The sequence below is a fragment of the Streptomyces sp. NPDC027672 genome (assembly GCF_055566335.1).
In genome coordinates this window covers 57,672-113,551 of the sequence record NZ_JBVHSO010000003.1, presented here as the reverse complement: position 1 = coordinate 113,551, position 55,880 = coordinate 57,672, and the positions used below count along the sequence as shown (strand labels likewise).

The 55,880-nt window shown below is 72.9% G+C and carries 52 protein-coding genes (1 of these 52 only partly in view); 33 read left to right on the top strand and 19 right to left on the bottom strand.

The genetic code is table 11. From position 1 onward, the window contains the following. Positions 1–119: 119 nt before the first annotated feature. Positions 120–1,730 carry a peptide-N4-asparagine amidase gene (locus ACZ4SV_RS08845; RefSeq protein WP_468002663.1) on the bottom strand — a complete coding sequence of 537 codons (1,611 nt, stop codon included), beginning with the start codon at positions 1,728–1,730 and terminating at the stop codon, positions 120–122. A gap of 219 nt (positions 1,731–1,949) precedes the next feature. Between ACZ4SV_RS08845 and ACZ4SV_RS08840 the strand changes: the two genes are divergently transcribed. After that, positions 1,950–3,515: a M1 family metallopeptidase gene (locus ACZ4SV_RS08840; protein WP_468002661.1), complete on the top strand. Its 1,566-nt coding sequence runs from the start codon at positions 1,950–1,952 to the stop codon at positions 3,513–3,515. Between the two features lie 480 nt (positions 3,516–3,995). Continuing rightward, the gene (locus ACZ4SV_RS08835) at positions 3,996–6,080 is read left to right on the top strand and encodes an N-acetylmuramoyl-L-alanine amidase (RefSeq protein ID WP_468002659.1); all 2,085 of its coding nucleotides are present in this window, start codon (positions 3,996–3,998) and stop codon (positions 6,078–6,080) included. 81 nt (positions 6,081–6,161) lie between these two features. Here the strand turns inward: ACZ4SV_RS08835 and ACZ4SV_RS08830 are convergent, their stop codons facing one another. Next, positions 6,162–6,905: a L,D-transpeptidase family protein gene (locus ACZ4SV_RS08830; protein WP_468002657.1), complete on the bottom strand. Its 744-nt coding sequence runs from the start codon at positions 6,903–6,905 to the stop codon at positions 6,162–6,164. A 275-nt stretch (positions 6,906–7,180) separates the two neighbouring features. Here ACZ4SV_RS08830 and ACZ4SV_RS08825 point away from each other — a divergent pair, with 275 nt between their 5' ends. The 4 genes from ACZ4SV_RS08825 to ACZ4SV_RS08810 all read left to right on the top strand — a co-directional run bounded on the left by ACZ4SV_RS08825 (position 7,181) and on the right by ACZ4SV_RS08810 (position 11,952). Next, entirely contained in the window at positions 7,181–8,980 is a 1,800-nt protein-coding gene (locus ACZ4SV_RS08825) for an ABC transporter transmembrane domain-containing protein (protein ID WP_468002655.1), read from the top strand. Next, positions 8,977–10,758 (top strand): ABC transporter ATP-binding protein, encoded by a 1,782-nt coding sequence (locus ACZ4SV_RS08820; protein ID WP_468002653.1) that lies wholly within the window; start codon positions 8,977–8,979, stop codon positions 10,756–10,758. The genes ACZ4SV_RS08825 and ACZ4SV_RS08820 overlap by 4 nt, the downstream gene beginning before the upstream one ends. Before the next feature lie 396 nt (positions 10,759–11,154). After that, complete coding sequence (locus ACZ4SV_RS08815; RefSeq protein WP_468002651.1) at positions 11,155–11,625, top strand: DUF5709 domain-containing protein; 471 nt, start codon at positions 11,155–11,157, stop codon at positions 11,623–11,625. Between the two features lie 57 nt (positions 11,626–11,682). Then, positions 11,683–11,952, top strand: a complete 270-nt coding sequence (locus ACZ4SV_RS08810) for a type B 50S ribosomal protein L31 (protein WP_365878434.1) — start codon at positions 11,683–11,685, stop codon at positions 11,950–11,952. A gap of 104 nt (positions 11,953–12,056) precedes the next feature. Here ACZ4SV_RS08810 and ACZ4SV_RS08805 read toward each other — a convergent pair whose 3' ends face one another. After that, a complete protein-coding gene (locus ACZ4SV_RS08805) occupies positions 12,057–12,851 on the bottom strand; it encodes a metal-dependent hydrolase (protein WP_365878436.1) in 795 nt (264 codons plus the stop codon). Between the two features lie 145 nt (positions 12,852–12,996). On the opposite strand from ACZ4SV_RS08805, the gene ACZ4SV_RS08800 reads away from it, so the two are divergent. Both ACZ4SV_RS08800 and ACZ4SV_RS08795 read left to right on the top strand, forming a co-directional pair. Further along, positions 12,997–15,510 (top strand): DEAD/DEAH box helicase, encoded by a 2,514-nt coding sequence (locus tag ACZ4SV_RS08800; protein ID WP_468002648.1) that lies wholly within the window; start codon positions 12,997–12,999, stop codon positions 15,508–15,510. A gap of 40 nt (positions 15,511–15,550) precedes the next feature. Continuing rightward, a complete protein-coding gene (locus ACZ4SV_RS08795) occupies positions 15,551–16,417 on the top strand; it encodes an acyl-CoA thioesterase (protein WP_365878440.1) in 867 nt (288 codons plus the stop codon). A 28-nt stretch (positions 16,418–16,445) separates the two neighbouring features. Here ACZ4SV_RS08795 and ACZ4SV_RS08790 read toward each other — a convergent pair whose 3' ends face one another. Beyond that, positions 16,446–17,741 carry a DUF6397 family protein gene (locus tag ACZ4SV_RS08790; protein ID WP_468002645.1) on the bottom strand — a complete coding sequence of 432 codons (1,296 nt, stop codon included), beginning with the start codon at positions 17,739–17,741 and terminating at the stop codon, positions 16,446–16,448. Positions 17,742–17,866: 125 nt separating this feature from the next. Beyond that, positions 17,867–18,280 carry a roadblock/LC7 domain-containing protein gene (locus ACZ4SV_RS08785; RefSeq protein ID WP_365881944.1) on the bottom strand — a complete coding sequence of 138 codons (414 nt, stop codon included), beginning with the start codon at positions 18,278–18,280 and terminating at the stop codon, positions 17,867–17,869. Positions 18,281–18,371: 91 nt separating this feature from the next. On the opposite strand from ACZ4SV_RS08785, the gene ACZ4SV_RS08780 reads away from it, so the two are divergent. Together ACZ4SV_RS08780 and ACZ4SV_RS08775 are read left to right on the top strand one after the other, a co-directional pair. Then, positions 18,372–18,800 (top strand): PPOX class F420-dependent oxidoreductase, encoded by a 429-nt coding sequence (locus ACZ4SV_RS08780; RefSeq protein ID WP_365881946.1) that lies wholly within the window; start codon positions 18,372–18,374, stop codon positions 18,798–18,800. Positions 18,801–18,875: 75 nt separating this feature from the next. Then, entirely contained in the window at positions 18,876–19,475 is a 600-nt protein-coding gene (locus ACZ4SV_RS08775) for a class I SAM-dependent methyltransferase (protein WP_468002642.1), read from the top strand. Positions 19,476–19,488: 13 nt separating this feature from the next. Here the strand turns inward: ACZ4SV_RS08775 and ACZ4SV_RS08770 are convergent, their stop codons facing one another. Continuing rightward, on the bottom strand, positions 19,489–20,244 hold the full coding sequence (locus tag ACZ4SV_RS08770; protein ID WP_468002640.1) for an alpha/beta fold hydrolase: 756 nt from the start codon (positions 20,242–20,244) through the stop codon (positions 19,489–19,491). A gap of 99 nt (positions 20,245–20,343) precedes the next feature. Between ACZ4SV_RS08770 and ACZ4SV_RS08765 the strand changes: the two genes are divergently transcribed. From ACZ4SV_RS08765 to ACZ4SV_RS08755, 3 genes are all read left to right on the top strand, one after another. Further along, positions 20,344–20,877: a PadR family transcriptional regulator gene (locus tag ACZ4SV_RS08765; RefSeq protein WP_468002638.1), complete on the top strand. Its 534-nt coding sequence runs from the start codon at positions 20,344–20,346 to the stop codon at positions 20,875–20,877. A 207-nt stretch (positions 20,878–21,084) separates the two neighbouring features. Continuing rightward, a complete protein-coding gene (locus tag ACZ4SV_RS08760; protein ID WP_468003372.1) occupies positions 21,085–21,381 on the top strand; it encodes a hypothetical protein in 297 nt (98 codons plus the stop codon). A 143-nt stretch (positions 21,382–21,524) separates the two neighbouring features. Continuing rightward, a complete protein-coding gene (locus tag ACZ4SV_RS08755) occupies positions 21,525–22,388 on the top strand; it encodes a hypothetical protein (protein ID WP_468002636.1) in 864 nt (287 codons plus the stop codon). Positions 22,389–22,564: 176 nt separating this feature from the next. On the opposite strand, the gene ACZ4SV_RS08750 is transcribed toward ACZ4SV_RS08755, so the two are convergent. Then, positions 22,565–23,659, bottom strand: a complete 1,095-nt coding sequence (locus ACZ4SV_RS08750) for a DUF5954 family protein (RefSeq protein WP_468002634.1) — start codon at positions 23,657–23,659, stop codon at positions 22,565–22,567. Positions 23,660–24,011: 352 nt separating this feature from the next. Between ACZ4SV_RS08750 and ACZ4SV_RS08745 the strand changes: the two genes are divergently transcribed. Next, positions 24,012–25,352 carry an esterase-like activity of phytase family protein gene (locus tag ACZ4SV_RS08745; RefSeq protein ID WP_468002632.1) on the top strand — a complete coding sequence of 447 codons (1,341 nt, stop codon included), beginning with the start codon at positions 24,012–24,014 and terminating at the stop codon, positions 25,350–25,352. A 192-nt stretch (positions 25,353–25,544) separates the two neighbouring features. On the opposite strand, the gene xylA is transcribed toward ACZ4SV_RS08745, so the two are convergent. Next, positions 25,545–26,711, bottom strand: a complete 1,167-nt coding sequence (xylA, locus tag ACZ4SV_RS08740; protein ID WP_468002630.1) for a xylose isomerase — start codon at positions 26,709–26,711, stop codon at positions 25,545–25,547. Between the two features lie 155 nt (positions 26,712–26,866). On the opposite strand from xylA, the gene xylB reads away from it, so the two are divergent. The 8 genes from xylB to ACZ4SV_RS08700 all read left to right on the top strand — a co-directional run bounded on the left by xylB (position 26,867) and on the right by ACZ4SV_RS08700 (position 37,270). Further along, the gene (gene xylB, locus ACZ4SV_RS08735; RefSeq protein ID WP_365941560.1) at positions 26,867–28,312 is read left to right on the top strand and encodes a xylulokinase; all 1,446 of its coding nucleotides are present in this window, start codon (positions 26,867–26,869) and stop codon (positions 28,310–28,312) included. Between the two features lie 47 nt (positions 28,313–28,359). Beyond that, complete coding sequence (locus ACZ4SV_RS08730; protein WP_468002628.1) at positions 28,360–29,568, top strand: ROK family protein; 1,209 nt, start codon at positions 28,360–28,362, stop codon at positions 29,566–29,568. 331 nt (positions 29,569–29,899) lie between these two features. Next, positions 29,900–31,384: an APC family permease gene (locus tag ACZ4SV_RS08725; protein WP_468002626.1), complete on the top strand. Its 1,485-nt coding sequence runs from the start codon at positions 29,900–29,902 to the stop codon at positions 31,382–31,384. 164 nt (positions 31,385–31,548) lie between these two features. Continuing rightward, on the top strand, positions 31,549–32,562 hold the full coding sequence (locus ACZ4SV_RS08720) for an acetamidase/formamidase family protein (protein ID WP_468002624.1): 1,014 nt from the start codon (positions 31,549–31,551) through the stop codon (positions 32,560–32,562). A 161-nt stretch (positions 32,563–32,723) separates the two neighbouring features. Further along, positions 32,724–33,326, top strand: coding sequence for an N-acetylmuramoyl-L-alanine amidase (locus tag ACZ4SV_RS08715; protein ID WP_365882299.1), 603 nt, complete (start codon positions 32,724–32,726; stop codon positions 33,324–33,326). A 59-nt stretch (positions 33,327–33,385) separates the two neighbouring features. Then, positions 33,386–34,669, top strand: coding sequence for a GAF domain-containing protein (locus ACZ4SV_RS08710; RefSeq protein ID WP_468002622.1), 1,284 nt, complete (start codon positions 33,386–33,388; stop codon positions 34,667–34,669). Positions 34,670–34,746: 77 nt separating this feature from the next. Further along, positions 34,747–36,270 carry an acetaldehyde dehydrogenase ExaC gene (exaC, locus tag ACZ4SV_RS08705; RefSeq protein ID WP_468002620.1) on the top strand — a complete coding sequence of 508 codons (1,524 nt, stop codon included), beginning with the start codon at positions 34,747–34,749 and terminating at the stop codon, positions 36,268–36,270. A 490-nt stretch (positions 36,271–36,760) separates the two neighbouring features. Further along, a complete protein-coding gene (locus tag ACZ4SV_RS08700) occupies positions 36,761–37,270 on the top strand; it encodes an HPP family protein (protein WP_468002618.1) in 510 nt (169 codons plus the stop codon). Between the two features lie 159 nt (positions 37,271–37,429). Here ACZ4SV_RS08700 and ACZ4SV_RS08695 read toward each other — a convergent pair whose 3' ends face one another. Next, entirely contained in the window at positions 37,430–38,056 is a 627-nt protein-coding gene (locus ACZ4SV_RS08695) for a TetR/AcrR family transcriptional regulator (RefSeq protein ID WP_468002616.1), read from the bottom strand. Positions 38,057–38,159: 103 nt separating this feature from the next. On the opposite strand from ACZ4SV_RS08695, the gene ACZ4SV_RS08690 reads away from it, so the two are divergent. Next, complete coding sequence (locus tag ACZ4SV_RS08690; protein ID WP_468002615.1) at positions 38,160–38,879, top strand: YqeB family protein; 720 nt, start codon at positions 38,160–38,162, stop codon at positions 38,877–38,879. A 68-nt stretch (positions 38,880–38,947) separates the two neighbouring features. On the opposite strand, the gene ACZ4SV_RS08685 is transcribed toward ACZ4SV_RS08690, so the two are convergent. Then, the gene (locus ACZ4SV_RS08685; protein ID WP_468002614.1) at positions 38,948–40,372 is read right to left on the bottom strand and encodes a HAMP domain-containing sensor histidine kinase; all 1,425 of its coding nucleotides are present in this window, start codon (positions 40,370–40,372) and stop codon (positions 38,948–38,950) included. Further along, on the bottom strand, positions 40,369–41,103 hold the full coding sequence (locus ACZ4SV_RS08680) for a response regulator transcription factor (RefSeq protein WP_468002612.1): 735 nt from the start codon (positions 41,101–41,103) through the stop codon (positions 40,369–40,371). Before ACZ4SV_RS08680 ends, ACZ4SV_RS08685 begins: the two co-directional genes overlap by 4 nt. Positions 41,104–41,275: 172 nt before the next feature. Here ACZ4SV_RS08680 and ACZ4SV_RS08675 point away from each other — a divergent pair, with 172 nt between their 5' ends. The 6 genes from ACZ4SV_RS08675 (at position 41,276) to ACZ4SV_RS08650 (ending at position 46,545) form a co-directional block, all read left to right on the top strand. Next, a complete protein-coding gene (locus ACZ4SV_RS08675) occupies positions 41,276–42,640 on the top strand; it encodes a ferredoxin reductase family protein (RefSeq protein WP_468002610.1) in 1,365 nt (454 codons plus the stop codon). Between the two features lie 11 nt (positions 42,641–42,651). Continuing rightward, positions 42,652–43,083 (top strand): FMN-binding protein, encoded by a 432-nt coding sequence (locus ACZ4SV_RS08670; RefSeq protein WP_468002608.1) that lies wholly within the window; start codon positions 42,652–42,654, stop codon positions 43,081–43,083. A 34-nt stretch (positions 43,084–43,117) separates the two neighbouring features. Further along, positions 43,118–43,843: an FAD:protein FMN transferase gene (locus ACZ4SV_RS08665; RefSeq protein ID WP_468003370.1), complete on the top strand. Its 726-nt coding sequence runs from the start codon at positions 43,118–43,120 to the stop codon at positions 43,841–43,843. Positions 43,844–44,017: 174 nt separating this feature from the next. After that, positions 44,018–45,394 (top strand): MBL fold metallo-hydrolase, encoded by a 1,377-nt coding sequence (locus tag ACZ4SV_RS08660; protein ID WP_468002606.1) that lies wholly within the window; start codon positions 44,018–44,020, stop codon positions 45,392–45,394. A gap of 39 nt (positions 45,395–45,433) precedes the next feature. Then, a complete protein-coding gene (locus tag ACZ4SV_RS08655) occupies positions 45,434–45,796 on the top strand; it encodes a rhodanese-like domain-containing protein (protein ID WP_468002604.1) in 363 nt (120 codons plus the stop codon). Continuing rightward, positions 45,793–46,545, top strand: a complete 753-nt coding sequence (locus ACZ4SV_RS08650) for a sulfite exporter TauE/SafE family protein (RefSeq protein ID WP_468002602.1) — start codon at positions 45,793–45,795, stop codon at positions 46,543–46,545. The genes ACZ4SV_RS08655 and ACZ4SV_RS08650 overlap by 4 nt, the downstream gene beginning before the upstream one ends. Positions 46,546–46,581: 36 nt before the next feature. Here the strand turns inward: ACZ4SV_RS08650 and ACZ4SV_RS08645 are convergent, their stop codons facing one another. Further along, positions 46,582–46,863, bottom strand: a complete 282-nt coding sequence (locus tag ACZ4SV_RS08645; protein ID WP_007492737.1) for a metal-sensitive transcriptional regulator — start codon at positions 46,861–46,863, stop codon at positions 46,582–46,584. 76 nt (positions 46,864–46,939) lie between these two features. Here ACZ4SV_RS08645 and ACZ4SV_RS08640 point away from each other — a divergent pair, with 76 nt between their 5' ends. Beyond that, entirely contained in the window at positions 46,940–47,503 is a 564-nt protein-coding gene (locus tag ACZ4SV_RS08640) for a rhodanese-like domain-containing protein (protein ID WP_468002599.1), read from the top strand. 130 nt (positions 47,504–47,633) lie between these two features. On the opposite strand, the gene ACZ4SV_RS08635 is transcribed toward ACZ4SV_RS08640, so the two are convergent. Next, on the bottom strand, positions 47,634–48,611 hold the full coding sequence (locus ACZ4SV_RS08635) for a pyridoxal phosphate-dependent aminotransferase (RefSeq protein WP_468002597.1): 978 nt from the start codon (positions 48,609–48,611) through the stop codon (positions 47,634–47,636). 250 nt (positions 48,612–48,861) lie between these two features. On the opposite strand from ACZ4SV_RS08635, the gene ACZ4SV_RS08630 reads away from it, so the two are divergent. Together ACZ4SV_RS08630 and ACZ4SV_RS08625 are read left to right on the top strand one after the other, a co-directional pair. Beyond that, entirely contained in the window at positions 48,862–49,122 is a 261-nt protein-coding gene (locus ACZ4SV_RS08630; protein ID WP_468002595.1) for a hypothetical protein, read from the top strand. A gap of 288 nt (positions 49,123–49,410) precedes the next feature. After that, positions 49,411–50,505, top strand: a complete 1,095-nt coding sequence (locus tag ACZ4SV_RS08625) for a carboxylate-amine ligase (RefSeq protein WP_397971366.1) — start codon at positions 49,411–49,413, stop codon at positions 50,503–50,505. Between the two features lie 112 nt (positions 50,506–50,617). Here ACZ4SV_RS08625 and ACZ4SV_RS08620 read toward each other — a convergent pair whose 3' ends face one another. The 6 genes from ACZ4SV_RS08620 to ACZ4SV_RS08595 all read right to left on the bottom strand — a co-directional run bounded on the left by ACZ4SV_RS08620 (position 50,618) and on the right by ACZ4SV_RS08595 (position 55,097). Beyond that, on the bottom strand, positions 50,618–51,163 hold the full coding sequence (locus tag ACZ4SV_RS08620; protein WP_468002593.1) for a hypothetical protein: 546 nt from the start codon (positions 51,161–51,163) through the stop codon (positions 50,618–50,620). A gap of 143 nt (positions 51,164–51,306) precedes the next feature. Continuing rightward, a complete protein-coding gene (locus ACZ4SV_RS08615) occupies positions 51,307–51,849 on the bottom strand; it encodes a DUF1360 domain-containing protein (RefSeq protein ID WP_468002591.1) in 543 nt (180 codons plus the stop codon). 37 nt (positions 51,850–51,886) lie between these two features. Then, the gene (locus tag ACZ4SV_RS08610; RefSeq protein ID WP_468002589.1) at positions 51,887–52,798 is read right to left on the bottom strand and encodes a Rieske (2Fe-2S) protein; all 912 of its coding nucleotides are present in this window, start codon (positions 52,796–52,798) and stop codon (positions 51,887–51,889) included. A 122-nt stretch (positions 52,799–52,920) separates the two neighbouring features. Then, the gene (locus ACZ4SV_RS08605) at positions 52,921–53,463 is read right to left on the bottom strand and encodes a hypothetical protein (protein ID WP_468002587.1); all 543 of its coding nucleotides are present in this window, start codon (positions 53,461–53,463) and stop codon (positions 52,921–52,923) included. 76 nt (positions 53,464–53,539) lie between these two features. Further along, positions 53,540–53,809 carry a hypothetical protein gene (locus ACZ4SV_RS08600; protein ID WP_365876837.1) on the bottom strand — a complete coding sequence of 90 codons (270 nt, stop codon included), beginning with the start codon at positions 53,807–53,809 and terminating at the stop codon, positions 53,540–53,542. 58 nt (positions 53,810–53,867) lie between these two features. Further along, on the bottom strand, positions 53,868–55,097 hold the full coding sequence (locus ACZ4SV_RS08595) for a PP2C family protein-serine/threonine phosphatase (protein ID WP_468002585.1): 1,230 nt from the start codon (positions 55,095–55,097) through the stop codon (positions 53,868–53,870). Positions 55,098–55,423: 326 nt separating this feature from the next. Between ACZ4SV_RS08595 and ACZ4SV_RS08590 the strand changes: the two genes are divergently transcribed. Continuing rightward, positions 55,424–55,880: the 5' end (the start) of a mannitol dehydrogenase family protein gene (locus tag ACZ4SV_RS08590; protein ID WP_468002583.1), read on the top strand. The gene runs 1,079 nt beyond the window's last position; 457 of the gene's 1,536 nt are visible here — the first part of the coding sequence; its start codon is at positions 55,424–55,426; its stop codon lies off the right edge, out of view.

The following is a 55,880-nucleotide window of genomic DNA, read 5'->3' as shown; positions in this document are numbered from 1 at the left end:
CCGCGGCGCGGACCGGAGGCCGGGACGCCTCCGCGGCGCGGACCGGAGGCCGGGGCGCTCCCGCGGCGCGGCCGTGCCGGTCCGGCGGCATCGTGCGTGCCCGCACCGGCCGGCCGGTGTCAGCAGCGGTCGCGGTCCTCCGTCAGCACGCCCTGGACCGTGGCCAGCGACCGGTCGTGGCAGCCGCCCGAACCGCCGAGGCGATAGCGCTCGGCCGACGTGCCCACGGCGTGCCGCTGCTCACGCGGGACGTTCAACGTGTACGCCGCGTCACCCCGGTAGGTGTCGTCCAGCCGTGACCACGCGGTGCGCCGGCCGTCCGCGCGCGTCTGCGCCGACGCCCGGTCGCCGAGGGTGAGCACGGTGCGCAGCCGGCCGTCCGGGCCGAGGGTGGTGGCGCCGTTCATGGTGTACGTCCGGTGGGTGCGCGTCGTCCGCGCGGGGCCGTGGCCGGTGACCCCGACCGTCTCGTCGTCGCTCCAGACGGCGTCGAGTCCGTCCCTGGTCTCGCCGTCGGTCCAGCGGTGGACGGAGGTGTGCGCGAGCGTCCGGGTGACGGTGGTGGTGACGCGTCCGTGCGAGGTGTCCAGGTAGCCGGAGACGGTGAGCCGGTGTCCCGCCTCGGTGGCGACCCGGTGCTCCGCGCCGGGCGTGTAGCGCGAGGAGTCGGTCAGAGCGGTCGCCGTGTCCACGGTGAGCGCTCCGGTGACGCGGGCGCGGTGCGGGTCCCGCCAGACCAGGACGTTCACCGCGGTGCTCCAGCCCGGCTGTCCCGCGGGCACACCGGCGACCGACACCTCGACGCGGTGCGGCCGGCCGTCGTTGAGCACGCCGGCGAAGGGCGTGAGGTCGTACGCGACGGGCCGCACGTCGAAGGCGCGCGGGGCCGGGAGGACGTACCAGAGAAAGGGGTTGGACCAGCCGCCCGTCCACACGTGCGGGAACGGCGCCGCGATGCCGGCGAGCCGGCCGTCGACGCTCACCCGCACCTCCCGGTACGGGCCGTCGCCTGCCGTGCACGAGTACGGCGCCGGGTCGGGCACGGTCAGGTACCAGAACTCCTCGCAGCCGCCGCCCGAACCGGTGGCGTACACCTCGGCGACGATCCGTTCGCTGTTGCGCGGCGTGGTGAGCGTCGTACCGGTGGACGCGCCCGCGAGGGTGAGGACGCGGTCGGGCGCGGGGACCGCGGGGCGTCCGGCGTAGAAGGCCAGGGTGACGCGGACGTCGATGACGCCGGTGAAGGTGTCGTCCACCACGTTGCCGATCAGCATCTCGACGTCCCGGGCGGCGCGGAAGGTGTCGCTGTAACGGGTGACGTCCTTCTCGACGTGCCACTCGATGCCGTCGGGCGAGGGCTCCGGTGTGGAGGTGCGCAGGATCTCGACGCCGCCGACGCGCAGCGAGCCGAGCCGGTCGTACTGACGGCCCTTCACCTTGCCGTCGAGGCGCAGGACCACCTTGCTCCAGCGGTCGCCGCAGCCCTCGGGAGGCGTGTACGCGCCGCGGTAGGGCGTGAAGTCGCGGAACCGCGCGTCGGCGAGCGTGACCCGGCATGACGCGGTGTGCGGCCGGCCGACGGGCGGGGCGGCGGTCACCGGGTCGTGCCAGTCGGTGCCGAACTCCGCGGGCACGTCCACCGCTTGTACGGCCGGCGTACCCGCGCCGAGGAGAGTGCCCGCCAGAAGGGTCACCCCGGCGAGCATGGACCTGACTAACCGGCTTCTCATGACCCGTGTTCTACGGCGCGGACGGACCGCCCCGCAAGGATGCCTCGGACGGATCGACGCGATGACCCACCGAAGGGACATTAGTGATATAAGCATTCCTTACTGGCATAGTGCGGGCATGGAGATCCTCACCGCCGGTGGTCGCGCGGGACACGGTTCCGTGGCGGGCACGGCCGCGCGCCCGCTTCCCCGTCGCCGTGACGCCCACGGATCCCTCCGGTGAAGGCGCCGGTCACGCGCCCGGTGTCCCGGCTCGGACACGGGCGGCGCACGGCACTCGGCCGCACGGCCGCCGCGCTCGCGGCGGCCGGGGCACTCACCGCCGCCGTCGTCCTCACGCGTGACGCCCTGTCCGCGCACCCGAGCCCCCGTCCCGGCCGTGGCACGCCCGCCCCCGGCGCCTCGGCCACCTCGGCCGCCCCGGCCCCGGGCGCGCCGGGCATTGGCGATCCGCTCATGCCGCTGGCCGGCAACGGCGGCTACACCGTCCGCCGGTACACACTCGACTTCGACTGGCGGGCTCCCCGCACGCCCTTCGAGGCGGCCGCCGCCATCAGCGCCACGGCCACCCAGACACTGTCCCGCTTCGACCTGGACTTCGCGGGCAACACCCTGCACCGCGTCACCGTCGACGGCGCGCCGGCGACCGCCGAACGCCACGGTGACGAACTCGTCGTCACTCCCGCGCAGCCGATCCCGCGCGGCGGCGCGTTCACGGTCCGCGTCGCCTACACCGCCGACCCGACGCAGGGACGGCACCGCGACGACGTGATCCAGGACTACGGCTGGGTGCCCACGCCCGACGGAACCGTGGTCTGCGCGCAGCCCGACGGCGCCCGGATGATCTTCCCGGCGAACGACCACCCCAGCCTCCGGGCACCCGTCACGTTCCACATCACGACTCCTCCCGGGCTGAGCGCGGTGGCCAACGGACGGCTCGTCGGCACCGCCCGGCGCCCCGGCGGCCGCACCCGGTGGACGTACGACTCCGAACAGCCGATCGCGGCCCAGCTCGTCCAGCTGGCCATCGGCAGGTTCACGTTCGTCGACAGCGAGGGTCCGCGCGGGCTGCCCGTCCGGGACGTGGTGCCGGAGGGCCTGGTCGCGGACACCGAGGAGTACCGCGCGCTGACCCCGGACCACCTGGCCTGGCTGGAGCGGCGGCTCGGCCCCTACCCGTTCCGCCGCTACGGCGTGCTGGTCGGCGACACCGATCTGCCGGTGGCGCTGGAGACCCAGTCGCTCTCCGTCCTGCCCCGGGACGACCTGCTGGGCGACCGGGTCGACGCCGAACGCAACCTCGTCCACGAGCTGACACACCATTGGACCGGGGACAGCGTCGCCCTCCGGCGCTGGTCCGACCTGTGGCTGAGCGAGGGTCACGCCCGTTTCTACGAGCGCCTGTACTCCGCCGAGCACGGCGGGGTGAGCCTGGAGTCCGCGATGCGGGCGGCGTACGAGCAGCACGACCAGTGGCGCCACGACGAGGGAGCGCCCGCCGAACCCACCGGCGCGACGCTGTTCAAGGTGATGCGCTACGACGGCTCGGCGCTGGTGCTGTTCGCGCTGCGCGAGAAGGTCGGCGAGGAGACCTTCGCACGGATCGAACGGGCCTGGGTGAGCGCCTACCGGGGCCGGGCGGCCGGCACCCGGGACTTCGTCGCACTCGCCTCCCGTATCGCGGGCGAGGACCTGAACGCCTTCCTGACGCCGTGGCTGTACGGCACGCACACGCCGCCCATGCCGGGACATCCCGACTGGGAGGTGGACCCGGTCGACGACTGAGCGGGGGCGGGGTGGATGCCGGGCGGGGGCGCCGGGCGCGGACGCTGGACCGGAGCTGGGCGGACGCCGGGCGGGGACGCCGGGCCGAGGCGGGCGCCGGGCCGGGGCGCCGCGGGACATCACACCGGGGCGCGGCCGGGCATCGCGGCGGAACGCGACCCGGCATCGCGGCGGAACGCGACCCGGCATCACCGCGGAACGCGACCGCACCCGGCACCAGGACGCGGCGGGTGCGTTTGGTTGCCCCGGGCAGCCGAGTCACTGCCGCCGACCGGGTGGCCTCTGGGGTGCCGCTGGTCCACCCCGGTGACGCTCGCCACGACACGGCGCGCAGGGCACGGAAACGTACGAGGGGTGGCGCGACGGGCAACTCCTTTGCCCGGGTTGTGAACGAGCGTGGTTGGGAGAGCCTCTGCAATGAGAAGAACTGTCGCTGCTCGTGTCCCCGGTGCTGTCCGGAGATGCCGCCGTACGGCCTGTGTGATCGCCGGGGCGGCTCTGCTGCCCCCGCTGCTGATCCTCCCGATGTCCGGCACCGACGACCCCTCCGACCGGCGTCTGCAGGACGCCTTCACCCAAGCCGCGCGCGAGTTCCGGGTGCCGCGCAGCGTGCTGATGAGCGTCTCCTACATGCAGTCGCGCTGGGACTCCCACCCGGGCGCGCCCAGCGTCGCGGGCGGTTTCGGCCCGATGCACCTGCTGGACACCGGCCTCGTCACGGCATCGTCACCCCCGGCCGGTCCGCGTCCGGCGGACGGCGTGCACGCCCTGCCCGGCACGGAGGCCGCGGGCCCGGGCGCCAGGGAAACCCCCGGCTCCACGACCGCCCCGGGTCCCACGACCGCCCCCGGCTCCACAGCCGTCCCCGACTCCACGGCCTCGGGAGGCTCGACGGCCGCCGCGGGCCCGGCGGGGACCACCGGCTCCACGGCTTCCCCGGGCCCCGCGGACTCCTCGCCCGGGCACGCCGTGCAGCCGGCCGACCTGGACCGCGCGGCGCGGCTGATCCAGACCCCGGCCGCACGCCTGCGCGAGGACGCCGTCGCCAACGTACGCGGCGGCGCCGCCCTCCTGGCCGCCACCCAGCGCCAGCTCGGCAAGCCCCTCAGCGCCGACCCCGGGGACTGGTGGGAGGCGGTGGCCCGCTTCCCCGGCACCCGTGACGTCACGTCGGCCGCCGCCTACGCCGACGACGTCTTCGCGCTGATCCGCCGGGGCGCGCACCGCACCACCGCCGAAGGACAGGACGTCACGCTCCCCGCCACTCCCCGGGTGCACCCGCGCCACCGCACCCAGACCGCCGCGGGCCCCCCACGGTCGAAGAACGTCGAATGCCCCGCCGAACTGGCCTGCGACTGGCTCGGCGCGCCGTACCAGGAGATCGACGACACCTACGGCAACCACGACCTGGGCGACCGCCCCCGGGACCAGCCGATCGACTACATCGTCATCCACGACACCGAGGCCAACCTGCCGAGCATGTTCCAGACGGTGCAGGACCCGACGGAGTCCTCCTGGCACTACTCGATCCGCTCCAGCGACGGCCACGTCACCCAGCACGTCCGGACGAAGGACGAGGCCTGGCACTCCGGCAGCCAGTTCGTGAACGCCCGCTCGATCGGCATCGAGCACGAGGGGTTCCTCACCCAGCCGGGGACCTGGTACACGGAGCGGATGTACCAGGCCTCGGCACGCCTGGTGCGGTACCTGGCGAAGAAGTACGCCATCCCGCTCGACCGGCAGCACATCTTCGGCCACGACAACGTGCCGGCCCCGACCACCGACAGCATCCCCGACATGCACGACGACCCCGGCCCCTTCTGGGACTGGCGGCACTACTTCGACCTCCTCGGCGCACCACTGCGGGCCACGGCGGGACCGGACAGCGACATGGTGACCATCCTGCCCGAGTACGCCAAGCACAAGCCGCGGTTCACCGGGTGCACCGGCAGTGGTTCACCGTGTCGGCCGCACGGCTCCAGCGCCGTGCGCCTGTACACCGAGCCGAACGAGCGCGCCGCGCTGATCCAGGACCCGGGCCGCAAGCCGGACGGCGACGACTCCACCGTGGACGTCAACGATCTCGGGTCGCGCGTCTCCGCCGGCCAGACCTTCGCCGTCGCCGGCCGAAGCGGCGAGTGGACGGCGATCTGGTTCCAGGGCCACAAGGCGTGGTTCCAGAACCCCAAGAAGCACCCGACCGCCGTCGGAGCGGCCGGCCGCATGGTCACCCCGAAGGAGGGCCTGGACGAGGTCCCGGTGTACGGGCGGGCCCTCCCGGAGGAGGACGCCTACCCGGAGGACATGGAGGAACCGGAGCAGTCGCCGCTGCCCTACGGCTTCCGGGCCGGTCAGCGGTATGTGACGCAGTCCGGTGTCGGCAGCTCCTACACCGCCAAGACCTTCACCGACACACCCAACCCGGTGGTGTGGGGCCGCGAGCGGTACTACGAGATCCAGTTCGGCCACCGGCTCGCCTACGTCCGGGCGAGCGACGTGGACCTGGTGGACTCGTCCGCCGCGGCGGGACCGGGCGGAGAGCAGGGCCGCCCGGCCGGGCGATGACGCGCGGCGGCCGCGCGCGTGCCTCCGGGTGCGGCCGCCTGACCCTCGGTCTCCTGACGCAGGCGGTGCGGCACCGCGCGGTCACCCGGCCGTCAGGGCCGCCCTGTCCCCCATCACCACCACCGGGCCGTCGGCCGGGTCGAGCGTGCGCAGCAGGAACTCCATGGCCTCCTCGGAAACGCTGACGCAGGCCGAGGTGCCGCTGCCGTGGTCCAGGTGCAGCCAGATGCCGCCACCTCTGTCCTCTCCCCAGGGGCGGGTGGCGTCGCGCGGCGGGGTGCCCCTGCGGCGGTTGTAGTCGATGGCGATGACGTGGTCAAAGTCGTGCTGGTGCGCCCGGTCCCAGCCGGCCGGGGGCGCGTAGGCCGCCGCGTCGTGGTCGTAGGGCAGCCTGGTGCCCGGGGCGGGGAGGACCCCGCCCGCGTCGGTGAGGGTGAACACGCCGACCGGGGAACGCTGGTCGCCCTCGCGGTGACGGGCGGTCCATCCGGCGCGGCCGTTGTGGGCGGGCCACGCGCGCACCTCCCGCCACCGCGTGCCCCGCCGGGTGTACAGCACGAGCCGGGAGCCGGCCGAGTCCCGGCCCTCGCCGTACACGGCCACGACCTGCCGGGAGCCGGCCGGGATCCGCCGGTACAGGCGGTCGCCGATCCCCGGGACGCGGGTCGGGCCGGCCGTGGGTGCGGGTGCCGTCCGGCCGTGGGCACCCTGGACGCCCCGGGGGACGGGACCGTGGGCGGCGGTGCCGCAGGCGGCGAGCGTCGTGAGGAGGACGGCGCAGGCCGCCACCGCGACCGCCGCACGCCGTGCGTTGTCGATGGGCATCCGCCCAGAGTGCCACCACGCCCCGCCTCGGCCGGGCCACGGAGCTGCGGGAAAGGACGGAGAAGTCCTGGCCGGAACGCGGCGGATCGCGCGGGGCGCCGAGAAAAACTGTTTGAAATCCCCGCTCCGCGACGCGAACCTTTCACGGCTTGCTGCCGCTCGCCGCGGACTCCCGCCCTCCCCTCCCATCCCCTGCCATTTCCTCCCGTTCTCCCCCATTTCCCCGTTCCCCCGTTCCTTCTCCTCCCTGCCCTGACACGAGCCACTGGGACGTCATGCAGATTCAAGACCTTCCGTATCCCGACCCGGGCGTGCCCGACGTGCGTTCGGGCCCCCGATTCCTGTGGTGGCTCTGGCGCAACCAACTGGGCGGGCAACTGAAGTCGCTCGCCTGGGGACTGCTCCACTTCGTCTCCGTCTCCGCCCTGCCCTTCTGCGTCGGTCTCGCCGTACAGGCGGCCGTCGACCGGTCCGGCACCCGGCTCGCCCTGACGGGTGCTCTGATGCTGGTGTGCGGGACGGGTATCGCCGTCGGCGACACCTTCCTGCACCGGACCGCCGTCACCAACTGGATCACCGCCGCGGCCCGCCTCCAGCAGTTGCTGGCGCGCAAAGCCGCCGAGCTGGGTTCCGCCCTGACCCGGCGGGTGGCCGCCGGTGAGGTGGTGGCCGTCTCCACCGCCGACGTGGAGAAGATCGGCTGGTTCGTCGAGGCGGTCTCCCGCTTCACCGCCGCCGCCGTGACGGTGCTGGTCGTCGGCGTCGGCCTGGTCGTGTACCAGCCCGCGCTCGGCGTGACCGTCGCCGTGGGCCTGCCCGTCGTGGCGCTCGCCGTGCTGCCGCTGCTGCCCCGGGCGACGCGCCGCGCCGATGTGCAGCGCGAGAAGGCGGGCCGGGCCACCGAACTGGCCTCGGACACGGTCGCCGGGCTGCGCGTGCTGCGCGGCATCGGCGGCGAAGAACTGTTCCTCGACCGCTACAGCCGGGCCTCCCAGGAGGTACGGCACGCCGCCGTGCGCAGCGCCCGGATGTGGTCGCTGGTCTCCGCCGTGCAGGTGCTGCTGCCCGGACTGCTGCTGATCGTGGTGGTCTGGCACGGCATCGGACTGGCCCGCCAGGGCCGGATCAGCGTCGGCGAACTCGTCACCGTCTACAGCGCGGTCATGGTCCTCAACTACCCGCTGCGGCACTTCGAGGAGATCGCCATGGCCTACTCCTTCTCGCGCCCGTCGGCCACACGCGCCGCGCGCGTGCTGGCGCTGGAGCGGTCCACGGCCACGGCCGGCACCCGCGGCGCCGAGGTGCCGGGCGGTGACCTGTACGACCCCATGACCGGTCTGCTCGCTCCCGCCGGCCGGTTCACCGCCGTGGTGTGCGGCGACCCGGACGCGGCGGGCGAACTGGCCGAGCGGCTGGGCGGCCATCCGGCGGAACCGGACCGGTCGGTGCTTCTCGGCGGGGTGCCGCTGGACGAACTGCCCCTCGCCACCGCCCGGACCGCCGTCCTGGTCCAGGACAAGGACCCCGTGCTGCTGTCCGGCACCCTGCGCGACCTGCTCGACGTGCCCTCCTCCGGTGCCGTGCGGGCCGCGGACGCGCTGGCGGCGGCGCGGTGCGAGGACGTGCTGGACGCGCTGGTGCAGGGCTCACTGGACGCCACCGATCCGCTGGAGACCCGGATCACCGAACGCGGACGCTCCCTGTCCGGCGGACAGCGCCAGCGGCTGGCCCTCGCCAGGTCGCTGATCGCCGACCCGGAGGTGCTGGTGCTGGACGAGCCGACCTCCGCCGTCGACTCGCACACCGAGGCCGGGATTGCGGACGGTCTGCGCCGTCTGCGCTCGGGACGCACGACCGTGGTGTTCACCTCCTCCCCGCTGCTGCTCGACCGGGCCGACCGGGTCGCCCTGGTGCACGCGGGCGAGGTCGTGGCGGTCGGCGTGCACCGCGAACTGCTCGACGGCGAGCCGCGGTACCGGGCCGTGGTGACCCGGGAGACCGACGAGGAAACGGCCGACGACGGCATGCTGCTGGACGCCCTCCAGGAGCTGGAAGAGATCGAGGAGAGCGCATGATCGGCGTTGCGCCGCCGGCGTACGACCCGGCGGCCCCGACGACCGCCGACACCCTGCCCGTCGGCGCCGCGGCGACCGTACGCGCCTACGTCACCGAGCTGTTCCGCCGGCACCGCCGGGCGTTCCTGCTGCTGATCGCCGTCAACACGGTGGCCGTGGTGGCGTCCATGGCGGGCCCGTACCTGCTCGGCGGCCTGGTCGAGCGGGTGTCGGACGAGGCCCGGGAACTGCACCTGGGTCTGACCGCCGGGCTGTTCGCGCTGGCACTGGCCGTGCAGGCCGTGTTCGTGTGGCAGGTGCGGCTGCGGGGCGCGATGCTCGGCGAACGGATGCTGGCCGACCTGCGCGAGGACTTCCTCGTCCGGGCCGTGGCGCTGCCGCCGGGCGTGCTGGAGCGGGCGGGCACCGGCGATCTTCTCTCCCGCATCACCACCGACATCGACCGGCTGGCCAACGCCATGCGCGAGGCCGTGCCGCAGTTGGCCATCGGTGTCGTCTGGGCCCTGCTGCTGCTCGGCGGGCTGGTCGTGACCGCCCCGCCGCTGGCCGCCGCCGTGCTGCTCGCCGTGCCGGTCCTGGTGATCGGCTGCCGCTGGTACTTCAAACGGGCGCCGGCCGGCTACCGCTCGGAAGCCGCCGGATACGCCGCCGTCGCCGCCGCGCTCGCCGAGACCGTGGACGCGGGCCACACCGTCGAGGCGCACCGTCTCGGCGTCCGCCGCGTGGCCCTGTCGGAGCTGCGTATCGCGCGCTGGGTCGCGTGGGAGCGCTACACCCTCTGGCTGCGGTCCGTGCTCTTCCCCGTCATCAACACCGTCCATCTCCTCGTGCTCGGCTCGGTGCTGATGGCCGGCGGCGTGTTCGTGCTGCACGGCTGGATCGGCGTGGGCCAGCTGACCACCGGCGCGCTGATCGCGCAGATGCTGGTCGATCCGGTGAACCTGATCCTGCGCTGGTACGACGAGGTGCAGGTCGCGCAGGTGTCGCTGGGCCGCCTGGTCGGGGTGCGGGACATCGAGCCGGACGCCGGGGACGCGGCGCTGGTCCCCGAGGGCCGGGCCGTGCACGCCGACCGGGTGCGCTTCGGCTACCGGGAGGGCGCCGACGTGCTGCGCGAAGTCTCCCTGCAGGTCGCGCCGGGCACCCGGCTGGCCCTGGTCGGCCCGTCCGGCGCGGGCAAGTCCACGCTGGGCCGGCTGCTCGCCGGGATCTACGCGCCCCGGGACGGCCGGGTCACCCTGGGCGGTGCGGAGCTGTCCCGCATGCCGGCCGAACGCGTCCGCTCGCACGTCGCCCTCGTCAACCAGGAGCACCACGTCTTCGTGGGCTCCCTGCGCGACAACCTGCTGCTGGCCCGCACCGGCGCCACGGACGCCGAGCTGTGGGCGGCCCTGGCCGCGGTCGACGCGGACGGCTGGGCACGGGCCCTGGACGACGGCCTGGACACCGAGGTCGGCTCGGGCGGCCTCACGCTCACCCCGGCGCAGGCGCAGCAGATCGCGCTGGCCCGGCTGGTGCTGGCCGATCCGCACACGCTGGTCCTGGACGAGGCGACCTCGCTGCTCGACCCGCGCGCCGCCCGCCATCTGGAACGCTCCCTGGCGCGGGTGCTCGACGGCCGCACGGTGGTGGCCATCGCCCACCGGCTGCACACCGCCCACGACGCCGACGTGATCGCCGTCGTGGAGAACGGCCGGATCAGCGAGCTGGGCAGCCATGAGGAGCTGGTCGCGGCGGGCGGTGCCTACGCCGCGCTGTGGCGGTCCTGGCACGGGTGAGCACCGACCGGACGCACCGGCGCCCGCACCGGCGGGGGCCGGTGCTCCGGGAAAGCGGGCGGCCACGGTGACGGCAGAGCGCCCCGTCACGGTCGCGCGAGGCACCCCGGTCGCCGCGGCACCGGGCGCCGGCCCCCGGGGCCGTCCGGGTCCTGCGCCCGCCGCGCGCCGTCGCCCGGTGAGCGGTGTCCGGCCCTGCCGCAGCGACGGGCGCTGCCGCCCGCTCCCGTGGCGTTGCGCGGTGCCGAGCGGGGGTGGAAGGCTGGATAGCGGCAGCGGCTCGGGGCGCGCCCGGGAACCAGCCGGTTCGCGGTCTGCGACGCCCGTGCCGCGTGTGCCGGCGGCCCGCCGCCCGCTGGGGCGGCACCCGGCCGTCCTCACCACCTGGAGGTAGTCGTGGACAGCGCCGACGGATGGGGGGACGACGTCTACCAGCCCGACCCCTCGGAGATAGCGGAGGACACGGGGGTGCTCGACGTCGAGGACACACTGGACTTCGACGGTCTGGCCGAACCGCTCGACCGCGGCTGGTCCCCTCCCGAGCGGCCGTGGGCGGTCGAACACATCGGGGTGACGGCGGCCGAACGCCGGACGGGCGAGACCCTCGACCAGCGGCTCGCCGAGGAGCTGCCCGATCTTGCCGCGTCCGACGGTGACGGGATCGGCGACTGCGCCGGCACGGACGGCGAGCTGCTGGACAACGAGGTCGGCCACCTCCGCTCCGGCCGGCTCGTGGCCCCCGACGAGGGCGCGCACGAGGACGAGGAGCCCGCCCTGGTCGCCACCGATGTCGGTATCGACGGTGCCGCCGCTTCCGCCGAGGAGGCCGCGGTGCACATCGTCGACGAGGAGGCCCTCCCCGGCTGAGCCGGGTCCTGGTGATCCGGATGCCTCCGCACCGACCTCCCCTATCGAGGAGCCGCCATGCAGCAGGACAAGCACCCCGACTACCACCCCGTCGTCTTCCGCGACCGCGCCGCCGGTTACGCCTTCCTGACCCGGTCCACCGCGCAAAGCGAGCAGACCATCGATTGGGACGACGGCCGGTCCTACCCGGTCGTCGACGTGGAGATCTCCTCGGAGAGCCACCCCTTCTACACGGGCAAGGCGCGCACGGTCGACACCGAGGGCCGCGTCGCACGCTTCGAGCGCCGGTACGGCACCGCGGGAGCGGAGGCCGGCGAGGGGCCCTGAATCCGGGCTCGCCACCGGGTCACGGCCCGCTGCCGAGGACCACAGCGGGCCACACCCTGGTCCCGGGAGCCCGGCCGGAACCCGAGCCGGTGCCGCGGGCCCGCTCAGATGACGTTCAGGGCCGCCGCGCAGCCCACGGCGCCGAGCAGCATGAACAGCGGCATGAGCACCCTCAGCTCGACCCAGCTGCCCGCCCGGAACCGGATCGCCTTCGGCGGCCCCAGCGGGTACCAGCGCTTGCGGCCCACCGGGATCGGCCACAGGATCGGGCACCCCGAGACGGTCAGCGCGTCCCCGATGTCGTGCACCAGCGCGCCCAGCACGATCGGCAGTCCCAGCCACAGGTACTCCTGCCCCGGCTCGGTGAACAGCCAGTGGGAGCCGTTGCCCGGCTTGTCCAGCACGCCCGCCAGGATCCACGCGCTGGTCGCCGCCAGCAGCCAGACCAGGACGTCGCTGCTGGAGCCGCGCGCCGCCCGCCACAGCAGACCTTCGATCGCGAGCACCATGTGCACGAACAGGATCGCCAGCACCGCCCAGCGGCCGCCGGTGATCGCCGCGGCGGAGCAGCCGGCGCCTATCAGGACCGCCCAGACCCAGGTGTGCGTCAGTGTGCGGTGGCCGCCGGAGCGACGCGGGTCGCCCTGCTTCCTGGTCGCCTTGTAGACGGCGTACGACAGCTTGTCCACGATCTCGCAGATCCAGCGGGAGACCGGTCCGAAGGACCGCGAGATGGTGGCCGCCTTGTGGTCCAGGTCGGGGGCGAGAGCGGCTCCGGCGCAGATCAGGGCGCCGCACAGCAGGACCGGCCAGGGCATCGGGTGTCCGGCCGCCGCGGTGGCCGCTCCGACGCCCAGCCAGGCCGCGGCCCCCGACAGTGAGTGTGCTGGTCCCATCATGGCCGCTTCCCGCCCCATTCCTCGTGTGCCGCTGTCCAGTTGTCCTGGTGCGCCGGCGCCGCGCCGGCGACACAGCGTAACCGTCGTGATCTTCGTACTCGCAGCCGATTCCCCGCTCGGGCGGTGGGCCAGGCAAGATGGGGGCGTGACCCTCATCGATCAGCTCCCGCCGACCGCCGATCCCGACGCCCTGTACGAAGCCTTCGAGACCTGGGCCCAGGAGCGCGGTCTCACCCTCTATCCCCACCAGGAGGAGGCGCTGATCGAGGCGGTGTCCGGGGCGAACGTGATCGTTTCGACACCCACCGGTTCCGGCAAGAGCATGATCGCCGCAGGTGCGCACTTCGCCGCGCTGGCCCGGGACGAGGTCACCTTCTACACGGCTCCCATCAAGGCCCTGGTGTCGGAGAAGTTCTTCGAGCTGTGCAAGCTGTTCGGCACCGAGAACGTCGGCATGCTCACCGGTGACGCCTCCGTGAACGCCGACGCGCCCGTCATCTGCTGCACCGCCGAGGTGCTGGCGTCGATCGCGCTGCGCGACGGCAGGAACGCGGACGTCGGCCAGGTCGTCATGGACGAGTTCCACTTCTACGCCGAGGGCGACCGCGGCTGGGCCTGGCAGATCCCGCTGCTCGAACTCCCCCAGGCGCAGTTCATCCTGATGTCGGCCACGCTGGGCGATGTGTCCTTCTTCGAGAAGGATCTCGCCCGCCGCACCGGCCGCCCCACCTCGGTGGTCCGCTCGGCGACGCGCCCGGTGCCCCTGTCCTACGAGTACAAGCTGACCCCGCTCACCGAGACGCTCACCGACCTGCTGGAGACCAAGCAGGCCCCGGCGTACATCGTCCACTTCACGCAGGCCCAGGCCGTGGAGCGGGCGCAGGCGCTGATGAGCATCAACATGTGCTCGCGTGAGGAGAAGGACCAGATCGCCGAGCTGATCGGCAACTTCCGTTTCACCACCAAGTTCGGCCGCAACCTCTCCCGGTACGTGCGGCACGGCATCGGTGTGCACCACGCCGGCATGCTGCCCAAGTACCGGCGCCTGGTGGAGAAACTCGCCCAGGCCGGACTGCTGAAGGTCATCTGCGGCACGGACACGCTCGGCGTGGGGGTCAACGTGCCCATCCGCACCGTGCTGTTCACGGCGCTGACCAAGTACGACGGCAGCCGGGTGCGCACCCTGCGGGCCCGTGAGTTCCACCAGATCGCGGGCCGGGCCGGACGCGCCGGTTTCGACACCGCGGGGCTGGTGGTCGCACAGGCGCCGGAGCACGTCATCGAGAACGAGAAGGCGCTGGCGAAGGCGGGCGACGACCCGAAGAAGCGGCGCAAGGTGGTGCGCAAGAAAGCGCCGGAGGGCTTCGTCGGCTGGACGGAGAACACCTTCCAGAAGCTGATCGAGTCGGACCCGGAGCCGCTGACCTCGCGTTTCCGGGTGACGCACACGATGCTGCTGTCGGTGATCGCCCGTCCGGGCAACGCCTTCCAGGCGATGCGCCACCTCCTGGAGGACAACCACGAGCCGCGCAAGCAGCAGCTGCGGCACATCCGCCGGGCCATCGCGATCTACCGCTCGCTGCTGGACGGCGGGATCGTGGAGAAACTCGACAAGCCGGACGCCGAGGGCCGCATCGTCCGGCTCACGGTCGACCTCCAGCAGGACTTCGCCCTGAACCAGCCGCTGTCCACGTTCGCCCTGGCCTCGTTCGAGCTCCTCGATCCCGAGTCGCCGTCCTACGCCCTCGACATGGTCTCCGTGGTCGAGTCGACCCTGGACGATCCGCGACAGATCCTCGTCGCGCAGCAGAACAAGGCGCGCGGTGAGGCAGTGGCCGCGATGAAGGCGGACGGCGTCGAGTACGAGGAGCGCATGGAGCGCCTCCAGGACGTGACCTACCCGAAGCCGCTGGAGGAACTCCTCTTCCACGCCTACGACACCTACCGCAAGAGCCACCCGTGGGTCGGCGACCACCCGCTGTCGCCGAAGTCGGTGGTCCGGGACATGTACGAGCGGGCGATGTCCTTCACCGAGCTGGTCTCCTTCTACGAGCTGGCCCGCACCGAGGGCATCGTGCTGCGTTACCTCGCCAGCGCCTACAAGACCCTGGACCACACCATCCCGGACGACCTGAAGTCCGAGGACCTCCAGGACCTGATCGAGTGGCTGGGCGAGATGGTGCGCCAGGTGGACTCCAGCCTGCTGGACGAGTGGGAGCAGCTCGCCAACCCGGAGGTGATGACCGCCGAGGAGGCCCGGGAGAAGGCCGACGAGGTCAAGCCGGTCACGACCAACGCCCGCGCCTTCCGCGTCCTCGTCCGCAACGCCATGTTCCGCCGCGTGGAACTGGCCGCCCTGGACCAGGTCGAGGAACTCGGCGAGCTGGACGCCGAGTCCGGCTGGGACGCCGACGCGTGGGGCGAGGCGATGGACAAGTACTGGGACGAGTACGACGACCTCGGCACCGGTCCCGACGCCCGCGGTCCCAAGCTGCTCCTCATCAAGGAGGAGCCGGACAACGGCCTCTGGCGCGTCCGCCAGATCTTCGACGACCCGAACGGCGACCACGACTGGGGCATCAGCGCGGAGGTCGACCTCGCGGCCTCCGACGCCGAGGGCCGCGCGATCGTCCGTGTCACCGATGTCGGCCAGCTGTGAGCCGTACCCGGCCCGAGGCAAGCCAAGGAGAAACCCACCGATGACGAATCCGGCCGAGAGCCTGGTCGACCTGCTCGACCTGGAGCGGATCGAGGTCAACATCTTCCGTGGCCGCAGCCCGCAGGAGTCCATCCAGCGGGTCTTCGGCGGCCAGGTGGCCGGCCAGGCGCTGGTCGCCGCCGGCCGCACCACGGACGGCGACCGCCCCGTGCACTCGCTGCACGCGTACTTCCTGCGCCCGGGCCGACCGGGCGTGCCGATCGTGTACCAGGTGGAGCGGGTCCGCGACGGACGCTCCTTCACGACGCGCCGGGTCACGGCCGTGCAGCAGGGCCGCACGATCTTCAATCTGACCGCCTCCTTTCACAAGCCTGAGGAAGGACCTTTCGAGCACCAGCTGCCGCCGGCCCGCGAGATACCGCACCCCGAGTCGCTGCCGACGGTCTCCGAGGAGATCCGCAAGCAACTGGGCACGCTGCCCGAGCAGTTGGAGCGGATGGCACGCCGCCAGCCCTTCGACATCCGCTACGTCGACCGGCTGCGCTGGAACGACGACGAGATCAAGGGCGCCGAGCCGCGCAGCGCCGTGTGGATGCGCGCGGTGGGACCACTGGGTGACGACCCCCTGGTGCACACGTGCGCGCTGACCTACGCCAGTGACATGACCCTCCTGGACGCGGTCCGCATCCCCGTGGAGCCGCTGTGGGGTCCGCGCAACTTCGACATGGCCTCGCTGGACCACGCCATGTGGTTCCACCGGCCCTTCCGCGCGGACGAGTGGTTCCTGTACGACCAGGAGTCCCCGATCGCCACGGGTGGGCGCGGGCTGGCCCGCGGGCGCATCTACGACCTCGAGGGGCGGCTGCTCGTCTCGGTCGTCCAGGAAGGTCTGTTCCGGGCCCTGTAGCACCCGAGGGCACGGGCCGGGCCGGGGTTCAGCCCCGCGCGGGCGCCGTGGACCGTGGGCTTCTGCGCCGCAGCCAGGCCCGCAGGCCGCGGGACGGACGCTGCGGAGCGGGTCGTGCCGGCTCAGGCCCTCGGCGGGCCGACGGGGGCGTCGGCCGCACCGCCGATTCCGGGGGTGGCAGCACCGCCGGCTCCGGAGACGGCAGCGGCGACGGCCCTGGGGGCGGCAACGGAGACCGCAACCGCGGTGCCCGTGCGGACGACGCCGCCGCCGCTGCCCGAGGCAGCTTCGGCGTCTCCCGCGTGGCCCCGGTGACCGTGCGGGCCATCGGGGCAATGGGGCGCGCGGCCGCGCGGATCGCCACCGGGCGGAGACGGGCTGCCGGGCGCGGGATGAGGCGGCCGGCCGGATGCCGGACGAGGCGGACGGCCGCGCGCGGGGCAAGGCGGGCGGCCGGGGGCGGGACGAGGTGGGAGATCGGGTGCGCGACGGGGGTGGCCGGGCGCGGGTTGAGACGGTGGGCCGGGTGCGGGGCGGGTGAGGTACCGCGGGCTTCCTCGACCGCTCGTGCCAGTTCGCTGCGCAGCCAGTCGATCTCGTCCCCGTCCTGCGCCGTCATGAGCTGCTCGGCGATGTGCGCGGCAGGTGAATCGGGAGCGCCGCGCCCGGGCGGGCTGGGCCGGAACCGGTTCACACGCGCCCGCTCGTGAGGGTCCTTGACGATGTCGGCGACCTCGGCGGGTGCGAGGAGCGCTGCCACGGCCCCGGCGCGGGCCCACGGGTCGCCGGCCTGCCGCAGCAGGAAGCCCAGGTGGCGTCCGCGCCAGTTGCGTGCGCGCAGGTCCACTCCCGCCGCGAGCTGGCCTCGCAGCGTCTCGGGCGTACGCCCCTTGAGCAGGCGCGTGTTCTCCGGTCCGGTCGCGAACTGGCGTAGTTCTTCGACCAGATAGAGCCAGACCACGGCCCGGTATCGGTTGAGGTAGAACTTGACGGGCACGATCAGGCCCAGCCGGGCGAGCCTGGTGAACCTGGCGGCCGGAATCTCCAAGAGGGCGGACCCCTCCGCCGTGCCCACGACCCGGACCCGTCCGAGCAGGGACTCGGGGAAGCCGTCCTGGGCGCGGAGACGGCCGATCTCCGCGCGGTCCACCCGGCGGCCCCCTCCCCCGCCTTCGTCGGGCACGGTCCGGATGTGGCCGAGCCGCACGGCGAGATCGAACTCGCCCGGCTTGAGCCCCAGTTCGCGAGCCGCACGACTCGGTGTACACGTACTGCCGTGGACCGGAGCGCTGGTGCGGGCCGGATCGAAGGTGCTCGTCGACATGGTCGTACTCCCCCGCGGAGTCCTGGCTCACGCCCTGCGCGTTCGCCGTGCACCCACCGTAGCCATTTCCTGACCTGCCGTGGCGGGGCCTGTGGATAACTCCACGGGGCGAGAAAAGCCCCAGGTCAGGCGTCTGCTATTCGAGTTCGCTCGGGTTGTCGGGCGTCGACGCCGAGGTGTTCGCCGACCCGGTTGACGAGCAGGGTCATCTCGTAGGCGATCTGGCCGATGTCGGCCTCCGCGCCGCTGAGCACGCACAGACAACTGCCGGTGCCGGCCGCGGTCACGAACAGCACGGCGTCGTCGTACTCGATCATCGTCTGGCGTACCCGTCCCGCGCCGAAGTGGCGTCCCGAGCCCTTGGCCAGGCTGTGCAGCCCGGAGGCCACGGCGGCCAGATGCTCGGCGTCCTCGCGGCGCAGGCCCGTGCTCGCCGCGGTGACCAGTCCGTCGTTCGACAGGACGAGCGCATGGCGGACGTGGTCCACCCGCTCGGTCAGATCGTCCAGGAGCCAGCCGAGGCCCTGGTTCTGCGCCATGTCCATCTCCCCGTGTGATGTCTCCCCCTGGCTGGAGGAACTCACCGCCAGCCTTCCCCACGACCGGCGCGCGGGCAAGCAGGATGGGCGCATGGCAGAGAAGATGACCGATGAGGAATGGCGGGCGTTCGTCTCGGACGGCACCCGCACCGGCAAGCTGTCCACCGTCCGCGCCGACGGGAGCCCTCATGTGGCCCCGATCTGGTTCCTGCTCGACGGGGACGAGGTGGTGTTCAACACCGGCAAGGACACGGTGAAGGGGCGCAATCTCGCCCGTGACGGCCGGGTCGCCCTGTGCGTGGACGACGACCGTCCGCCGTTCCACTTCGTGGTGCTGAGCGGCCGGGCCCGGCTCTCCGAGGATCTGGCCGAAGTCCGTCGCTGGGCCACCCGGATCGCCGCCCGGTACATGGGCGAGGAGCGTGCCGAGGAGTACGGCGCCCGCAACGGTGTACCGGGTGAACTCCTGGTCCGCGTCAGCGTCGAGAACGTGGTGGCGGTGCGGGACCTCGCGGCCTGATCCCGTGTCAGCGCCGACGGCGCAGGGCGAGTGGGGGCGCAGACGCGTCTGGTGACGGTGAGGAATCATGCGGGCATGAGTGACGACCACACACATGTCCAGGAGTTCTTCACCGCCAGGGCCTCCGACTGGGACAGCCGGTTCCCGGACGACGGCCCTGCCTATGCCGCCGCCGTGGCCGGCCTCGGACTGCGCGAGGGGGATCGGGTGCTCGACGCGGGCTGCGGCACGGGTCGGGCCCTGCCGCCGCTGCGGGCCGCCGTGGGTCCTTCCGGCGTGGTCCTGGGCGCCGATCTGACCCCGGCGATGCTCCAGGCCGCCATACGGGCCGGCCGGCACCGCGAGGGGCGGCTGCTGCTCGCGGACGTCTCCGCGCTGCCGTTGCGTCCGGGATGTCTGGACGCCGTGTTCGCGGCCGGGCTGATCGCGCATCTGCCGCGCCCGGTGGACAACCTGCGGGAGCTGGCCCGTGGTGTACGGCGGGGCGGCACGCTGGCGTTGTTCCATCCGATCGGCCGGGCGGCCCTGGCCGCGCGTCAGGGCCGCCGGATCACGCCCGACGACCTGCGGGCCGAGGACAATCTCCGGCCGGTGCTGGCCCGTTCGGGCTGGCGCATGACGTCGTACGTGGACGAGGACTCCCGTTTCCTCGCGGTCGCGGTGCGCGAGGACTGAGCGTCGCGCGGAATCAGTCCGTTCCGGTGACGGCCGCGACGAAGGCGTCGGGGTTGTCGAACATGACGTTGTGTCCGGCGCCGGGCACCGTCACCACGCGCACCCCGGCGGCTTCCAGACCCTCCCGGCCCGCCAGTTCGCCGCTGTGCTCGCCCTGGAGGTAGACCCGGTCGACGGGCAGCCCCTCCAGAAGCATACGCATCACGGGGCTGGAGCCCCGCCGCAGGCCGACGGCGCTGCGGTGCAGGGCGCGCGGATCGGCCAGCCGCATGGTGGCCGCCCACAGCGGGCCGACGGTGTCCAGCACGCGCGCGTGCCCCCTCTCCACGAAATCGTCCTCTCCGTAGGCGGCGATTTCGCTGCTGCCGGCCGCAGGCGGCGGAAAGGCGTCCAGGTTGGCCTCCGTCAGGACCAGACGGGACACGAGGTCGGGCCGCCGGTGGGCGAGGACGATGGCCACGGCGCCGCCCATGCTGTGCCCGAGCAGTTCGGCGCCCGTGACTCCGGCAGCGTCCAGCGCGACGGCGACCGCTTGGGCGTGGTCGTCCAGTGCGTACCCGAAGTCCTGCGGCCGGTCGCTCGTGCCGTGTCCGGGAAGGTCCACGAAGAGGCTGCGGCGCCCGGCGAGTTCGGGACGGGCGGCGATATGCGCGTGATACACGGCGGACGCCGCTCCGAGCCCGTGCAGGTACACCCGGGCGGGCTCCGCGCCGGGCACCTCGGTCCACCGGATGTGGCTGCCCCCGCCGTCGAACGCGGCCTGCCGCATGTTCCCCTCCTCGCATTGACCGATCCCACCATACCTCGCACTCGATGTATGACGTGAAAGATGTACCGGAAGAGCGGTGTACTGCGGGAGAATGCGGCCATGCTCGAACTCGCCCTCCTGGGATTCCTGTACGACGCGCCGCTGCACGGTTACGTCCTGCGTCGTCACATCGCGGCACTCACCGGCCATGTGCGCCCCGTCGCCGAGAGCACGCTGTACCCGGCGATCAAGCGGCTGGAGAAGGCGGGCCTGCTGGTGCGGACACCGGAGCCCGGCACCGTGGCCGCGCCGCGCCATGTGCTGAGGCTGACCGAGGAGGGCCGGCGCGAACTGAGGCGCAGGCTCGCCGAGCCGGCCCAGCGCGAGATCACCGACGAGAACCACTGGTTCACGCTGCTCGCGTTCCTGCGGCACCTGGCGGACCCCGCCGCGCAGGCGGCCGTGCTGCGGCGCCGGCTGGCCTTCCTGGAGGAGCCGGCGAGCTTCTTCTACGAAGGTGACCGGCCGCTGAGCGCCGAGGAACTGGACGACCCGTTCCGCAGGGGCGTCCTCACCATCGCGCGTGCCACGAGCCGGGCGGAACTGGCCTGGCTGCGCGACACGCTGGCGTCACTCGACGGGGCCGGCCGCTAAGACGTTGCGGTGCCGCCCCGGGCTTCGGGTCACGGAACGCACGCAGTAACGGTTCATCGAGCGGGACGAGTGCCGCCGTACTCGACACGGGGCCAGTGGGCGCGCTTCACCGCGTCCCCGCCTCTTCTGCCGCCGGAACTCGAACCCTACGTTGGAGGGAGCAGATGAGTGATCATCACTGATCTCGTCCAGGAAGGGATGATCCACGTGTTCGACATGATCCGCCGGTACGCCGGCAGGCTTCGCTCTTCCGCGCACCACAGGACGGCGGACGCACCGGAAAAGCGTGCGCACAACCTGTTCGAGGCGGCGGCCGTGTATGTGGCCGCCCAGGCGGAGGACGACCAGGACCGGATCGAGGAGGCGGCTGCCTGGGTGTCGCCGGAGGCGCTGTCCTTCGGGGTGAGTGAACTGGCCTGCCGGGCGGTCGTCGTGCTGGCCCGGGAGCGCGGCCAGTCACCCGGCGCGGTGGCCCGCGACCTGCTCGGGCTGCCCGCGGCCTGAGCGGAACTCCCTTCTCCGTAGGAGTCCGTTTCCTCCCCTTCCAGGAGGAATCCCGCAGCTCCGTGCGGGGTGCGGAGTCGTGACAACCGGCTTCCGCTCCCACTAGGGTGCGCGCCGATGGACGAACCACTGGGGAGGCAGGGATGGCCGGGACAGATGATGTGGCCGTCGCCGCCACGGACGATGCGCTGTATGTGCTGACAGCGGTGCTGCTGACACCGGCGCAGTTCCCGAGCGTGCTGGGCGACGACTATCCGGAGGCCTGCGCGGCGCTGGACCTGCCGCCGCTCGCCGACGGGTACGGCCTGGTGCTGGGCCAGGACGGCGAGGGCGCCCGCTGGACGGTCGTCATCGACGACGTCTCGCTGGTCGCCGTGGCGATCGCGTCCTGGGACTGCGGCATGGAGTACGAGCTGTCGCCCGACGAACGCGCGGTCGTGACCGCCCTGCCGGGGTGGCCGCTGGCCGTCGCCGTCGCCGCACCCGGTGTGCCCGCCCCGCACGATCCGCCTGCCGAGACGGCGGACCGGCCGGCGCTGAGCCCGCCGGACACCGGCTCCTGGGGAGCGGCGCAGCGCCGTCTGGGCGCCGACGAGATCGCGTTGCAGTGGACGGCCTGGCGGGAGCAGATCAACGACGCGGAATTCCTGGTGCCCGGCGACCAGACGACGGCGGCTCGGACCGCCCAAGAGGTGACGCCGACCGCTCAGGAGGGCGAGGGTCGCCTCGCGACCGGCGGTCACGCCGGGGTGCGCCGGGTGCTCGCGGAGGCGCGCGCCTACGTCGCCTCTCCGCCGCCGCTCGGCCGGGTGCGCTCGTCGTTCGCCCCGGGCGAGGCCCGCACGCTGCGCGCCGACGGCCCCGGCTGGTCGCTCGTGGCGCGTACCGACGACATCGCGTTCGTCCTGCTCGACGACGAACCGGGCGAGGTCCTGCCGGTGGGCCGGGGGCCGGAACTTCCGGGTCTGCTGGAGGCGCTCGAAAAGATGGCCGTACGGCCGTCGTAAGCGCCGCGCCCGGACCACGCCGTCCTGGCCTCCCGCGAACTCTCCGACCGACGGGACTTCCACGACCGCCGCGCCTCATGGGGCGGGGGGCGGAAAGCCGCCTCCCGGGGCAGCGGCCGGAAGGTCGCTGAGCGGTTCGGACCGGGCTGCTCGCGGCGCGCGAGCCGGCAGCGCGCTCAGATGTCGTCGTCCTCTTCGTCGTAGCGGACGTTGCCGTCCTCGTCGATGCGGGGGCGCACCCGCTCGGGAGGGTGGCTCTCGGTGTCGGACGGACGGGGCCCCTCGGGCCCGTCGGGACCCCAGCGCAGCAACCGGCGGGCGCGGCAGATGTGGTAGACCGTGCCCCGGGCCTCGACCTGGTTGGCGCGTTCGGCCCGGAGCCGGTCGGCGGCCCGGACATACTCGGTCAGTTCCTCGGCCGTCGCGCTGTCGGTGCCTCGCGCGACCACCGTGCGGGCGTTGACGTCACCGCCGGCGTCCCAGGCGATCAGGCGCCGTCGGCGCGGCTGGGACCAGGTCAGGGCGAGGTCCAGCGACTTGCGGGCGTCATGCGCGGTGGCGCGCAGACCGCTCTCCACCTTCCATCCGGGGCCGTCCTTCCCCACGACCCTGAACACCGCGGGGAGCAGCAGCACGTCGGGGTGGGTCGTCAGCGCCCGCCGGGAGTCGTCGACGACGTCCTCGGGGAACCGCGGTCCGGCGTAGCCCAGGCCGCGCAGTGCCAGCCGTTCCGCGGCCTGGACGGGCGTGATCGGGGCGTCGGGGTCCAGCACCAGGTCCACGTCGATCTGCGGATCGCTGTAGCGGTGGTCCCAGTTCGGGACGGCGGGCTCGGGGTCGGTCGGCCGGGGCTGCTCGATGCCGTTCTGCCCCAGCCCGGTGTACTCCTCGGCACGCACCACCCGGTAGCGGGTCCCGAGCACGGTCAGCTCGTCGACGCGTTCGGTCTCCAGGCGGGTGACCGCCGTCAGCAGATCACGCCGTTCGGCCCTGTTCTGGGCGTCGTCCCTCGCCCGGAACCAGAACAAGGAGTGGAGGCTGTCGCGGGCCTGCTGCGGACAGTCGGCGTCCACCGGGACCATCACCCGCCACCGCGGCTCCTCCCCCGGTTCCTGTGCGGCCACGCCGAACAGCGGGCCCCGCACCAGCAGCGTCTTCGCGTCCAGCGTGGCGTCGAGCGCGTCGGCCTCCATGACCGCCTCCACCGGATCCTCCGGATACCTGATCACGATCGGCCGCATCCGGTCCGGACTCACTTCTCCATGACCCATGTGCTCATCGTGCCGACTGCGGCCGCGGCTCATCGCCGGTTTCCCGATCTCCCGGCGGCCTTGCCGCCGGTCATCCGCCGGATCTGCGCCCTCGGGGCGCACGCATCTCCGTTCCGGTGAACAGAGGAACAGGTGTGCGCTTTTCACGCACGTCACGAACGCGCCACCGTGCCACCACTTTCGGCCAGCCCGTCGTCGAGTCGCAGCGGCCCTGGACGACCGGGAACCGTCACGCCGTAGAGCTGCGTTCCGACGAGTGGTGGACGACGGTCGTTCACGCCCTGGTAGTGCGGTGTTCCTCCGGGAGACCAATCGTGGCCGCAGTCAACGCTTTCGTCTCCCAGGAGGCCCGATGTCCCCGCGTGCCACAGGCCGGCGCCGTGTCCACCGTTCCCTTGCCACGGCCCTGCCGCTGACTCTGGCCGCCGTCCTCGCGGCCACGGGGACGGCTACGGCGGCGCCGTCCGGGCAGGCCCGTGTCGTCCGCACGGCGACGCTGGGCGAGATCCCGCTCGGCGCGTTCAGCAACGCGCTGCTGCCCGGCAGCGTGGCCGACGACCGCGGGGTGAAGCTCGGCGGCATCGGCAGCGACATCTATCCGGCGGGCCGCGAGGGCGAGTACTGGACGGTGACCGACCGCGGCCCCAACGGCCAGATCAAGGTGGACGGCAAGAAGCGCCGCACCTTCCCGGTGCCGGGCTTCGATCCCGCGATCGTGAAGATCCGGATATCCGGCAGGACGGTGCGGGTCCTCGACGCGATACCGGTCACCACCTCTTCCGGGAAGGCCGTCACCGGGCTGCCGAACCAGAAGAGCCGGGACGAGGCGCCGTACACCTACGACGCCGGGACGCCGCTTCCCTACGACCCGAACGGGCTGGACACCGAAGGGCTCGTCCGGGCCGGAGACGGCAGCTTCTGGCTCGTGGACGAGTACGGCCCGTCCCTCGTGCACGTCTCCGCGCGCGGGAGGGTCCTCGCCCGCTATGTGCCCAAGGGGCTCGGGCTGACGGGGGCGGACTACCCGGTGGTGGAGGCGCTGCCGTCCATCCTGCTGCACCGCAAGATCAACCGCGGTTTCGAGGGGCTGGCGCAGCTTCCCGGCGGTGATCTCGTGATGGCCCTGCAGAGCCCGCTCCCGCTGCCCGACGCGGATGCCGGCGACGCTTCCCGCACCACCCGCCTGCTGCGTTTCTCCCCGCGGCAGAAGGCCGTCACGGCCGAGTACGCCTACCGTTTCGACCCGGTCGACGTGGTCGATCCGGGCGAGGACGACACCTCCGAACTGAAGATCTCGTCGGTGGTGGCGGTCGGCCGCGACCGGCTGCTCGTCGAGGAGCGCACGGACAAGGCGGCCCGGCTGCACCTGGTCAGGCTGGGGCGCGGATCGGACATCCTCGGCGGCCGGTGGGACGACGACACCACGTCTCCGTCGCTGGAGCAGTTCGACGATCCGGCGGCCTCGGGGGTGCCGGTGCTGTCCAAGCGGCTCGTGGTGGACCTGGGCAAGGTGGCGGGAGTGCCCGGGAAGATCGAGGGCATCGCGCGGGTGGATCACGACACGCTCGCGCTCGTCAACGACAACGACTTCGGGATGACCGACGGGGCGGGCGCGTTCGACGCCCAGGGCAGGCTGGTCGACAGCGGGGTGCGGACGACCGTGGTGTACGTACGTCTGCCCGAGCAGCTGTGAGGTGCCCGACGGGCTGAGCCGCCGGCCCGTCGGACACCGGGGGGCCGGGCACCGATGGCACACCATGTGCCGCCGGAACCCGGCACCGGGCCCTCACGGGCCGGGCCCTCCCGGACCGGGCCGTCCGGGAAGCCCGGAGCGGCCCGGTCCGGCCGCCGCGTGGGAGGGATGGGCCGCACGCGCGCGTGCCGGTCAGCCGCGCGCCCCCAGCAGGTGGTCCATCGCGAGCTGGTCGAGGCGTTCGAAGCCCATGCCGCGCGCGGCGACCGCGTCCACGTCGAAGTCCTCGAAGGCCGCCCGGTCGGCGAGCAGACCCTGGACGCCGTCGGCCGCGGTCGGCTGGGCCAGCTGGTCCAGCCGCGACGCGCGCAGCGCCTCCTGCACCTCCGGGTCGGCCCGGAAGGCGGCGGAGCGCTCCTTGAGGATGAGGTAGTTGCGCATGCAGCCCGCGGCCGACGCCCAGACGCCGTCCAGGTCCTCGGTCCGCGGCGGCTTGAAGTCGAAGTGGCGGGGCCCTTCGTAACCGGCGCTCTCCAGGAGGTCGACGAGCCAGAAGGCGGCCCGCAGGTCACCGGCGCCGAAACGCAGATCCTGGTCGTACTTGATGCCGGACTGGCCGTTGAGGTCGATGTGGAAGAGCTTGCCCGCCCACAGGGCCTGCGCGATGCCGTGCGGGAAGTTCAGGCCGGCCATCTGCTCGTGGCCGACCTCCGGGTTGACGCCGAACAGCTCGGGCCGCTCCAGGCGCTCGATGAACGCCAGCGCGTGGCCGACGGTGGGCAGCAGGATGTCGCCGCGGGGCTCGTTCGGCTTGGGCTCGATCGCGAAGCGGAGGTCGTAGCCCTGGGAGGTGACGTACTCCGCGAGCAGGTCGAAGGCCTCCTTCATACGGTCCAGGGCGGCGCGTACGTCCTTGGCGGCCCCGGACTCGGCGCCCTCGCGACCGCCCCAGGCGACGTACGTCTTCGCGCCCAGTTCGGCCGCCAGGTCGATGTTGCGGATGGTCTTGCGCAGGGCGTAACGGCGCACGTCACGGTCGTTGGCGGTGAACGCGCCGTCCTTGAAGACGGGGTGCGTGAACAGGTTCGTGGTGGCCATCGGGACAGTCATGCCGGTGGCGTCCAGGGCCTGCCGGAACCGCTTGATGTGCGACTCACGCTCGGCCTCCGAGGAGCCGAAGGGAATCAGGTCGTCGTCGTGGAAGGTCACTCCGTGGGCGCCGAGTTCCGCCAGGCGCTGCACCGTCTCGACCGGGTCGAGGGCGCGGCGGGTGGCGTCGCCGAACGGGTCCCTTCCCTGCCAGCCGACGGTCCACAAGCCGAAGGTGAACTTGTCCTCGGGGGTGGGCTGGTAGCTCATGCCACGGCTCCTTGTTGCGTGCGAGTATTTCGTCATGGCCGTTTACAAATTAGTATGCGGACGCACCGGTGGGAAGAGACGACGTGTGTTTTCCCAGCAAGGTGTCTTCGACAGCCACCGCATACGCCGCGGAGCCGCGGAAGAGGGAGAGCCCGATGTCAGCAGCCGAGGGTCCGCTCGTCGTCGGGGTGGACACGTCCACCCAGTCCACGAAGGCACTCGTGGTCGACGTGTCGACCGGCCGGGTCGTGGCCAGTGGCCAGGCGTCGCACACCGTGACCACCGGGGCGGGCCGCGAGAGTGATCCGCGCCAGTGGTGGGACGCGCTCTGTGCGGCGCTGGACCAGTGCGGCGAACCGGCGCACGAGGCGGCGGCCGTGTCGATCGGCGGCCAGCAGCACGGCCTGGTCACCCTGGACGAGCACGGTGAGCCGGTGCGTCCGGCACTGCTCTGGAACGATGTCCGCTCCGCACCGCAGGCCCGGCGCCTCGTGGAGGAACTGGGCGGACCGAAGGCCTGGGCAGAGCGCACCGGCAGCGTGCCCGGCGCGTCCTTCACGGCCGCCAAGTGGGCGTGGCTCGCCGAGCACGAGCCGGAGGCGGTCCGCGCGACCAGGGCGGTACGGCTTCCCCACGACTACCTCACCGAGCGCCTGACCGGGCTGGGCACGACGGACCGCGGCGACGCCTCCGGCACCGGCTGGTGGGCGTCCGGCACCGAGGCGTACGACGAGGAGACCCTCGCGCACATCGGGCTGGACCCGGCGCTGCTGCCCCGGGTCGCGCGCCCCGGCGAGGTGGTCGGCACCGTCCGCGACAGCCACGGCCTGCCGTTCGCCAAGGGCACGCTGGTGGCCCCCGGCACCGGCGACAACGCGGCGGCGGCACTCGGTCTGGGGCTGCGGCCCGGCACACCGGTGCTGAGTCTCGGCACCTCCGGCACCGTCTACACCGTCTCCGAGCACCGCCCCACCGATCCGACCGGCACGGTGGCGGGCTTCGCGGACGCGCGCGGCGACTGGCTGCCCCTGGCCTGCACCCTGAACTGCACGCTCGCGGTGGACCGCGTCGCGGCCCTGCTGGGCCTGGACCGGGAGGCGGTGGAATCCGGCGGCTCGGTGACCCTGCTGCCGTACCTGGACGGCGAGCGCACCCCGAACCTGCCGCACGCCTCCGGAGTGCTGCACGGGCTGCGCCACGACACCACCGCCGGCCAGCTGCTGCAGGCCGCCTACGACGGCGCGGTGCACGCGCTCCTCGGGGCCCTCGACCTGGTCCTCGACGCGGACGCCGACCGCGGCACCCCGCTGCTCCTGATCGGCGGCGGGGCCCGGGGCACGGCCTGGCAGCAGACCGTGCGCCGGCTCTCCGGGCGGCCCGTCCGGATCCCGCAGGCCAAGGAGCTCGTCGCACTCGGCGCGGCGGCGCAGGCGGCCGGCGTGCTGACCGGGGAGGATCCCGCGGCCGTGGCCCGCCGCTGGAACACGGCCGCGGGCCCGGTGCTGGAGGCCGTGGAGCGGGACCGCTCGACGCTGGACCGGATCACCGGGGTACTCTCCGACGCGGCCCCGCTGCTGGAGCGGGAGGCCGAGACCCACTGACCAGGCCGCCCACACCCGGACGGCGGACACCGAGGATTGACGCAGGCATGACCCCACCGCTGCACGAGGGGCGCTCGCCGGGCACCGGGCGTGCCCTGCCGGACACCCAGCAGGGCATGCGCCGGCGCAACCTCGCCCGGGTGATGCACGCCGTCAGCGCGGCGGGTTCGCTGTCGCGCGCGGCGGTGGCCAGCCGGATCGGTCTGACGCGTGCGGCGGTCTCGACCCTGGTGGACGAGCTGATCCGCTGGGGCCTGCTGGAGGAACTGGGTCCTGAACGGCCGGGCCGCGTCGGCCGGCCCGGGTCGGCGCTCGCGGTGAGCGGCAGGGGTCCGGCCGGGATCGGCGCGGAGATCGGCGTCGATCATCTCGCCGTGTGCGCGGTCGACCTGCGCGGCGAGGTCCGCGCGCGAGCGGTCCGGCGCTGCGCCAACCGGGGCCGGGCTGCCGGACCGGTGACCGAGGACCTGACCGCGCTGATCCGCCAGGTGGTCGCGGAGGCCGAGCGGGCGGAACTGTGGCCCGCCGGGCTCGCGGTCGCCGTGCCCGGCCTGGTGGCCAGGGACGGACGGACGGTCGTACGGGCCCCGAACCTCGACTGGCAGGACACCGACCTCGGCGCCCTGCTGCCCGGCGGCTGGCCGCTCTCCGTGGACAACGAGGCCAACTTCGGCGCGCTGGCCGAGCTGTGGCTCGGCGCCGGGCCTCCCGGTGACTTCCTGCATGTGTCGGCCGAGATCGGCATCGGTGCCGCGGTCGTCGTGGACGGCCGGCTGCTGCGCGGGAACCGGGGGTTCGCGGGCGAGCTGGGCCATGTGCCGGTACGGCCCGACGGCCCCGCGTGCGGGTGCGGCGGCCGGGGCTGTCTGGAGCAGTACGCGGGTGAGGAAGCGGTGCGGCGGGCGGCCGGACTGGAGCCGCGCGAGGATCTGGTGGGCCTGCTCGCGGAGCGCGCCGAGGCGGGCGACGAGGCTGTGCGGGCCGCGCTCCGGGACGCCGGTACGGCGCTGGGCATCGCCCTGACCGGCGCGGTGAACCTGCTCGATCCGGAGACGGTGGTCCTGGGCGGTGCCCTGGCCGGCCTCTCGCCCTGGCTGCTGCCGTCGCTGGAGACCGAGCTGACGGGCCGTTCGGCGGGACCGGCGTGCCCGGTGACGGTCTCTCCGCTGGGTCCGCAGGGCCCGCTGCTGGGCGCCGCGCACTCGATCGTGCGCGCGGTGCTGGACGATCCGGCGGTCGTGGCGGAGCGTTCCTGACCCTGCCGTACGAGGTTGGAACCCGGCGTCGTAGGCGGCCGGGACCGGTGTGTACGTCAGAGACAGCGTAGGCAGCAGGAACAGCCGGGGCACCGGCCCGAGCCCCGCCTCGCTCGCCGTCCCGTATCACCCGTTCGAGTGGCCGAGTTATCCACAGGCCATGCGTCGCCCACAGAACCGTGGCGGACCCTTCTGCCCAACCACCCGGCGCCGTACCGTGATTCACGCGAGGCGCAGCCGACGGACCGTCATGTCCGTGCGGACGCCCGCACACACCGGAAACAGGCACGGGCGACGGATGGCAGCGGACTGACAAGCAGCAGGGGGACACATGCACGGGAAGACGGCCGGGACGCTGCGGCGTGACGCCATCGGTCTGCGCGACGTGCTGTTCCAGAGTGTCACGGCGATGGCGCCGGCCGCCGCGGTGGCCGCGTCGATCCCGGCCGGCGCCGCCTTCGCGGGCGGCAGCCTGCCGCTGTCCGTGCTCATCGCCCTCGTGGCCTGTCTGCTCACCGCCTCCTGTGTGGCCGAACTGGCCCGGGAGCTGCCCGCGGCGGGCTCGGTGGCGACGTACGCGGCGCGCGGCCTGCACCCGGCCGTCGGCTTCCTCGTCGGCTGGGCCTACGTCTTCATGGAGATGCTGGGGCCACCGCTGCTGCTCCTGCAACTGGGCTTCACGGCGGCGGGCACGCTGCACGCGGAGTGGCCCGGGTATCCGGCGGACCTGTGGTGGCCGTGGGCGGCGGCGGGAGCCGTGGTGATCGCGTGCGCCGGCTATCTGGGGGTGCGCGCTTCGGCCCGCTTCGGCACCGTCCTCGGCGTCTTCGAGATCCTCGTCTTCCTGGTGTTCGCGGTCCTGCTCATCGGCGCGGCCGGCAAAGCCAACACCCTCTCGGTGTTCGGCACTTCGCACACCGCCGACGGGTACGCGGGGACCACCGGGGTGTTCGCCGGGTCCGTGTACACGGTGCTGGCGTTTGCCGGTTTCGAGGCCGCCGCGCCGCTCGCCGAGGAGACGCGCGATCCGCGGCGGACCATGCACCGCGCGGTCCTCGGCGCGGCTCTGGGCATCGGCCTGTTCTATGTGCTCACCACGTATGCGATGACCGTCTACTTCGGTCCCGACCGCTTCTCGGCATTCGGCGCCTCGGGAGAGGCGTCCTGGGAAGGTGTCGCCCGCTCCTCGTTCGGTCTCTTCTGGGTGCTGGTGTTCTTCGCGGTGGTCAACTCGGCGATCGCGAACGCCAACGCCTGCGCGAACGTCTCCACGCGCACCGCCTTCGCCCTGGCCCGCATCCGTGTCCTGCCCGGTGTGCTCGCCACGCTCCATCCGCGGCACCGCTCCCCCGTCGCCGGCATCGCCGTGCAGACCGCCGTAGCGGTCGCGGCGGTGCTGGGCCTCGGATTCGCCTACGACCCGGTGACCGCGTATCTGCTGCTCGCGACGGTGATCGTGACGGTCGTGGTCGGCGTCTACATCGTCGTGAACCTCTCCTGTGCCGGTTATTTCCTGCGCTCGGGCCGGGCGGCCCTCAAGCCGGTACGCCACCTGCTGTTCCCGGTGCTGGGCAGCGTCGCGTTCATACCGGCCCTGCTGACGGCCGCCGGCCTGCCGGTGTTCGACTTCGTGACGGAGCTGACGGCTCCGGTGTCCTACGCCGGTCCGGCCGTCGGCGCGTGGCTGGCGGTGGGCGTGGTGGTGCTGCTCGTGCTGATACGACGGCACCCCGAGCGCATAGCCGAGACCGCCCGGGTCCACCTCGACGCGCCCGAGGCGGGCGCCGACCGGCAGGACGGGACAAAGCTCGGCTGACCGGCGGCAGGCCGGACCGGTCAGCCCTGTTGGTCCGCCGGCTCGTTGGCCCGCTGGCGGGCCGGGACCGTGGGCCACCGGCCCGCCGCCATCCGGGGACAGCGCCCCCGGCCGCCGACCCCAACCCCGACGTGACGATCGCCCCGGAAGGGAGTCACATCACGATGACCGACCTCAGGATGCTCACCGTTCGACCGGAACCGGACCAGTACGCCTGGACGTTCGGCGGGGCGGCGCCCCTCGCGCGGATCAGCCCCGGTACGGTTCTCGACCTGTACACGGAGGACTGTTTCGCCGGGCGGGTCCGCTCGGAGAAGGATCTCGTCTCCGAGGTGTGCGAGTTCCCCTACCTCAATCCGCAGACCGGCCCGTTCCACATCGAGGGGGCCGAGCCCGGGGACACCGTGGCCGTGCACTTCGTGTCGATCGAACCGGCCCGCGACTGGGCGGCGTCCACCACGGTCCCGCTCTTCGGCGCGCTCACCTCGACGCACACCACGGCCACGCTGCAACCGCCGCTGCCGGAGCGGGTCTGGATCTGGCAGTTGGACCGGACCCGGCGGACCGCGCTCTTCCAGGCGCGGGACAGCGACTTCCGGGTGGAGCTGCCCCTGGACCCGATGCACGGCACGGTAGGGGTGGCGCCCGCCAACCTGGAGGTCCGCTCGGCCCTGGTGCCCGACGCCCACGGCGGGAACATGGACACCCCCGAGATGCGCGCCGGAGTCACCTGCTACCTGGGCGTCAATGTCGAGGGCGCCCTGCTCAGTCTGGGCGACGGACACGCCCGGCAGGGAGAAGGCGAGACCTGCGGTGTGGCCGTGGAGTGCGCGATGAACACGGTGGTGATCGTGGAGCTCCTCAAGGGCATCGCGACACCGTGGCCCCGGCTGGAGTCGGACACGCACCTCATCTCGACCGGTTCGGCCCGCCCGCTGGAGGACGCGTTCCGCATATCGCAGCTCGACCTGGTGCGGTGGCTGGTGAGCGACTACGGGTTCAGCGAACCGGACGCGTACCAGTTCGCGACCCAGACGGTCGAATCACCGCTGGCCAACGTGTGCGACACGAACTACACGTGCGTGGCCAAACTCCGCAAGAAGTGGCTGCCCGCGCGCGACACGTACCGCGGTGTGCACGCGCGGCTGCGGGAGACCGCGCGGTCCCTGCGCGGCTGACGCCTGAGCCGTACGCCGTACTGCCGGCAGCGCCTCCCGCTGACGGTCTCCGCCTCCCGATGACCCACTCCCGAACGTCCTCCGCCGCCCCGCTCCCTCCCGAAGGCGTGCCGAGGGCATCTCCGACACCGCTCCCCTCCGAAAGGCTTCCCGCCATGGACATGGACCGAGTCGAACCGCGGCTCAGCCGGCGACGGCTGCTGAAGGGCGCGGCACTCGCCGCCGCCGTCCCCTACGCGCTGCTCCCCGACGCTCATGCCGGCGCGCAGACCGCGACCGTCGACTACCCGCCCGCCGAGTGGCAGCCGGCGAGCACCGCCAACTACACGGTGTCCGGCCGCCCCGCCGACTACGCCATCGACCGTGTGATCATCCACGTCACACAGGAGACGTACGCCGACGCGCTGGCCATCTTCGCCAACCCGCAGAAGAAGGTCTCCGCGCACTACCTGGTCCGCTCGGCGGACGGACACGTCGCCCAGTGCGTACGCGAGGCCGACATCGCCTGGCACGCGGGCAACTGGGGTTACAACACGCGCAGCATCGGCATCGAGCACGAGGGCTGGGTGGACCAGCCCGCCTACTTCACCGACGTCCTCTACACGCAGTCGGCGAGGCTGACGGCGGCGGTCTGCGCCAAGTACGGCATCCCCCGGGACAGGGAACACATCATCGGCCACGCTCAGGTGCCCGGCACCGACCACACCGACCCGGGACCGTACTGGGACTGGGTGCGCTACATCAGAATGGTCAACTTCTTCTGACGTGAGGGCTCCGTCGCAGCACATCCCACCACCGTCGTCGCACCGTCCGGGAGGCCGCTTTGACCGATCCGTGGGTGGCCCTGGAGCCGGGGGCCGATCCCGCCGAGCGTGTCCGGGTGCTGCGCCGGGCGCACGAGACGTTCACCGCGGCGGGCACGGTGCCGCGCCCGGTGCGGCCGGTGGTGGCGGAGTCGTGGCGGCGCAGCGCGCGGGCCGGGGTGGGGCCGGACGGCACCGCGCGCGTGGAGCTGGCCGACGGCGACCTCGGTGCCTATCGCGCGGAACATCCGCTGGCCCGGGTGATGCCGCTGTTCCGGGAGCTGATGGGCACGTTCGCGGCCGATGGCGAACATCTGCTGGCGGTGTGCGACGCGCAGGGCAGGCTGCTGTGGGTGGAGGGACACGCGGCGACCCGGCGCCGCGCGGACGGGATGAACTTCGTGCCCGGAGCCCGCTGGTCGGAAGGCGCGGTCGGCACCAACGCACCGGGCACCGCGGTCGCCGTGGACCGGCCCGTGCAGGTGTTCGCCGCCGAGCACTTCATACGGCGGGTGCAGCCGTGGACGTGCGCCGCGGCGCCCGTGCACGACCCGCGTACCGGACGGATCCTGGGCGCCGTGGACATCACGGGCGGGAACGGGCTCGCCCATCCGCACAGTCTCGGCTTCGTCCGGGCAGTGGCGCGCGCCGCCGAGGCACAGCTCGCCCTGCTGGCCCCGGTCCGCACCGAGGAGGTGCCGATGCTGAGCGCGCTCGGCCGGGACGAGGCCGGACTGACGCTGTGCGGGCGAAGGATCAGGCTCAGCCGCCGGCACAGCGAGATCCTGGTGCTGCTGTCCCGGCACCCCGAGGGTCTGAGCGGCGACGAGCTGCTGTGCGCGCTGTACGCGGACGAGTCGGTCACGCCGGTGACCCTGCGCGCGGAACTCACGCGGTTGCGCCGGCTGCTGGGCCCGGGACTGCTCGCCTCGCGGCCGTACCGGCTGACGGCCACGATCGAGTCGGACGCCTCCGTGGTGGAGCGGCGGCTGGAGACGGGGGCGCTCACCGCGGCGGTTCAGGGGTACGCGGGACCGCTGCTGCCCGGGTCACAGGCTCCGGCCGTCGTCCGGCTCCGGGAGCGGCTCGCCGGTGGGCTGCGCACGGCGCTGATCGCGCACGGCGACCCGGATCTGCTGGCGGACTGGGCGCACGCGCCGTGGGGTGAGGACGACGTGGCGGTGTGGCGGGCGCTGGCCGCGGTGCGTCCCACGGCGCCGGTGCGCGCCCGGCTCGCCGCGCTGGACGCGGAACTGGCGGTGCCGCCCGGCCGGGTGCCGGCGCGGATCCGCGGCGCAACGTAGTCGCAACGTCCGCTTGCCTAGCCTCGCTTCAAGAGCTGTCCGACGGCGGGCAGCTCCGCACCGGGAGGCAGACCAGGATGACTCGTTACGCGGCACCGGGCGCCGAGGGCGCGATCGTCTCGTACCAGGCGCGCTACGACCACTTCATCGGCGGCGCTTATGTGCCGCCGGCGCGCGGGCGGTACTTCGAGAATCCGTCGCCGGTCAACGGGCAGCCGTTCACGGAGGTGGCGCGGGGCACCGCGGAGGACGTCGAGCGGGCCCTGGACGCCGCGCACCGGGCGGCACCCGGATGGGGCCGTACGCCGGTGGCGGAACGCGCCGAGATCCTGCTGAAGATCGCCGAGCGGATGGAGGCACACCTGGAGCCGCTGGCGGTGGCCGAGAGCTGGGAGAACGGCAAGCCGGTGCGGGAGACGCTGGCCGCCGACATCCCGCTCGCGATCGACCACTTCCGCTATTTCGCCGGGGCGATCCGGGCGCAGGAGGGTTCGCTGGGCGAGATCGACGACGACACGGTGGCGTACCACTTCCACGAACCGCTCGGGGTCGTCGCGCAGATCATCCCGTGGAACTTCCCGATCCTCATGGCGACGTGGAAGCTGGCGCCGGCGCTGGCCGCCGGGAACGCAGTCGTCCTGAAGCCGGCCGAGCAGACCCCGGCCTCCATCCACTACTGGCTGAGCCTGGTCGCGGACCTGCTGCCGCCGGGCGTGCTGAACGTCGTCAACGGCTTCGGTGTGGAGGCGGGCAAGCCGCTGGCGTCGAGCCCGCGAGTGGCGAAGGTGGCGTTCACCGGGGAGACCACGACCGGGCGGCTGATCATGCAGTACGCCTCGGAGAACATCAAGCCGGTCACGCTGGAGCTGGGCGGGAAGTCGCCGAACATCTTCTTCGACGACGTGTGGGCGCACGACGACGACTTCCGCGACAAGGCGCTCGAGGGTTTCACGATGTTCGCGCTCAACCAGGGCGAGGTCTGCACCTGTCCGTCCCGGGCACTGATCCAGCGCGGTCACTACGCGGAGTTCCTGGAAGCGGCCGTGGAGCGCACCCGGCGCATCCAGCCCGGCCACCCGCTGGACACGGACACGATGATCGGCGCACAGGCTTCCAACGACCAGTTGGAGAAGATCCTCTCCTATCTGGACATCGGCCGCCAGGAGGGTGCGCGGATCCTGACCGGGGGTGAACGCATCACGTACGAGGGCGAGCTGGAGGGCGGTTACTACGTCCAGCCGACCATCTTCGAGGGCGACAACCGCATGCGGATCTTCCAGGAGGAGATCTTCGGCCCGGTCGTCTCGGTGACCTCCTTCGAGGACTTCGACGATGCGATGAGGATCGCCAACGACACGCTGTACGGCCTGGGTTCGGGTGTGTGGACGCGGGACATGAACACGGCCTACCGCGCGGGCCGCGCGATCCAGGCGGGCCGGGTGTGGACCAACTGCTACCACGCCTATCCCGCGCACGCGGCGTTCGGCGGATACAAGCAGTCCGGGATCGGCCGAGAGACGCACAAGATGATGCTGGAGCACTATCAGCAGACGAAGAACCTCCTGGTGTCGTACTCGCCGAAGAAGCTCGGCTTCTTCTAGGCGCAGGAAGAGGCGCCTGGTTTCCGGGCCAAGCTGGGGCTGGGGCTGGGGCTGGCTCTCTGGTTCCCGCTACCGTCCCGGCCGCTGCGTCGCGGCCGGGCGGCCGGCTCGGTCGCGTCACTGATCACCTGGCGCCCGGCCGAGCTCGGGAGGCGATGGCGAGGATCCGGGCCGGTAGCAGCTTGGCGTGGACGCGGGCCTGTCGTCACCGGAGGTTTCCGCGTAACCCCAGGTCGTCACCGGTCGGTCGCCGTTCGCGTCAGGCCCCGGCGTCTCGATGTGTACCCGGCGGCCAGTTGAGCGGCGTCCGCCGCGAATGCGGTGCGCATGGCCGATTGGCGGATCCAGCGCGCGGATACCCGGGTCCGGTCGCACAGGAGGCCACTATGACGATCGGATACTTCTCCGCCCCTCGCGCAGTCGACCGGGGAGGTCCCACGTGAGTCCGCGAGACGAACCGATGCGGCACCGGTCGGGGAGTGTCCCCGCCGTGCGGGTCCGTCTGCTCGGTGGATTGCGGCTGTTCCTGCTCTCCGCGCTGCTCCTGGCGGGTGTCGGCGCGATCGGCAGCCTGACCGGCTGGGTGATGCTGACGACCACGCTCGGTCCGACGGCCTACCTGCTGCTGGCTCACCCGGACTCGGTGACCGCGCGACTGCGCAGTGCCGTGACCGGGCATGCCCTGGCCGTCGCCGTGAGTCTGGGGTGTCTGGCCGTCTTCGGGTTGTGGAACCATCCTTCCGTGCCCGAGCAGCACCACGACACCGCCCTCCAGATCGGCGCTCAGGCCCTCGCGGTGGGCCTCACCCTGTTCCTGCTCCACCTGCTCGGTCTGCACCACGCCCCAGCGGCCGCCACCGCGCTGCTGATCACCTCCGGGATCTGCCGACCGGGGCCACCGCTGTACGGCCTGCTCGTCGGCCTGGCCCTGGTCCTGGCCATCACCCCGGTACTCACGGCGGCGACGTCGCGCGCGTCGGACGGCGCACGCGAGGGCTGACGGCCGCGCCACCGTTCGCGGTCCTCCTCGCTTGCCGCCGTGCCACGCGTCGGCAGGCGGCCTGTGGGCCACTTTGGCATCGGCAGGCGGCCTGTGGGCCACTTGACTGGGGAACGCACATGTCGAGTGTCCACACCGCTGGGTCCTATGGGCGCCCGGTCATCGCTCCGGCTCGTGGTGGGCGTCGGGCCGTAGGAAGCGGTGGAGGATCAGGCGCAGGGTGGGGAGCTGGTCGGCCGGGCTGAAGGTGGGGTCGGTGGCGGCGCTGGTGTAGAGGGCGGCGATGAGGGCCATGACCCATGCCGCGGTGTTGTCCGGGTCCAGGGCGGGGTCGATCTGTCCTGCCGCGGCCGCGTTGTGCAGCAGGGTGGCGATGGTGGACCGTTCTTCGTCGTTGTCGCGGCTCAGCAACGCTTCGAGTTCGGGGTCGCGGTAGGCCTGGATCATCGCCTCCATGACCAGGGCGGGGAGCAGCGGCTCCGCGGCAGGGGCGGCGAGCAGGTCCACGGTGTCGAGGAGGGCGGTCCACGGATCGTCGGCGGTGCGGGCGGCGGCGAGGCGCTCGGCCTTGGTGGCGCCGTCGTGCTCGGCGTCCTCGAAAACGGCGTGGAAGATCGCGCGCTTGTTGGGGAAGTAGTGGAAGACGTTGCCGGCGCTCATGCCGGCGGCCTTGCAGATCTCCGCCGTGGTGGTGCGTTCGAAGCCCTTGGCGGCGAAGAGTCCGGCTGCGGCGTTGATGATGTGCCGGCGCCGCGCCCGGTGCCTGGCTGGGTCGACTGTCCTCATCGGGGCCTCTTTCCGGTCGACTCTCGGCTCCGGTCTCGTCCAGCGCAATAATAGACCGATTGCTCGGTCTATTATTGCGCTGGAGGCGAGGGGGGACATGGACATGTGCAAGGAAACGGGGCGGGAGTCGCCGGCGAGCCGACTCACCGTGCTCCGGCAGGCGGCTGTGATCACCGTGTGCGTGTACGTCGTGTTCGCGGTGGTAGGGGCGGTAGTCGGCTGGCTTGTCGGCTTCCTGGCCGACTGGCTGGTGACCCTGCCCTGGGCGCCGATGCAGGGACCGGCCGAGCTGGCTGCCTCCGCCCCCGCCCCGACGCTGCCCGCCGCGGGCGCGGTGGCAGGGCTGGTCCTCGGGCTTGTCGCCCAGTACGAGCAGGTGGTGGTTCGCCTGTCGGGTGAGCGCGTGGTGCTCACCAGCAGGGGACGGGAACGGGAATTCCCGCGCGATGTCATCGCCGCGGTGTTCCGGGACGGCAAGCAACTCGTCCTGCTCGGCGACGATGGCGGCGAACTCACCCGCCAGGAGTGCGATCTGAACACCGGCCGCGTCGCGGACGCCTTCACCGAGCACGGCTATGCGTGGGCGGACGTCGATCCGCACCAGGGTGAGTTCCGCCGCTGGGTCCCGGGTGCGCCCGGCCTCCCGGAGGGCGCGAACGCCCTGCTCAAGGTCCGCCAGGAGTCGCTGGAGAAGAAGGGACCCTCTCACGAGGACGCGCGGGAACTCCGTGAGGAGCTGGCCCGTCTCGGCGTCGTGGTGCGGGACGAGAAGCGACGCCAGTACTGGAGGACCTTCCGGAAAGCAGGTCCGGCCGCGGAGTGAAGGGCGGAGGGACGAAGCCAGGGCCCTTCGCGCGCCGTTCTATCGGCGTGTTGGCTGAACCGTACGGTTCAGCCGGGGAGCGCGAGGCGGAAAGTGGTGTGTCCGGGGCGGCTGCTGACGGTCGCGGTTCCGCCGTGGGCGGTGATGACGGCTTGGACGATGGCAAGGCCCAGCCCGGTGCTTCCCGTCCTGCGGGAGCGGGCGTGGTCGCCGCGGACGAAACGGCCGAAGACTTCGGGTTGGAGTTCGTCGGGTATGCCGGGGCCGTTGTCACACACGTCCACCCGGACGCCGGTCCGCTCCGCGGTGAGGGAGACGGTCACGTCGGTGCCCGGCGGGGTGTGGGTGCGGGCGTTGGCGAGGAGGTTGCCGATGGCCTGCTGGAGGCGGTGGGCGTCACCGGTGACGGTGACCGGTTCCTCGGGGAGGTCGAGGAGCCAGTGGTGGCCGGGGCCGGCGGCGCGGGCGTCGTCCGTCGCGTTCAGGATCAGCAGGGTCAGGTCGACCGGTTCCTGTTCGAGGGGCCGTCCGGCGTCCAGCCGGGCGAGGAGCAGCAAGTCGTCGACGAGCCGGGTCATGCGCTGTGATTCGCTGCCGATGCGTTCCAGGGCGTGGCGGACCTCGGTGGGGACGCGCCCGTGGTGGCGCAGGGCGAGTTCGGCGTGGCCGCGGATGTTGGCGACCGGGGTGCGCAGTTCGTGACTGGCGTCGGCGGCGAAGTGCCGCAGGCGCTCCTCGCTGGCCTGCCGGCGGGTGAGGGCGTCTTCGATGTGGCCGAGCATGTGGTTGAGGGCGGTGCCGACCCGGCCGACCTCGGTGCGCGGGTCGGCGTCGGGAAGAGGGCCGGGCATGGCGATGTCGCCGCTGGCGAGGGGCAGCCCGGCGACCTCCGCCGCATGGGCGGTGACCTTCTGGAGGGGCCGCAGGGAGATCCGCACCCACACGGCCCCCGCGATGCCGGTCGCCAGCAGCGCGGCACCGAACAGCAGCGCTTCGACCGCTTCGAGGCGGTGGACCGTCTCTTCCACCGGGTGCAGGGGCAGGCCCGTGAGCAGGGTGTCCCGGTCGTCGCCCCGGACGGCCGTGACGCGGTACCTGCCCGGACCGGACAGGCGAATGCTGTGCCCGCTGCCGTCCACCGGGATTCCCGCCAGGGTGTGGCGGTCCTCGGTGGTGAGCCGGAGGGAGCGGTCGGCGGCCTCGTCGACGACGGCGGCCTGGGTGACGGTGCCGTCCAGCAGGCGTGCGCCGAAGGTCCCCTCGGCCTGGCCCCGGGTGTCGGGCCGGTTGTCGGTGTCGGGCCGGGCCTCGTGTTCCAGGCTGGCGGCGAACCGGCCGCCGGAGGCGGTGAGCTGTTCGTCCAGGCGCCCCATGAGGAAGCCCCGCAGGGCGAGGGCGGTGGTGATGCCGACGGCGAGGCAGGCGAGGGCGAGCAGGGCGACCAGACCGACGGTGAGCTGACCGCGCAGCGTGCGCGGCGGCGGGCGCCTCACGCGACGTCCGGCTTGAGGACGTAACCGACACCGCGCACGGTGTGGATCATCGGGGTGCGGCCGGCGTCGATCTTCTTGCGCAGATAGCTGATGTAGAGCTCGACGATATGGGCGCGGCCGCCGAAGTCGTAGGCCCAGACACGGTCGAGGATCTGGTCCTTGGACAGGACCCGGCGCGGGTTGCGCATGAGGAACCGGAGGAGTTCGAACTCGGTGCGGGACAGCTCGACGACAGCCCCGCCGCGCCGGACCTCCCGGGCTTCCTCGTCCATGGTGAGGTCCCCGACGGTGAGCCGGTTCGTGCCCGGCCCCGTGGTCATGCCGGCCCGACGGAGCAGCCCGCGCAGCCGGGCCAGGACTTCCTCCAGGCTGTAGGGCTTGGTGACGTAGTCGTCACCGCCCGCGGTGATCCCGGCGATGCGGTCCTCGACCGCGTCGCGGGCGGTCAGGAACAGGACACACACCTCGGGCATCTCACGTCGGAGGGCCCGCAGGACCTGGAGCCCGTCCAGGTCGGGCAGCATCCAGTCCAGGACCACCGCGTCGGGCCGGAAATCGCGGGCCGTCGCCAGCGCGGTCGCGCCGTCGCCCGCGGTGCGCACCTGCCAGCCCTCACCGGTGACGACCCCGGCCAGCACATCGGTGACATCGGGTTCGTCGTCGACGACGAGGATGCGCACGGCATCTCCGTCCGGGCGGTGCAGAAGCGGTGGTGTACGCGGCTCTTCCATGGTTCCTTCAGCATCCCCCGGCGCGGGCCACGGCAGGGGCGGGGGTGTCTCTGAGTTTCCTCTGAATCGGGTGCTCGGAGCGATCGGCGGGGCTGTTTCAGAAGGTACACAGAGGTTGGGCTGTGAGGCTGGCCGCCCATCGCCGGAGCGTGCGCGATCCCGGAGGAGCCTCATGACCACGCCGTTCACCGTCACGACGTACGAGAGTCGCGGGATGCGCCACCGGCGCCCGCGCCGCGGCCTCGTCCCGTTCCTGCTCCCGCCGGCGATCTGGGCCGGCGCCGCGGGGGTGCTGGCCCTGTGGTGGAGTGACACGGCCTCGGTGGTCGGCCCCGTGGGCTGGCTCACCGGCGCGGGACGCATCACCGGCCTGCTGGCCGGGTACGCCTGCGCGGTCCTGCTGCTCCTCATGGCCCGGATACCGCTTTTGGACCACACTGTCGGCACCGACCGGCTCGCCCGCTGGCACGCCTGGGGCGGCCGCTGCACCGTCTCCCTCTCCCTCGCCCACGCGCTGCTGATCATCTGGGGTTACTCGCTGGCCTCCCGCACGGACGTGGTCAGCCAGACCTCCGCACTCGTCCTCCACTACCCCGACCTGCTCAAGGGCACGGCCGGCTTCCTGCTGTTCGTGGCCACGGGGATCCTGTCCGCCCGCGCCGCCCGCCGCAGGATCAGTTACGAAGCGTGGCACTATCTGCACTTCGCGACCTATCTGGCGGTCTTCCTCACCTTCGGCCACCAGCTCTCCAACGGGGCGGACTTCGTCGGCAACCGGCTCGCGCAGGCGGCCTGGTACACGCTCTTCCTCGGCGTCGCGGTCCTGGTCGCCTGGTACCGCTTCGCCGTCCCCGTCCGCCGAGGGCTGCGCCACCGCCTGCGCGTGGCCGCGGTCCGCCCCGAAGCACCGGGCGTGGTCTCCGTCCATCTCACCGGCCGGCACCTCGACGAGCTCGGGGGCGAGCCGGGGCAGTTCCTGCGCTGGCGTTTCCTGACCCGCGGAGCGTGGTGGGCCGCGAACCCCTACTCCCTCTCCGCCCCCGCCCACCCCGGCCACCTGCGGATCACGGTGAAGACCGCGGGCGGGCACAGCGCCGCCCTGGCCCGGCTGCGGCCCGGCACCCGGGTGTGGGCCGAGGGACCCTACGGCGCCCTCACCGCGCGCCGCCGTACCGCTCCCAAGGTCCTGCTCCTGGCCGGCGGGGTCGGCATCACCCCCCTGCGCGTGCTCTTCGAGACGCTGCCGGGCCAGGTGACCCTCGTCTACCGGGCCCGCCGCGCCGCCGAGTTCGCCCTCCGGGGTGAGCTCGACGAGATCGCCGCCCGCCGCGGGGCGGCCGTGCACTACATCGCCGACGAACCGGCCGGGCACTCCTGCCCGCTCACCGCCCAGGCTCTCGGCGCCCTGGTCCCGGATCTGGCCGCGCACGACGTCTATCTCTGCGGCCCGCCCGGCATGACGCGGGTCGCGATCGGGGCCCTGCGCGCTGCCGGGGTCCCGGCCCGGCGCATCCACCACGAGTCCTTCGCGTTCTGAGGAGAACCGCCATGCGCCGAGCCGTCCTCGCCACCACCGGGATCAGCACCCTGATCGTCGCCCTGCTCGCTCTCAAGCCCCACCAGCTCCCCGCCCTCGCCGGGACGGCTTCCCGTTCCCCGGCCTCGTCCCCTCCCGCAGGCACCTCGCCGGGCCCCGCCACCGGGACGGGCACGTTCACCGGCGATCCCGTCGACACCCGGTACGGCACCGTGCAGGTCGCCGCCACCCTCGCCAAGGGAAGGATCACCGCCGTCCGGGTCCTGCACGCCCCGGACGAGAACGGCCGTGACCAGGAGATCACTTCCTACGCCCTGCCCCGCCTCACCCAGGAAGCGATCGGCGCCCAGAGCGCGGACATCGACGCCGTCTCCGGAGCCAGCTACACCAGCCAGGGCTACATGCAGTCCCTCCAGAGCGCCCTGGACCAGGCCCGTGCCTGAGGCCGCGACCAGGCTGCGCCACGTCGAGCACGTCATGGGCACGGTCTTCTCCTTCGACATCCGGGACCGGCCGACCCCGGCCATCCGCCGTGCCCTTGCCGAGGCCGTGGACCACCTCCACCGGGTCGATGCGGTGTTCTCCACCTACCGGCCCGACAGCCACATCAGCCGTCTCGGCCGCGGCGAGACCCGGCTGGAGGACTGCCCGCCCGAAGTCCGCGAAGTCCTGTCCCTGTGCGCTCAGGCCACGTCCACCAGCGACGGCTGGTTCAGCACGGTCGCCGCGGGAACCCTCGACCCCTCTGGGCTGGTCAAGGGCTGGGCCACCGAAAAAGCGTCCCAGCTCCTCTACGACGCGGGGGCGCGCCACACCTGCGTGAACGGCGGAGGCGACCTGCAACTCCGCGGCCCGGCGGGCCCGGGTACGCCGTGGCGCATCGGCATCGCCCACCCGCTGCGCCCCGGCCGGCTGGCCACCGTCATCACCGTGGGGCACGACCTGGCCGTCGCCACCTCCGGCACCGCCGAACGCGGCGCCCACATCGTCGACCCGCACCACGGCGGACCTGCCCATACGTTCGCCTCTCTCACCCTCGTCGGGCCCCGCCTGACGATGACCGACGCCTACGCCACCGCCGCGTTCGCCCGAGGCCACGAGGCACCGGAGTGGCTGAGAACACTGGACGGCTACGAAGCACTCGCGATCCTGCCCGACGGCCGGGAATGGCGGTCTCCGGGTTTCAGCCGCTACGGCTCATGACGTGCGTCACGGCGTCATCCGCGCCCGGCGCTCCGTGCCCGCCGCGTGCCTGTGAGGTGCCGGGCGGTGCCTTGAGCGGGTGGTCTCCAGCCGCGAGATACCCCCCGGGGTATTCCTGTTAGGGTGGGCGCCAGATACCCCCGGGGGTACACCATCCGAAAGGAGTCGTGAGTCGTGTTCTTCGTCGACACCCTGGAATTCGAGGGCCTGGGCAACCGCTGCTATCTGGCCGGCGGAAGCAACGCCGCGGTGGTCGTGGACCCGCCGCGCGACATCGACCGGGTCATCGCCGCGGCGGCCCGCCGCGGGGTGCGCATCGCGTACGTGGCCGAGACCCATGTGCACAACGACTACGTCACCGGCGGCCTGGAGCTGGCCCGCGTCACCGGCGCCCGGTACCTGGTGCCGGCCGGGGCGCACGTGGCGTTCGCCCGCACCCCCGTCGCCGACGGCGACACGGTGTCGGTGGACGAGGGCCTGGTGCTGCGCGCGATCGCCACCCCGGGGCACACCCCGCACCACACCTCCTACGCCCTGACCGAGCACGGGCGCGCCGTGGCGGCGTTCACCGGCGGTTCGCTGCTGATCGGCACCGTGGGCCGCCCGGATCTGGTCGAGCCGCGGCTCACCGAGCAACTGGCCCGCGCCCAGCACGCCTCCGCCCACCGGCTCGCCGACGAGCTGGACGACGACGTGCCGGTGCTGCCCACCCACGGGTTCGGCAGCTTCTGCTCCTCATCCGAGGCCGGGGGCGACGCGAGCACGATCGGCAGGGAGCGCGGGACCAACGACGCGCTGACCCTGGACGTGGACACCTTCGTCACCCGGATGCTCGCGGGGCTGGACGACGTACCCGCGTACTACGCGCACATGGGCCCGGCCAACGCGGCAGGTCCCGCGCCGGTCGACCTCACCCCGCCGCGGCGTGCGGACGCCGAGGAGATCGCCTCCCGGCTGGCCGCGGGCGAGTGGGTGGTGGACCTGCGCAGCCGCATGGCCTTCGCGGAGGGACACGTGGCCGGATCGTTCAACTTCGAGGGCACAGGCAAACTGGCCACCTACCTGGCCTGGCTGATCCCGTGGGGCAAGCCCGTCACCCTGCTGGCCGAGACCCCGGAACAGATCGGCGCCGCACAACGGGAACTGGCGCGGGTGGGCATCGACCGCCCGACCGCCGCCGCCACCGGTGACCCGGCCGCCTGGGTCCGTGAGAGCGAGCAGCTCGTCTCCTTCCCGCGTGCCCGCTTCGCCGACCTCGCCGATGCCCGTGAACGCGGCGACGACATGGTCGTCCTGGACGTGCGCCGGGACGTGGAGCGTGCGGGCGGTTACGTCGACGGCTCGGTCCACATCCCGGTCCACGAGCTGCACGGCCGCATCGGCGAGGTGCCGGACGGTGTGGTGTGGGTGCACTGCGCCGGCGGGATGCGCGCGGCGGTCGCCGCCTCCCTGCTGGACGCCGCCGGGCGCGATGTGGTCGCCGTCGACGACGGCTTCGACGCCGCCGCCGAGGCGGGGCTGCCCCTCACCCGACCCGTCGGCACCCGCTGACACGCTCCTCCGCGCCACCCGCACGAAAGTGATCCATCGATGTTTTCGCTTCTCCGCCGCGGCCCCGGCCGCCTCAGCCCCGAGCAGGTCCGTCAGCAGACCGGCGAGGGCACATCCGTCCTGCCGGACGTCCACGGAACACCGGAGCGGGCCGCCGGGTCCGCGCCCGGCGCGTTGCACCCGCCCCTTTCCCGCCTGACAGCAGGGACATCGCTCCCGGCAGCCGCGCAGGACGGGCCGGTAGCCACGGTCTGCCGCGCCGGTCACCGCTCCCGGCAGGCAGCCGGGCTGCCGGCCGGACACGGCGTCCAGGCCACGGACATCACCGGCGGCATGACCGCCTGGGCACGTACAGGCCTGCCGGTCACCGTCCGAGGCGGCAACGGCGGTGTCATAGCGTGAGCGCGCTGATCCTGGCCCTGATCGCGGGGGCCGTGGTCGGAATCGCGCTCGGCGCGCTCGGCGGGGGCGGCAGCGTCCTGGCCGTCCCGGCGCTGATCTACCTGCTCGGTTTCACCCCGGCGGCCGCCACCACCGCCAGCCTGATCATCGTCACCGCCACCTCGCTCACCGCCTTGTACGCCCACGCCCGCACCGGCGACGTCCGCTGGAGAGCCGGCGCCCTGTTCGCGGCGGCCGGACTCCTGCCCGCCGCCGCAGCCGGAGCCGCCGCATCGCGTCTGCCCCAGCCCGTGCTGACCGCGGCGTTCGCGGCCGTCGCCGCGCTCAGCGCCGTGAGGATGCTCCGCCCCGGCCGCGCCGCCACCGGCCCGGCGGCCGGCGGGGCAAGGCCCGTCAAGGCGGTCGGCACCGGCGCGGGACTGGGCGCGCTGACCGGTCTGCTCGGCGTCGGGGGCGGCTTCCTCGCCGTCCCGTCCCTGGTCACCGTGCTGGCATTCGAGATGCGGGCCGCCGTCGGCACCAGCCTGCTGGTCATCTCGGTGAACTCGCTGGCCGCCCTGGCCACACGCGGCGCCACCACCGCGGGCATCGACTGGGCCGTGATCGGCCCCTTCACCGGGGCGGCGGTCCTCGGCGCGTGGGACGGCAAACGCCTGGCCGCCAAGGCCACCGGCGCCCTGTTGCAGCGCGCCTTCGCCGTCGTGCTGCTGACCGTGGCGGCCTTCATGCTCGTCGACGCTCTCACCTGACAGGCCGGGCGGGCGACCGGGTGGCACGGACCAGGGTCAGGCCAGCGAAAGGAACAGCTTCTCCAGCCGGGTGCGCATCTCCTCCCGGTCACCGGAAGCGGCCATGTCCGCGTCGGTCAGGCAGTGCTGCAGACCGGTCGCGATGATCGCGAAACCCGCCTTGTCCAGAGCCCGGGAGGCCGCCGCGAGCTGCGTGACCACGTCCTCACAATCCCGTCCCTCCTCGATCATCTTGATCACACCGGCGATCTGGCCCTGCGCCCGGCGCAGCCGGTTGACCACCGTCTTCAGTTCCTCAGCCGCCATCGCCAGTTCCACAGCCCACACTCCTTCGAGATACCCCGGCGGGTATCGTACCGAAGGGCTGACTCCCACCATGCGAAGGAAAGTCCCCGTGGCACCCACCGCCCTCACCGTCGATCAGGTCAACGCCCGTCTCCAGGAGCTGACCGTCATCGACGTGCGCTCCCCCGGCGAATTCGCCTCCGGCCACCTGCCCGGCGCCCACAACGTCCCCCTCGACCACTTCGATACGGCCCTGCCCGCCCTGAAAGCCGCCGCGGACCGCGGCGACCTCCTCCTGGTGTGCGCCTCCGGTGCCCGCTCCATGACCGCCTGCCGGCGCCTGGCCGACCAGGGCGTCACCGCCGCCACCCTCACCGGCGGCACCACCGCCTGGACGCAGCAGGGCCACGACATCCACCGCCCCGCCGGCGCCCGCACCGGCTGGGCCATGGACCGTCAGGTCCGCCTCGCCGCCGGATCCCTCGTCCTGACCGGTCTCCTCGCCGGACGACGCTGGAACGCGGCCCGCTGGCTCTCCGCGGGTGTCGCCGGCGGTCTGGTGTTCTCCGCCCTCACCGATACCTGCGGCATGGCCAGGATCCTCGCCGCCTTGCCCCACAACCAGGCCAAGGCCGCCGACCTGGACGCCACCCTCGCCGCCCTGACCGGCTGACACCCCGACCGCGCGGCGACCGTACCGGGGTATCAGGCGAAGCCTTGGTGACGGCTGCCCGGCAGCCGCGTGCGGATCGAGCCGTCGCGGGCATGTTGCCGGCGACGGCTGCGGCGGACGTGCCGGCGGCTCACCAGCCGAGTCCCGCCCGGGCCAGCCGGTCCAGGGCCTCGTCGAGTACGGACGCCGGCTGTCCGAGGAAGAGGCGCACGTACGCCTCCGCCGAGCCGTCCGGCCGGCCCGGGAGTCCGTACGAGCCGGTCATGCTGCCCGCCCCCGGCAGGACCCCGGCCGTCAGGCACAGTCGCCGGTAGTGGACCTCCGAGCCGTCCCGCGCGAACCGTGGCGGCACCCGGAACCGCAGGTAGGCGGTGCACGTTCCCGGGTGCACGGCGTCCGCCGGGAAGCCGAGACCGTCCCGCAGGCGCATGGCGACCTGCCGCCGGGCCACGGCGTACGCACACCTCAGGCGGTCCACGAACGCCTCGGGCTCGTCGGTCCGCAGCCAGGCGGCCATCGCCGCCTGCAGGGGCAGCGCGCACCCGTAGGAACGCTCCTGCGTGACCCGGGCCAGACCGGCCAGGGTCGCCGGTGGGGCGGTGAGGGCCCCGATCCCCCAGCCGTTGCAGGGGAACTGCTTGCCGAGGGTCCGGGTGGCCAGCCACGGGATCGCGCCCCGCCGCGTCTCCTCCAGGAGGATACGCAGGGCGTTGGTGGGCGGCTCGCCGGGAGCGTGGACCGCGCAGTACGCGTCGTCGAGCAGGACCGCCGCACGGTGTGTGACGGCCGCCCCGGCGATGCTCCTGACCGTGCCGGCCGCCCAGTCGGTGCCGGTGGGGTTGTGCTGTGGATTGAGGACGAGCAGGGAACCGCGTCCCGCGCCATCCAGTAGCGACGCTATCTCCGCGGCGTCGGGCTGCCAGCCCCGGGCGGGACGCAGGCCGTAGGGAAGCAGTCGGTAGCCGAGCGGGGCGAGTACGCCTCCGTAGTCCCAGCCCGGTGCGGGGACGAGCGCCGTGGGTGCCGCGTCCGGTGTCCGGCCGTCGCCGAGCAGCAGGCGGCCGAAGTCCGCCATGGCGGCCCGCGTGCCGCTCTGACTGACGGCCACGGGGGCGTCAGCGTGATGCCGAACTCCTCCAGGACATCGGGAAGTTGCCCCGTGGTGATCCGTTCGGTGCGCTCCTCCGACGACGTGGCACGGGTGAGTGTGCCGCCGCGCAGCCGGAGCCGGCTGCCGGTGGTCAGCCGTTGCGGGAGCGGCGCTTTGCGGAGCATGGACCTGCGAGCGGTGTTGCGGATGTAGGTGGTGAAGGCCGGCGCCTGCCGGCCGCCGGCCGTCACCCACCGTCCTAAACGACATGGACACCGACGACCCCGAGTTCCTGCCCCGGCTGATGCGGCTGCGCGCCGAGGTGCAGGAGCACGCGCGGGCCGAGGAGCGCTACGAGTTCTCCCACATCCGCCGCAGCACCGACGTCACCCACCTCTCCGCCATGGCAAAGGCCGTCAAGGCCGCCGAGGCGATGGCTCCCACCCGGCCCCACCCCGGTGTCCAGGCCGTGTCGTGGGATATGGCTGCGGGGTCCGGTGTAGGACGGGGGTCCTCCGGCCACCACTGAGTGGTCGGCGCAGGGGGCGTCCGGGCGGGGGATCCGCTCGGGTCGCGGTGCGCGGCGCGGGTCTGCCGGCGGGATACGTCGCCGGCAGACCCGCGCCGCGCTCGTCGGCGTCGGCGTCGGTGACCGCAACCGCAACCGCAACGGTGACCGCGACCGCGGTGGGTCGACGGTTTACCGCGATGCGGGTGCGGCACTCGGGCACCGCGAGTGACCCTCCCCGACGAGTCCTCGCCGAGGCGCATCGGGAGCCGGTCCGGCAGCGCGGCCGGGCGGAACAGAAGGTGATCGATGACGACGATCGGTGTGGAAGAGGAGTACCTGCTGCTCGACCCGGTCACGGGCCTGCCGGTGCCGCTGGTGGACAAGGTGCGGGCCGCGGCCGGCCTGGGGAGTCTCGTGGCCGACCAGGAGGTGCACTGCGAGCTGCTGCAGGCGCAGGTGGAGGTGGCCACCCCGGTGTGCGGCACGCTGGAGGAGGTCGGCGGGCACCTGCTCCGGCTGCGGCACGCCCTGGGAGCGGCCGCCGAGGCCCACGGCTGCCGGATCGCGGCCTGCGCGACTCCCCCGCTGCGCCACGGCCACCCCGTGGCCGTCACCGACCAGGCCCGGTACCGGGCGATGCTCACCCAGGCGCCCCAGCTCGTGGCGGAGCAGTTGGTCAACGGCATGCACGTGCACGTCGGCGTCCCCAGCCGGGAGACCGGCGTGCAGGTCCTGAACCGGATCCGGGTGTGGCTGCCCACCCTCACCGCCCTGTCCGCGAACTCCCCGCTGTGGGACGGCCACGACACCGGCTTCGCCAGCTGGCGCACCGTGATCTTCAGCCGCTGGCCGGTCAGCGGCATCCCCCCGCACTTCGCCGACATCGCCGACTACGACCGGCGCGTGCGGCAACTGCTGGACAGCGGTCTGATCTCGGACACCGGTCAGCTGTACTGGCAGGTCCGGCTGTCGGCGCGGTACCCCACCATCGAGATCCGGTGCCTGGACGTGCAGTTGCGCCCGGACGACGCGGTGATGCTCGCGGGCCTCGTCCGGGCCCTCGTGGAGACGGCACTGGCCGAGATCGCCGCCCGTGCTCCCGCGCTCGACTGCGACCCCGAGCTGTTGCAGGCCAGTATGTGGCACGCCGCCCGGCACGGACTGAGCGGCACCCTGGTCGATCCCGGCGGCCGGCAGCGCCGGGCCGGCGAGATGCTGTACGAGCTGCTGCGCCACGTCGCCCCCGCACTCGACGCCTCCGGTGACAGCCGGCAGGTGACGGCCCTCGTCCACCGGCTCCTGCAGAACGGCACCGGCGCCGACCGGCAGCGCGCCGCCCTGGCCCAGGGCGGCCTGTCCGCCGTCACGGACCTGATCCTCGACAGGAGCACCATGCCCTGACGCGCCCGCCGCCACGAACCCGCCATCTGCCGCCCCCCGGCCCGTGGGCCCGTCACCCGAGCCCGCTCAGCCGCCGCCTGGCAGCCCGTGGGCCCGTTCGCCCGGAGCCCGCTCAGCCGCCGCCCCCTGGCCCGTACGCGTGCTCGCGGGCCAGAGGGCCGGAGTCGGCGTGGCGACCGGGTCGGGCGGCGGCGTGACGCTGTCCGGGGCCGGGTCCGCCGCGGTCGGCGAGGGCATCGGCTACGGCGCCGGCGGTGAAGGCGTAGACGGCCTTGTGGAGGAGGTCCACGGCGAGTTCCCGGCGGGGCCAGGTGCCGGGCGGGGCGCCGACGCCCGTCGCGTTCTCCAGGATCTGGTCGTTGACGAGGCGGACGACGGTGAACTTGGCGGAGGCGAGCGGTCCGCGCAGTCCGGCCTGGGCCATGACCGACCGCAGCACTCCGAGGACGGCGGCCTGGCCGTAGTGCATGGCCCAGTTGACCGGCAACGGCTGCCTGCCGGGACGTTCGGGCAGGCCGGTCAGCCGCTGGAGGACCCGTGCCGGCACATGGGAGTCGGGCCGGCCGGTGACGGCCTGCTCGATCTTCTCACCGCACGTCATCACGATGCCGCCGGCGGTGCCGGCGAGCAGTCCCTGCCACAGTGCGCGCTTGAGCATGCCCCGGCGGGTACCCACCGGCACCGCCTTCACCCGCGCGTCCGGTGCCTCCCGACCAGGCGTGCCTTCTCGCGTGGCCGTCCGCCCGACACTCTCCGGAGAGGCGAGCACCCTGGCTGCCCGCGCCGCGTTCCGCCGGCGGGTCAGTCCCCGGTGGTCTTCTCGACCAGCGAGCTGTACGCCAACTGGAGCGTGTCCGCCCCGGCCAGAGCGGCGAGCGCGCCCATCGCGGTGCGTGTCGCGCGCGGCCACAGAAGCTGGCCGGCGGTCAGGGTGGAGGCCACCCAGACGCTCATGCAGAAGGGGCAGGTGGCCAGTTCCCCGACGGTGTGCTTGCCGTCCTCGGGCTGTGCCTCCTCGTGCAGCTCGGCCGGGCCCTGCGGGCCGACGTACCGGGTGAAGGGGGCGCGCAGCGGGCTGGTGACCGATGCCTTGGTCAGCAGTCGGCTGAGCCGGAACGTGGCGACCGAGGTCAGGACCACGTCCCACGGCTCGGGCCGGTCGGGCAGCGGCCGGCCGCGCAGCCGTACGGCGGTGGCCCAGGCCGTCGTGTACGCGGCGAAGCCCGTCATGGCGGCGAGGTAGCCGCCCAGCGGCCTGTCGTGCCCGGCCGCGTACTCCCGTCGGGTCCGTTGCAGCAGCCCGTGCAGACGTCGTGCGAGGCGGCTGTCAGCTGCGGTTCCCATGAGCTCCCGTTTCCCTGTGTCGCGGTGGGTCGCCGGCCTAGTCCGGCGCCTGCCCGTCACTGTCCTGTGGTCGCAGCCGGATCTCCACGTGGCCGTCGGTGATCCGGGTCTCGAAGGCCGGCTGGGGCGCGGTGGCGGGACCGCGGACGTTCCAGCCGTCCGAGAGCCGGAAGACGCTGCCGTGCCAGGGGCACTTCACGCAGCCGTCGCTGACCGTGCCCTCGGAGAGCGGTCCGGCGAGGTGGCTGCACCGCTCGGCCAGGGCGTGGACCGCCCCGCCGGCTTCCCGGACGACCAGGACCGGGACGTCGTCCACGCTGCGCCGCGCGGGCCGGTCGACGGGGAAGTCCGCCACGGCTCCGATCCGGTGCCAGCCCTCGGTGACGAGGTACGGGACCGCTTCGGCGTGGTTGGCGCCGGATGCCTGGCGGTAGGCCAGGTGGCCGCCCAGCATGCCGCCGAGCGCGACCGTCGTCAGCCCGAGGAAGCCGTAGGCCCGGCCTGCCGCGTGCCGCCCCTTGACGCGGCGGGTCAGCGAGGCGGCGTACAGGCCGACGGCCGCCGAGTTGGCCAGGGCGTGCACCAGTCCGATCCGCTGCTGCCGGCGGTGCAGTTCCGCCCAGTCGACCCAGCCCGCCAGGGCCGCGGGCACCACGGAGACCAGCCCGACGCCGATCAGCAGGCCCGCCTCACGGGAACGGCGGGGGTACAGGTCCAGTACCGCCGCCGACAGCCAGCTACCGATCGGCACCTGCACCATCAGCGGATGCAGCGGGTGGCCCAGCCACCTGCCGTGCAGGAGGTCCCGGGCGTCGCCGAGCGGCAGGGCCTGCACCCGTTTGCGGACCGCGTCGATCACCGCGTCGGCCCTGGGCTCGCGCTCCAGGCGGTCGAGCAGCCGCAGGACACGGTTCTGCCGCAGCTGTGGGCGGCGTGGCGTCATCCTCATGGTCGGCTGGGTCCCCACCTGCGCGGACGGCAAACGGATCAGGGGCATCCGGGACGGTCCACCGGGTGAGCGCGCGCCACGGCGGACGGTGTCGCACGTACGACGGCTCACTGCGGAGGCGCTCAGCCCGTCCCGGACAGTGCTTCCTCGGCCTGGCGGACGCGCCACTCCTCGATCGTCTCCTGCTGCTGCCGGGCTCGTTCGAGCAGGGTGTCGAGCCGGGAACGGTCCAGGCGCTCGTCGCTCGCGCCGAGCAGGCGCAGGGTCTGCCAGCCGGCCGCCTTCCCCTCGACTCCCAGCCGCAGGGCTTCGAGATCCAGTACGGTGCCGAGCGGTGAGGGCCGTACCAGGTGCCCGTTGGGCTTCAGCCGTCCCAGCTTCTCGCCCGCCCAGCCCGCGCACACCTTGTAGCGGCGCACGGGGATGCCGAGGTCCCGCATGATGTCCAGCAGCGCTTCCCGGTCCTGCGCGATCCCGGCCGCCACGGGCGCGAGCGCGCGGCCCAGCGCGGAGGCGCGGGCGGTGCGCACCAGGCGGGCGGCGCGTTCGGTGCCGGCGGTGGCGCCGGCGAGGTGGTCGTTGAGATAGATGCCGAGCAGCCTCGTGCCGGCGCTTCGTCCTGTCGGGCTGCGCCGGGCGACGCCGGGATGCGGAGCGGTGTTCATCTGTGGCCTCCTTCGGTTGCCGGGACCCGCCGGCAGGCGGGCGGTGGATCAGCGCGGAGCCGGGCGCGACCGGGCTTCAGTCCGGGTCGCGGGGCAGGTAGTAGGTCTCTCTCAGATACGCGGCCAGGTCCTGGAGGGCCTGCCGGTATCCGGCTCTGTAGCGGGCGTCGACATCGGTCCGGCGTCCCTCGGCCTCCGCCCAGGAGTCGAGGTGCAGAGCGATGAGCAGGTGGTTGCGGTACAAGGTGCCGTGCCGTCCGCCGAGGGCGGCTCGCGCGCGGTCCTCGTCCCAGTCCTCCAGGTCGCCGGTGTCGAAGGCGAGCAGTTCGTCGTCGGTCCGCGGCACGTTTCCCTCCTCGGGTGGGTCTCCGCCGTGACGGGTACCGCGCCGGCTTCCCGCGATGTCAGCCGTGTCCGCCGTGCCGGCGCGGTGGGCGGAGTTCGGTGTTGCGGCTCGGGCCGTGCCACTCCAGACAGACGACGGTGGCGTCGTCGGCGAGCTGCCCGTCGTGGTGGTCCAGGACGGCGCGCATCAGCCGCCGCAGGGTTTCCGGAACGGACAGGCCGTCGGCGTGGTGGCGGATGATGAAGTCGGTGAACTGGTCGAGGCCGAATTCACGGCCGTACCGGTCGCGGGCCTCGGTGATGCCGTCGGTGTAGAGGAGGACGCGGTCCGCGGGCTCCAGTTGCTCGCGGCACAGGGTGGCGCGCAGGCCCAGTTCGGTGCCGAGCGGATGGGTCGGCGGGCACCGCAGGGTCGTCGTCCAGCGGCCGCCGCGGATGAGGACCGGCGCGTGGTGTCCGCGGCTGACCCAGCTCAGGAGGCCGGTGCGCATGTTGACGTCGGCCAGGACGGCGGTGACGTAGGCGTCGTGGCCGAAGTGCTCGATCAGACTGGCCTCGACCCGCTCCCCGGTGGTGATCAGGTCGGCGCCTTGGCGGCGTTGGTTGCGGCAGGCGGTGACCGCCAGGTTCGCCGTCAGCCCGGCGCGGCTGTTGTGTCCCATCGCGTCGAAGACGGCCAGGTGCACCTGCTCGCCGGCGACCGCGTAGTCGAAGGCGTCGCCTCCGACGGCGTAGGCCGGCTCGATCGCCGCGGCGACCACCACGTCCTGGTTGGCGAACGCGCGCGGCGGCATCAGGTTCCACTGCAGTTCGGCGGCGAGATTCATCGCCTGGGTGCGCACCAGACGGGCGTGCGCGTCGCTGTGCGGCCGTTTGCTGACCACCATGAGGCCCACCAGGGACGCCAACGTCTGCAGCTCCTCGACATCGGCGCCCGCGGCCAGGTCGACGCGCAGGACTCCGAGGCGCTCGGTGCCGTTCAGGATCGGCACCCACCACCGGCGCGGGATCCCGTCGGGGCCCGGCAGCGACCGGGTGGTGGAGAAGGCGTGGCCGGGCAGCGTGCCGTCGACCGAGTAGACCTCGCCGCCCTCCCCGGCGTCGATCCCCTGGCCGGTGACCTCCCGCAGGATCTCCTGCCGCAGGTCGGCCAGGAAGATCCGGGCACCGGCCAGGCCACCACGGGCCGCGTGCTCGGCCAGCAGCCCCGGCAACTGGTCGAACGCGACCAGATGCCCGCCGTTCAGCATCCCGGTGAGCACGCTCGGCATGCCTGGCCGCTCGCTCATCCCGCTCACCTCTTACCGGCCGCCCCGCGCCCTCCCTCACCTTCTCACCCCTCCCCGGCGTACCGGGTGGAACACTCCTCCCCATAATCGGACAAATTTCTCGTTTCGGATGTACAAGTGGCGGTACTCCGACCACAACGACCGCCGCCGTCATCCCGACGGCATGACCAGTTCCTTCACTCGGGCCTTTCGCACCACCGTCGCGTCAGTCCGCCGGAGCTCTGGCGGCCGCACCCCGCAGCCAGCCGCATGGCATCCTTCCGCGCATCAGCAGGTGAGGCCGGAGCGACGACGGAGAAGCACGCACCACTTCACCGAGGTATGCGATGTCAGAATCCCCCCGGACTGCTCCCGCTTTGAACAACCGAACACTCGGTGCGTCACCGAGCAGCCAGTTGGAAACGCCGGGTTACGACCGGCGGCGGATCGAACCCGCCATCGTGCATTTCGGGGTCGGCGGCTTTCACCGGGCCCATCAGGAGGTTTATTACGACGAGTTGGCGGAACTGGGTTTCACCCGCTGGGGAGTCGTCGGCGTCGGAATGAGACGGCCGGAGATGAGGCAGGTCCTCGACGCGCAGGACAATCTCTTCACCGTGGTCCAGCGCGACGGTGACGACAGCACGGCGAAGGTCATCGGGAGCATGGTCGAGTACCTGCTGCTGACCGAGGACCGGGCCGGGGTCGAAGCGCGGCTGGCCGACCCGCGCACCCGGCTGGTGACGCTGACGATCACCGCCGACGGCTACGCGCTCCCCGCCGACCCCGGACGGGCCCGCGACT

Excerpts from the sequence above, each read along its gene's own strand:
- ACZ4SV_RS08615 (WP_468002591.1), bottom strand. The coding sequence starts at position 51,849 with ATGGGAACCGCAGCTGACAGCCGCCTCGCACGACGTCTGCACGGGCTG.
- ACZ4SV_RS08775 (WP_468002642.1), top strand. The coding sequence starts at position 18,876 with ATGAGTGACGACCACACACATGTCCAGGAGTTCTTCACCGCCAGGGCC.
- ACZ4SV_RS08690 (WP_468002615.1), top strand. The coding sequence starts at position 38,160 with ATGTGCAAGGAAACGGGGCGGGAGTCGCCGGCGAGCCGACTCACCGTG.
- ACZ4SV_RS08765 (WP_468002638.1), top strand. The coding sequence starts at position 20,344 with ATGCTCGAACTCGCCCTCCTGGGATTCCTGTACGACGCGCCGCTGCAC.
- ACZ4SV_RS08750 (WP_468002634.1), bottom strand. The coding sequence starts at position 23,659 with ATGGGTCATGGAGAAGTGAGTCCGGACCGGATGCGGCCGATCGTGATC.
- ACZ4SV_RS08785 (WP_365881944.1), bottom strand. The coding sequence starts at position 18,280 with ATGGCGCAGAACCAGGGCCTCGGCTGGCTCCTGGACGATCTGACCGAG.
- ACZ4SV_RS08745 (WP_468002632.1), top strand. The coding sequence starts at position 24,012 with ATGTCCCCGCGTGCCACAGGCCGGCGCCGTGTCCACCGTTCCCTTGCC.
- ACZ4SV_RS08630 (WP_468002595.1), top strand. The coding sequence starts at position 48,862 with ATGGACACCGACGACCCCGAGTTCCTGCCCCGGCTGATGCGGCTGCGC.
- exaC (WP_468002620.1), top strand. The coding sequence starts at position 34,747 with ATGACTCGTTACGCGGCACCGGGCGCCGAGGGCGCGATCGTCTCGTAC.
- ACZ4SV_RS08755 (WP_468002636.1), top strand. The coding sequence starts at position 21,525 with ATGGCCGGGACAGATGATGTGGCCGTCGCCGCCACGGACGATGCGCTG.
- ACZ4SV_RS08790 (WP_468002645.1), bottom strand. The coding sequence starts at position 17,741 with ATGTCGACGAGCACCTTCGATCCGGCCCGCACCAGCGCTCCGGTCCAC.
- ACZ4SV_RS08655 (WP_468002604.1), top strand. The coding sequence starts at position 45,434 with ATGTTTTCGCTTCTCCGCCGCGGCCCCGGCCGCCTCAGCCCCGAGCAG.
- ACZ4SV_RS08810 (WP_365878434.1), top strand. The coding sequence starts at position 11,683 with ATGCAGCAGGACAAGCACCCCGACTACCACCCCGTCGTCTTCCGCGAC.
- ACZ4SV_RS08625 (WP_397971366.1), top strand. The coding sequence starts at position 49,411 with ATGACGACGATCGGTGTGGAAGAGGAGTACCTGCTGCTCGACCCGGTC.
- ACZ4SV_RS08730 (WP_468002628.1), top strand. The coding sequence starts at position 28,360 with ATGACCCCACCGCTGCACGAGGGGCGCTCGCCGGGCACCGGGCGTGCC.
- ACZ4SV_RS08725 (WP_468002626.1), top strand. The coding sequence starts at position 29,900 with ATGCACGGGAAGACGGCCGGGACGCTGCGGCGTGACGCCATCGGTCTG.
- ACZ4SV_RS08605 (WP_468002587.1), bottom strand. The coding sequence starts at position 53,463 with ATGAACACCGCTCCGCATCCCGGCGTCGCCCGGCGCAGCCCGACAGGA.
- ACZ4SV_RS08770 (WP_468002640.1), bottom strand. The coding sequence starts at position 20,244 with ATGCGGCAGGCCGCGTTCGACGGCGGGGGCAGCCACATCCGGTGGACC.
- ACZ4SV_RS08620 (WP_468002593.1), bottom strand. The coding sequence starts at position 51,163 with ATGCTCAAGCGCGCACTGTGGCAGGGACTGCTCGCCGGCACCGCCGGC.
- xylB (WP_365941560.1), top strand. The coding sequence starts at position 26,867 with ATGTCAGCAGCCGAGGGTCCGCTCGTCGTCGGGGTGGACACGTCCACC.
- ACZ4SV_RS08595 (WP_468002585.1), bottom strand. The coding sequence starts at position 55,097 with ATGAGCGAGCGGCCAGGCATGCCGAGCGTGCTCACCGGGATGCTGAAC.
- ACZ4SV_RS08680 (WP_468002612.1), bottom strand. The coding sequence starts at position 41,103 with ATGGAAGAGCCGCGTACACCACCGCTTCTGCACCGCCCGGACGGAGAT.
- ACZ4SV_RS08665 (WP_468003370.1), top strand. The coding sequence starts at position 43,118 with ATGGGCACGGTCTTCTCCTTCGACATCCGGGACCGGCCGACCCCGGCC.
- ACZ4SV_RS08780 (WP_365881946.1), top strand. The coding sequence starts at position 18,372 with ATGGCAGAGAAGATGACCGATGAGGAATGGCGGGCGTTCGTCTCGGAC.
- ACZ4SV_RS08610 (WP_468002589.1), bottom strand. The coding sequence starts at position 52,798 with ATGAGGATGACGCCACGCCGCCCACAGCTGCGGCAGAACCGTGTCCTG.
- xylA (WP_468002630.1), bottom strand. The coding sequence starts at position 26,711 with ATGAGCTACCAGCCCACCCCCGAGGACAAGTTCACCTTCGGCTTGTGG.
- ACZ4SV_RS08720 (WP_468002624.1), top strand. The coding sequence starts at position 31,549 with ATGACCGACCTCAGGATGCTCACCGTTCGACCGGAACCGGACCAGTAC.
- ACZ4SV_RS08715 (WP_365882299.1), top strand. The coding sequence starts at position 32,724 with ATGGACCGAGTCGAACCGCGGCTCAGCCGGCGACGGCTGCTGAAGGGC.
- ACZ4SV_RS08825 (WP_468002655.1), top strand. The coding sequence starts at position 7,181 with ATGCAGATTCAAGACCTTCCGTATCCCGACCCGGGCGTGCCCGACGTG.
- ACZ4SV_RS08675 (WP_468002610.1), top strand. The coding sequence starts at position 41,276 with ATGACCACGCCGTTCACCGTCACGACGTACGAGAGTCGCGGGATGCGC.
- ACZ4SV_RS08695 (WP_468002616.1), bottom strand. The coding sequence starts at position 38,056 with ATGAGGACAGTCGACCCAGCCAGGCACCGGGCGCGGCGCCGGCACATC.
- ACZ4SV_RS08670 (WP_468002608.1), top strand. The coding sequence starts at position 42,652 with ATGCGCCGAGCCGTCCTCGCCACCACCGGGATCAGCACCCTGATCGTC.
- ACZ4SV_RS08830 (WP_468002657.1), bottom strand. The coding sequence starts at position 6,905 with ATGCCCATCGACAACGCACGGCGTGCGGCGGTCGCGGTGGCGGCCTGC.
- ACZ4SV_RS08820 (WP_468002653.1), top strand. The coding sequence starts at position 8,977 with ATGATCGGCGTTGCGCCGCCGGCGTACGACCCGGCGGCCCCGACGACC.
- ACZ4SV_RS08805 (WP_365878436.1), bottom strand. The coding sequence starts at position 12,851 with ATGATGGGACCAGCACACTCACTGTCGGGGGCCGCGGCCTGGCTGGGC.
- ACZ4SV_RS08845 (WP_468002663.1), bottom strand. The coding sequence starts at position 1,730 with ATGAGAAGCCGGTTAGTCAGGTCCATGCTCGCCGGGGTGACCCTTCTG.
- ACZ4SV_RS08795 (WP_365878440.1), top strand. The coding sequence starts at position 15,551 with ATGACGAATCCGGCCGAGAGCCTGGTCGACCTGCTCGACCTGGAGCGG.